This window comes from Microcystis sp. M144S2 (assembly GCF_020246065.1).
Classification (GTDB): Bacteria; Cyanobacteriota; Cyanobacteriia; order Cyanobacteriales; family Microcystaceae; genus Microcystis; species Microcystis ichthyoblabe_A.
Genome location: NZ_JADBTR010000018.1, coordinates 1 through 40799, shown reverse-complemented (window position 1 = coordinate 40799; position 40799 = coordinate 1). Strand labels below are relative to the sequence as shown.

General features: G+C 42.4%; 38 protein-coding genes and 2 pseudogenes. 22 read left to right on the top strand and 18 right to left on the bottom strand.

The features are described 5' to 3' along the window. Nucleotides 1–611: 611 nt before the first annotated feature. Nucleotides 612–2486 (top strand): ABC transporter ATP-binding protein, encoded by a 1875-nt coding sequence (locus IM462_RS02880; RefSeq protein WP_287702347.1) that lies wholly within the window; start codon nt 612–614, stop codon nt 2484–2486. Nucleotides 2487–2617: 131 nt separating this feature from the next. On the opposite strand, the gene IM462_RS02875 is transcribed toward IM462_RS02880, so the two are convergent. Then, a complete protein-coding gene (locus IM462_RS02875) occupies nt 2618–4015 on the bottom strand; it encodes an amidase (protein ID WP_287702345.1) in 1398 nt (465 codons plus the stop codon). A 143-nt stretch (nt 4016–4158) separates the two neighbouring features. On the opposite strand from IM462_RS02875, the gene pyrR reads away from it, so the two are divergent. Then, the gene (pyrR, locus tag IM462_RS02870) at nt 4159–4692 is read left to right on the top strand and encodes a bifunctional pyr operon transcriptional regulator/uracil phosphoribosyltransferase PyrR (protein WP_002802562.1); all 534 of its coding nucleotides are present in this window, start codon (nt 4159–4161) and stop codon (nt 4690–4692) included. Between the two features lie 183 nt (nt 4693–4875). Here the strand turns inward: pyrR and IM462_RS02865 are convergent, their stop codons facing one another. From IM462_RS02865 to gpmI, 11 genes are all read right to left on the bottom strand, one after another. Beyond that, entirely contained in the window at nt 4876–5658 is a 783-nt protein-coding gene (locus IM462_RS02865; protein WP_287702342.1) for an endonuclease/exonuclease/phosphatase family protein, read from the bottom strand. A 245-nt stretch (nt 5659–5903) separates the two neighbouring features. Next, nucleotides 5904–6104 (bottom strand): photosystem II assembly protein Psb35, encoded by a 201-nt coding sequence (psb35, locus tag IM462_RS02860; protein WP_002737145.1) that lies wholly within the window; start codon nt 6102–6104, stop codon nt 5904–5906. A gap of 59 nt (nt 6105–6163) precedes the next feature. Continuing rightward, complete coding sequence (locus IM462_RS02855; RefSeq protein ID WP_194013211.1) at nt 6164–6571, bottom strand: gamma-glutamylcyclotransferase family protein; 408 nt, start codon at nt 6569–6571, stop codon at nt 6164–6166. Then, complete coding sequence (locus IM462_RS02850) at nt 6568–7593, bottom strand: aldo/keto reductase (protein WP_287702336.1); 1026 nt, start codon at nt 7591–7593, stop codon at nt 6568–6570. Before IM462_RS02850 ends, IM462_RS02855 begins: the two co-directional genes overlap by 4 nt. A gap of 307 nt (nt 7594–7900) precedes the next feature. Beyond that, entirely contained in the window at nt 7901–9952 is a 2052-nt protein-coding gene (locus IM462_RS02845) for an NAD(P)H-quinone oxidoreductase subunit 5 (protein ID WP_002802520.1), read from the bottom strand. 164 nt (nt 9953–10116) lie between these two features. Next, nucleotides 10117–11256 carry a hypothetical protein gene (locus IM462_RS02840; protein ID WP_287702332.1) on the bottom strand — a complete coding sequence of 380 codons (1140 nt, stop codon included), beginning with the start codon at nt 11254–11256 and terminating at the stop codon, nt 10117–10119. Next, entirely contained in the window at nt 11253–11990 is a 738-nt protein-coding gene (locus IM462_RS02835; RefSeq protein WP_287702328.1) for a FlgD immunoglobulin-like domain containing protein, read from the bottom strand. Before IM462_RS02835 ends, IM462_RS02840 begins: the two co-directional genes overlap by 4 nt. After that, a complete protein-coding gene (locus IM462_RS02830) occupies nt 11987–13846 on the bottom strand; it encodes a serine protease (RefSeq protein WP_287702326.1) in 1860 nt (619 codons plus the stop codon). The genes IM462_RS02835 and IM462_RS02830 overlap by 4 nt, the downstream gene beginning before the upstream one ends. 356 nt (nt 13847–14202) lie before the next feature. Then, a complete protein-coding gene (locus IM462_RS02825; protein ID WP_287702323.1) occupies nt 14203–14919 on the bottom strand; it encodes a peptidase in 717 nt (238 codons plus the stop codon). Further along, nucleotides 14920–15153: a preprotein translocase subunit SecG gene (gene secG / locus IM462_RS02820; protein ID WP_002736485.1), complete on the bottom strand. Its 234-nt coding sequence runs from the start codon at nt 15151–15153 to the stop codon at nt 14920–14922. Nucleotides 15154–15658: 505 nt separating this feature from the next. Beyond that, nucleotides 15659–17257: a 2,3-bisphosphoglycerate-independent phosphoglycerate mutase gene (gene gpmI / locus IM462_RS02815; RefSeq protein ID WP_287702321.1), complete on the bottom strand. Its 1599-nt coding sequence runs from the start codon at nt 17255–17257 to the stop codon at nt 15659–15661. A gap of 106 nt (nt 17258–17363) precedes the next feature. On the opposite strand from gpmI, the gene IM462_RS02810 reads away from it, so the two are divergent. The 5 genes from IM462_RS02810 (at nt 17364) to IM462_RS02790 (ending at nt 25257) form a co-directional block, all read left to right on the top strand. Then, on the top strand, nt 17364–18341 hold the full coding sequence (locus IM462_RS02810) for a phosphate ABC transporter substrate-binding protein (protein WP_287702318.1): 978 nt from the start codon (nt 17364–17366) through the stop codon (nt 18339–18341). 392 nt (nt 18342–18733) lie between these two features. Continuing rightward, on the top strand, nt 18734–19213 hold the full coding sequence (locus tag IM462_RS02805; RefSeq protein WP_287702316.1) for a hypothetical protein: 480 nt from the start codon (nt 18734–18736) through the stop codon (nt 19211–19213). Nucleotides 19214–19263: 50 nt separating this feature from the next. Then, a complete protein-coding gene (locus IM462_RS02800) occupies nt 19264–20433 on the top strand; it encodes a VMAP-C domain-containing protein (protein WP_287702314.1) in 1170 nt (389 codons plus the stop codon). 19 nt (nt 20434–20452) lie between these two features. Next, complete coding sequence (locus IM462_RS02795; RefSeq protein ID WP_287702312.1) at nt 20453–21499, top strand: AAA family ATPase; 1047 nt, start codon at nt 20453–20455, stop codon at nt 21497–21499. Then, nucleotides 21496–25257 carry an AAA-like domain-containing protein gene (locus IM462_RS02790; RefSeq protein WP_287702310.1) on the top strand — a complete coding sequence of 1254 codons (3762 nt, stop codon included), beginning with the start codon at nt 21496–21498 and terminating at the stop codon, nt 25255–25257. The genes IM462_RS02795 and IM462_RS02790 overlap by 4 nt, the downstream gene beginning before the upstream one ends. 190 nt (nt 25258–25447) lie before the next feature. Here the strand turns inward: IM462_RS02790 and IM462_RS02785 are convergent, their stop codons facing one another. After that, complete coding sequence (locus tag IM462_RS02785; RefSeq protein WP_287702308.1) at nt 25448–25693, bottom strand: type II toxin-antitoxin system HicB family antitoxin; 246 nt, start codon at nt 25691–25693, stop codon at nt 25448–25450. Between the two features lie 293 nt (nt 25694–25986). Between IM462_RS02785 and IM462_RS02780 the strand changes: the two genes are divergently transcribed. The 5 genes from IM462_RS02780 to IM462_RS02760 all read left to right on the top strand — a co-directional run bounded on the left by IM462_RS02780 (nt 25987) and on the right by IM462_RS02760 (nt 28187). Then, the gene (locus tag IM462_RS02780; protein ID WP_287702349.1) at nt 25987–26265 is read left to right on the top strand and encodes a GUN4 domain-containing protein; all 279 of its coding nucleotides are present in this window, start codon (nt 25987–25989) and stop codon (nt 26263–26265) included. 380 nt (nt 26266–26645) lie between these two features. Beyond that, complete coding sequence (locus tag IM462_RS02775) at nt 26646–26894, top strand: hypothetical protein (protein ID WP_002745417.1); 249 nt, start codon at nt 26646–26648, stop codon at nt 26892–26894. A gap of 172 nt (nt 26895–27066) precedes the next feature. Then, nucleotides 27067–27279: a type II toxin-antitoxin system HicB family antitoxin gene (locus IM462_RS02770; protein WP_002765615.1), complete on the top strand. Its 213-nt coding sequence runs from the start codon at nt 27067–27069 to the stop codon at nt 27277–27279. A 222-nt stretch (nt 27280–27501) separates the two neighbouring features. After that, nucleotides 27502–27783 carry a hypothetical protein gene (locus IM462_RS02765; RefSeq protein ID WP_287702306.1) on the top strand — a complete coding sequence of 94 codons (282 nt, stop codon included), beginning with the start codon at nt 27502–27504 and terminating at the stop codon, nt 27781–27783. Beyond that, a complete protein-coding gene (locus IM462_RS02760; protein ID WP_287702304.1) occupies nt 27783–28187 on the top strand; it encodes a type II toxin-antitoxin system VapC family toxin in 405 nt (134 codons plus the stop codon). The genes IM462_RS02765 and IM462_RS02760 overlap by 1 nt, the downstream gene beginning before the upstream one ends. Before the next feature lie 220 nt (nt 28188–28407). Here the strand turns inward: IM462_RS02760 and IM462_RS02755 are convergent, their stop codons facing one another. After that, nucleotides 28408–29751, bottom strand: a complete 1344-nt coding sequence (locus IM462_RS02755; RefSeq protein WP_287702302.1) for a chloride channel protein — start codon at nt 29749–29751, stop codon at nt 28408–28410. 226 nt (nt 29752–29977) lie between these two features. On the opposite strand from IM462_RS02755, the gene IM462_RS02750 reads away from it, so the two are divergent. Continuing rightward, entirely contained in the window at nt 29978–30199 is a 222-nt protein-coding gene (locus IM462_RS02750; protein ID WP_287702299.1) for a hypothetical protein, read from the top strand. Nucleotides 30200–30495: 296 nt separating this feature from the next. Here the strand turns inward: IM462_RS02750 and IM462_RS02745 are convergent, their stop codons facing one another. After that, a complete protein-coding gene (locus IM462_RS02745) occupies nt 30496–31050 on the bottom strand; it encodes a hypothetical protein (protein ID WP_287702298.1) in 555 nt (184 codons plus the stop codon). A gap of 58 nt (nt 31051–31108) precedes the next feature. On the opposite strand from IM462_RS02745, the gene rnc reads away from it, so the two are divergent. After that, the gene (gene rnc / locus IM462_RS02740; protein ID WP_287702297.1) at nt 31109–31786 is read left to right on the top strand and encodes a ribonuclease III; all 678 of its coding nucleotides are present in this window, start codon (nt 31109–31111) and stop codon (nt 31784–31786) included. Between the two features lie 19 nt (nt 31787–31805). Here the strand turns inward: rnc and IM462_RS02735 are convergent, their stop codons facing one another. Then, entirely contained in the window at nt 31806–32585 is a 780-nt protein-coding gene (locus IM462_RS02735; protein WP_287702295.1) for a Crp/Fnr family transcriptional regulator, read from the bottom strand. Nucleotides 32586–32755: 170 nt separating this feature from the next. Between IM462_RS02735 and IM462_RS02730 the strand changes: the two genes are divergently transcribed. The 6 genes and pseudogenes from IM462_RS02730 to IM462_RS02705 form a co-directional block, all read left to right on the top strand. Further along, entirely contained in the window at nt 32756–33799 is a 1044-nt protein-coding gene (locus tag IM462_RS02730; RefSeq protein WP_287702293.1) for a sulfate ABC transporter substrate-binding protein, read from the top strand. An 11-nt stretch (nt 33800–33810) separates the two neighbouring features. After that, nucleotides 33811–34152, top strand: coding sequence for an NIL domain-containing protein (locus IM462_RS02725; RefSeq protein WP_002802587.1), 342 nt, complete (start codon nt 33811–33813; stop codon nt 34150–34152). Nucleotides 34153–34171: 19 nt separating this feature from the next. Beyond that, nucleotides 34172–35014 (top strand): sulfate ABC transporter permease subunit CysT, encoded by an 843-nt coding sequence (gene cysT / locus IM462_RS02720; protein WP_287702291.1) that lies wholly within the window; start codon nt 34172–34174, stop codon nt 35012–35014. A gap of 40 nt (nt 35015–35054) precedes the next feature. Next, nucleotides 35055–35897, top strand: coding sequence for a sulfate ABC transporter permease subunit CysW (gene cysW / locus IM462_RS02715; protein ID WP_002802588.1), 843 nt, complete (start codon nt 35055–35057; stop codon nt 35895–35897). 19 nt (nt 35898–35916) lie between these two features. Then, entirely contained in the window at nt 35917–36957 is a 1041-nt protein-coding gene (locus IM462_RS02710) for a sulfate/molybdate ABC transporter ATP-binding protein (RefSeq protein ID WP_287702289.1), read from the top strand. Between the two features lie 230 nt (nt 36958–37187). Then, a pseudogene (locus IM462_RS02705) lies at nt 37188–37409 on the top strand (transposase); the annotation flags it as partial. A gap of 57 nt (nt 37410–37466) precedes the next feature. On the opposite strand, the gene IM462_RS02700 reads toward IM462_RS02705, so the two are convergent. Both IM462_RS02700 and IM462_RS02695 read right to left on the bottom strand, forming a co-directional pair. Further along, on the bottom strand, nt 37467–39218 hold the full coding sequence (locus tag IM462_RS02700; protein WP_287702287.1) for a mechanosensitive ion channel family protein: 1752 nt from the start codon (nt 39216–39218) through the stop codon (nt 37467–37469). A gap of 40 nt (nt 39219–39258) precedes the next feature. Further along, nucleotides 39259–39393, bottom strand: a complete 135-nt coding sequence (locus tag IM462_RS02695) for a hypothetical protein (RefSeq protein ID WP_287702285.1) — start codon at nt 39391–39393, stop codon at nt 39259–39261. Nucleotides 39394–39996: 603 nt separating this feature from the next. Here IM462_RS02695 and IM462_RS02690 point away from each other — a divergent pair. Both IM462_RS02690 and IM462_RS02685 read left to right on the top strand, forming a co-directional pair. After that, nucleotides 39997–40551 (top strand): hypothetical protein, encoded by a 555-nt coding sequence (locus tag IM462_RS02690; RefSeq protein WP_287702282.1) that lies wholly within the window; start codon nt 39997–39999, stop codon nt 40549–40551. Between the two features lie 162 nt (nt 40552–40713). Next, nucleotides 40714–40799: pseudogene (locus IM462_RS02685) on the top strand (IS200/IS605 family transposase); the annotation flags it as partial.

Sequence of the window (40799 nt, the reverse complement as noted above, 5' to 3'; positions counted from 1 at the left end):
TCAATTATAAAAATTGAGATAGTTTGTGCCGCTTAAATAAAGAGGTTTTGATAACCAAATTAAAGCAGCTCTAAAGAGTTTTGAGTTAAAAGTTAAACTTCAAGTTTTCATTCAGGACGAATGTACTGGTTAACTAATTTTTTTGGGAAAATTAGTTAACCTATCATTATAACATATAATTAATTTGCAAGAGTTCTATTCTACTGTATTCAAGCAAATCGTCCCCATATCTTCCAACAAAGTCCGAAAACTATGCACGGAAAAGTTCTCTTGATTCCGTTTTTTATCTCTTTAGACTGAGCGGATTCACTGGGACGGTTCGGCTGAGCGTTCGTGTTAGTGAGCGGCTCGAGTGAACCTCGCCGAACTCTTGTCGAACTACTGAGCTAACGCCGAAGTCTCGCCGAACGCCTCGCTGTAATAACATCAACGGAACTATCATCAATTTTTTCATCCTCAAATATAGCGCTTTTCACATTACTGAGGTATCGACAAGTTTTGCCAACAAAGGGCTTAGGCCCCTTGCCCATGCCTTATTCTGATGAAAACTGCCATAGTTAAAATTGACAACTTAGGTTAAGATGATGCTAGGTTTCACCAGTTAAAGAGCTATGGATAACAAAGTTCTCGACGTTCGCCATCTCACCGTTGAATTTTCTAATCAGAAAAGAACAACAGTCGCCGTTAATAACATTAGTTTTAGCTTGCAGAAAGGTCAAGTTCTCGGTTGTGTGGGGGAGTCGGGTTCAGGAAAATCCGTCACCTCCCTTGCACTCATGGGATTGGTTCCCTCTCCTGGAAAAATTACCGGGGGAGAAATTTGCTTTCGTCCGGCAAAAGGTCAGTCAATGCAAGCAGTAGATTTATTATCTATTCCCCCGGAAGAATTGCGTTATTATCGCGGGGGAGAAATGGCGATGATTTTCCAAGAACCAATGAGTTCTCTTAATCCAGTCTATAACATCGAGTTTCAACTCACCGAAGCAATTTTACTGCATCAAAAAGTCACCCCCGAACAAGCAAAAAATCAAGCCATCTCTCTACTGCAAGAAGTGCGCTTATTACCGAGTGATCAACAGTTAGAGGAGAAGTATATAGAAACGTTTCCCTTAGAAAATAAGGGTCATGTCAGGGAAAAAATTAGAACTTATATTCAGGAACAAAAAGAAGAAATTCTCAAGCGTTATCCTCACGAATTATCGGGGGGACAATTACAAAGGGTAATGATTGCCATGGCGATTTCTTGTAATCCTACCCTCTTAATTGCTGATGAACCAACCACCGCTTTAGATGTAACTGTCCAAGCAGAAATATTAAGATTATTACGAGATTTGTGTAAAAGTGATCGAGAAATGTCAATGGTTTTTATCTCCCACGATTTAGGAGTTATTAACGAAATTGCCGATCAAATTGTCGTGATGTATCAAGGAGAAATTGTCGAACAGGGAACTAAAGAAGAAGTATTAAATTATCCCCAACATCCCTACACAAAAGGTTTACTTGCCTGTCGTCCTCGCTTAAACTCTCGTCCAGAAAAATTACCCACCGTCAGCGATTTTTTACAAGTGGAAAAAGACTCTCAAGGTAAGATTATTGAATTACAGGAAATTACCCCACCCGCAGTTAAATTTATTACTCTCCAAGAGGAAGAAAGCAGAATCGCAGGTTTACAAGATCACGAGAATATTTTATCGGTAGAAAATTTATCGGTTAGATTTCCAGTTAAGGGAGTTTTCGGGCAAGTAAAGACCTTTTTTAATGCCGTAGATCAGGTCAGTTTTGCCGTTAAACGGGGGGAAACCCTCGGTTTAGTCGGTGAATCGGGATGCGGAAAATCTACCTTAGCAAGGACAATTCTGCGCTTAATTCCTGCCACTTCTGGAGATATCTATTTCCGAGGAGAAAATCTCGCTAAGTTAAACCCCAGCGATCCAAAATTAAGACTACTGCGACGGGAATTACAGATAGTTTTTCAGAATCCCTACAATTCCCTGAATCCCCGTTTATCCATCGGTAAAGCAATTTTAGAACCGATGGTTATTCATCATACTGGCGGCAATTCCCAAAAGCAACGGCAAAGAGTAGAATATTTATTAGAACGAGTTAAACTTGATCCTAATTGGTTTGATCGCTATCCCCATCAATTATCGGGAGGACAACGACAAAGGGTGTGTATTGCTCGCGCTTTAGCCTTAAATCCTCAGTTTATTATCTGTGATGAATCTGTCTCTGCTTTAGATGTTTCCGTGCAAGCGGGAGTCTTAAATTTACTCAAAGAATTACAGCAGGAATTTAATCTCACTTATATCTTTATTTCCCACGATTTAAGTGTCGTCAGATTTATGAGCGATCGGATTATGGTGATGAATAAAGGTAAAATTGAGGAAATCGGTACAGCTAACGAAATTATTAACTCTCCCCAAAGCGATTACACGCGTAAACTTATCGCTTCCATTCCCCAATTTACCCAAAGTCTTGCTAGTTAAGTAGCTGGTTATAATTAAATTAGAAATGGATTTTAGCTTCGATCCCCCCTGCCCCCCTTGATAAGGGGGGTGCCGATAGGCGGGGGGATCCCCCTTAATAAGGGGGGTGTCTGACAACTTGTAACACCTACCTACTTAAAATTAGCCATCAAACCGAAAGGATTAGCTGCCTCTAATTGTGCCGATAAACCTAACAAAGTGATTTCATCAGCAGGTTTACCCACTAACTGAATTCCCACGGGTAAACCCTGACTATCCACTCCTGTGGGTAAAGCAATCGCGGGTAAACCACTCGCATTAGCAATCGGGGAAGGAGCAATCCAACCAATCATCTTATTAACCGCTGCTTCCGGTGGTAAATTTTCCCACTCACCAATTCCGGGAGGTTGATGTAGGAAAATAGGCAAAAGTAAGACATCAAAATTATCAAACATCGCCACAATTTGCCGCGAAATAATGTGCATCTGCTGCACTGCTTGCAGGTACTCCCCCGCGCTGCCAGAATTCTCTAATAACCATTGGTTCAGGGGACTTAATAACTCCTTCGGAATTCCCGTCGCTGCCGTTCCCGCTTGCCAAATACGGCGAAAAGGAGCGATTAAAGCCTGTAAATCGGGAGAATACTCCGTTAAATGATGCCCCATGTCCTCCAAAATTTTAGCCGTAGCGAGGACAGCATTTTTATAAACGGAAGTTGCCTCGCCGAAGGGGGATACGGAAGTAGAAAAAGCGATTCTCAGGGGTTTTACGCCTCTCTGAGTGGCTTCTAGGAAAGAAAAGGGCGGATCGGGTAGCCAGTAGGGATCGCCCGTCGTATAGCCCGAAATCACGGTAAGCAGTGCCGCCCCATCTGCCACCGTCTTAGAAAGAGTGCCGTTAGTGGCGATACCGCTTTGAAATTCCCCCACCGGGGCATAGGAAACGCGCCCACGACTGGGTTTTATCCCCACCAAACCGCAACAACCCGCCGGAGTACGAATGGAACCGCCACCGTCGGAACCCTGGGCAATCGGGCAGAAACCCGCCGCTACCGCCGCCGCCGCGCCGCCACTGGAACCTCCTGCGGTATAATCGCGGTTGAAAGGGTTACGAGTCGGCAAAAAACCCGGATTTTCGGTGTAGGGAAAGGAACCTAACTGGGAAGTGGCAGTTTTGCCCAGAAGGATAAAACCCGCCATTTTCATTCTGGTGACGATTCCTTCGTCGTATTGGGCGATATTTCCCTGTAAAGCGGCGACTCCGTAACTAACGGGCATTCCAGCGACGGCATTTAAGTCTTTAATGGCGGTGGGAACTCCAAAAAAAGGCGGTAATTCGGCAGTAGCGGCGATTTGACTTAATTGTTCCGTTTGGGCGCTGGCGGTTGCTAGGGCGCTTTCCTTGGCTACATGGACAAAACTACCGATTTGACTGTCAAATTTTTCAATTCTGTCGAGGTATAAATGGGTTAATTCTAGGGGGGAGATTTGTTTAGTGCGAATCAGTTGGGCTAATTCTAGGGCAGATTTTTGCAATAATTCATCACTCATGAGCGATCAAGTTAAAATAGGTAAGTGAAAATAATTATATTCGTTAGTGGGAAGATGGTTTTAAAGGAAAAAAGAAAAAGTAAAAAAAAGTCCATTGCCGTAAAAATTTCCCTATCCCCTATCCCCTCTTTTCTTAGAAAATTATGACCCCACAGTTAATTGAAATTCTCTCGGCTGACGAAATTCGTCGCACTATTACCCGTTTAGCTTCCGAAGTTATCGAAAAAAGTGGCGATTTAAATAACTTGATTTTGATCGGTATCTACACGCGAGGAGTGCCTTTAGCTAATTTAATTGCCAGTCAAATTGAGAGCTTAGAAGGGGTAAAAGTTCCCGTGGGAGCGATCGATATTACCTTCTATCGCGACGATCTTGATCGCATTAAAACCCGCACTCCTGCTAAAACCAAAATGCCCCTAGATGTCACGGGAAAAACCGTGATTTTAGTCGATGATGTTATCTACAAAGGTCGCACAATCCGCGCCGCTTTTAATGCTATTATTGAGTATGGCAGACCGCAAAAAATCCGCTTATTAGTCCTCGTTGATCGTGGTCATCGGGAATTACCAATTCACCCGGATTTTACCGGCAAAAAACTCCCCACCGCAGCCGAGGAACAGGTAAGAGTTTATCTACAGGAGATTGACGGCAAAGATGGGGTGGAATTAATCAAATAAACAGAGGATTGGTAACTAATCTCCGGAGGAAAATAAACAGAATTGCTTCGACAATATCGGCAAAAATATCACTTATTGAATTTTTTCCTGTTGACAACACTGAACAAATTTAACCACCGAATCACCAAAGTCTGCTGAAGCTTTTACCCTCTATATATTTGCTAAATACAAAAATAATCTTTTTTAGGGCAAGGTAAAAGCAGCAATTACGGGATAATGATCGGAAGGAATAAGATTCAACCAACGGGAAGGATCGACTTTTACCCAATCTAACTGCAAACGGCTATCATAATAAATGGTATCGATGGCTAAATAGGGGGTATCGGTGTAATTATTAAAGCTCATTTGTTCCGCTAATTCTAAATCGGCTAAAGCGTCCTTTAATTTAATTTCTGGCTGCAGAGGTTGAGTTAAAATCTGACGGGGTAATTGCTGAGAATTAACATTAAAATCCCCCGTTAAAAATAGGTAATCTTCTGTTAAATCTAGTTGACAAAAACGCTCCTGTATGCACTTAGCACCTAAGTCCTTAGCTTTGTCGCTATAGTAATCGAGATGGGTGTTATAAAACTGCAAAGTTTGCCCCTCAAGAGTGCGAAATTTAGCCCCCGTTACCATGCGGGGATAAGGATTACCCCAAGCTTCGGTAATACTGCCAATAATATCGGGAGTTTCTGATAACCAAAATTCGTAAATTTCTAAACATTTTAACCGACTTGGTTGATACAAAATCGCACAATGTTCATCTAATCCTGTCCCTCTGCGATCGCCGCCTAAACTTTGGTATTTTGGCAATAAACGGTGTAGATCCAATAGTTGATTAGCGCGGGCTTCCTGAGTACCAATTATATCAGGAGAATAGTGAGCAATTAAAGCCGCTACTGCTTCCCTTCTTACTCGCCAATTACGCTCATCAGGATCGGGTTTATCGTAGCGAATATTAAAGGACATCGCTGTTAGTTTCATAGCAAAATGGAGAATAGGGAAGATGGAAGGGAATGGGTAGTTCTGTCAGTAAATAGTAATCAGTAATCAGTGAACTGAAAACCCACATCTGATAACAAGGTCTGAATCTAAAACCTAATTTGTTAAGCTAAAAGCTTTGATGTGCTTAGTTTCTAACCTTCTTTTTAGGTAGGAGAATTGCCAGATTCTGTGTTTTGCCCCTTGCCTCTTGCCTTGAGAAGCTGATAACTGATAACTGCCTTTTTCTAGGATCGAGAATCAGAATCTATATCTGTCTTCACTTCGGGGATAATATCCGGTCTTTGGGCATCTTCCCAACCAACCGGGCGCTTAGAATTATACCAAGCGATCGAACCGATGGTGACAGCAGCCAGAAAACCGACCACATAAACTGCCACGAAATAAACGGGGAATTTGCCACTGGCCACTTCTAGGAGTAGATACATAATTTTTTCACGATTAAGCTTTTAATTTGTATATCTTAACAGAATCGGCCCCCTCATCCCTATTCTCGATCGCTACTGGTCCACCAACCGGAAGGCAGCCAAACTCCGCCATGAAAAGCTATTTTTGCCGGTGTCATCATATATCCCCAAGCTTCGCCGATCAATTCTCGCTCTAGATTATAAATAGGGATTCTGCGACGCTGATACTCGTTTTCTTCTGGAGATCTGCTGGGTTGATAATCTTCCAAACCATCCAAAAGCCCAATATCATAATCTGCGTTAAAAGTCAATAAAATTCCCTTCACCCAGCCATCCCCCTCGGTCAGTCCGGGATAACCGAGGGCGGTAAGATGGTATAAATGCCCCCTTGTGTAGGCGGTTTTAGAGTTGATCACTTTTCCTGCACAGTAGGCAGAATAGTTACTCTCCCTGGGTTTCAGGGTTCCATAAACAAAAACTTCCATCATCGATCCAATTGTGCAGCTACTCCTCCTAATAGGATATCGCGAACAAATTGACTGGCTAAAAGTTCGTGGGGAAAACCGAGGGAAATGGCACTGATATTATCGAGTCGTTGCAGCTGTTCCCCAGTCAGGTTAAAATCCACACAGGCGAGATTATCCTGCAATTGGGACAATCTTCGAGCGCCAATGATAGGAATTATGGGGTTAGGGCGATTTCTGAGCCAATTTAACGCCACTTGTGCCGGTGATTTCCCGATTTCTCTGGCAATCTCTAGGACGGTCTCGGCAATTTTCAGATCGCGATCGAGAATTTGAAAAGGTTGGTCGGTCATGCTTAAACGACCATCGACGGGGTTGGGTTGATTATATTTTCCCGTTAAAACTCCTCCTCCCAGGGGACTCCAAGCTGTCACCCCGATGTTTAATGCTTTGGCCATAGGCAATAATTCCCGTTCGGGGGTGCGTTCCTTGAGAGAATATTCTATTTGTAGTCCGATAAAGGGTGTCCATCCCCGTAGGGTGGCCAGGGTGTTTGCTTGGGAGACAATCCAAGCAGGACTGTCAGAAATGCCGATATAAAGCACTTTTCCCATCCTGACCAAATCATCGAAAGCACGCATCACTTCCTCCATAGGAGTGAGAGAGTCCCAAATATGAAGCCAGAGTAAATCGATGTAATCAGTACCTAAACGCTTTAAACTAGCTTCTACCGCCTGAAAGAGGTTTTTTCGATGATTTCCGCAGGCATTGACATCCCCGGGACGGGTGTTGAGAGAATATTTTGTGGCGATTACCCATTTTTCTCGATCGCCCTTGACAAATTCCCCCACTAATGTTTCACTGGTTCCGTTTGTGTAGATATTAGCAGTATCGAGAAAATTGCCGCCCGCTTCCGCAAAAGCCTGAAAAACCGCCCGACTTTCCTCTTTATCGGACCCCCAACCCCAATCTTCCCCGAATGTCATCGTTCCTAGACATAGTTCCGAAACCCGCAGACCACTATTACCTAAAAGTTTGTAACGCAATTTGAGTCTCCTAATTGGCTAAATATGAGGTAATGCTTTCAATAAAATACTCAATTTTGTAGAAATATCTATATTACATTGTGAGCGCACGCGGTGCGCCCCTACCATTGGCGCAATAATGTTATTGTAGGGGCGAATTGCATTCGCCCTCTTTTAATAACTGCTGCTGCTCACCATAAGTGAGAGAAAGTCAGAAATATGAAATGCAGCCTTCCTCATCCCCCTAAATACCCCTTAAAAAGGGGTATTTAAAGCTGAAAAAAGGGGCTTTGCGCCCCAAAAAATCTTTAGTCAACGGCTTAAAAATCTACACCAGACTATAGACAATTACTAAACCCAAAACTGCGGCAAAGACAATTAAAGCGTAGAATTGGGCGCGACCATTTTCAAGGTATTTAAGACCTTCACCACTGACAAGAGTAGCTAAACCAGTTAAATTCACTGCCCCATCGATAACGCGATAATCCACCTCCATAATTTGCCGTGCGAGACGACGACAACCCTGGACAAAAACTCGATCATACAGATTGTCAATGTACCATTTGTTCAGGGAAAAACGATACAAAGCGGGGAATTTTTCGGCAATAGTTGCGGGGTCAATTTTCTTCTGGAGATACATCAAAGAAGCGACAGTAATCCCGATTAAAGCAATCCCCACCGAATTACCCGCCATAATCAGAAACTCTGTCCAATCAAAAGCATGAACTTCTTCCACCACTTCGTTAGGAACATGAATAAAACCCTCGAAGAAATTCTGCCAAGGTTTACCCACCAAACCGATTAACAAAGAGGGAACCGCCAAAATCATGAGAGGTAAAGTCATAGTAATTGGTGATTCGTGGGGTTCATGGGCATGATGGCCGTGGTTGTCTTCTTCCTGTGCTTCCGAGTCTAATTGCTTAACATTCATTGCCCCCGGTCCAAAAGCCGGAATCGCGCCCGCATTGGCTAACAGTCGGCGTTTAATCTCCTTATTAGTCCCTCTAAACTCCCCTTCAAAGGTGTTAAAGTACATCCGGAACATATAAAAAGCTGTTAAACCCGCAGTCCCCCAACCGATTAACCATAAAGCTGGGTTCGCCTCAAAAGCTAAACCGAGAATTTCATCCTTCGACCAGAAACCAGCGAAGGGAGGAATCCCACAGATGGCCAGAGTTCCCACCAAGAAAGTTAGGGCGGTAATGGGCATATACTTGCGTAAACCGCCCATCATCCGCATATCTTGCGCTAAAACCGGCTCATGACCCACCACATCCTCCATACCGTGGATGACCGAACCGGAACCGAGGAACAACATCGCTTTAAAATAAGCGTGGGTCATCAGGTGGAATAATCCCGCACTATAAGCGCCGATACCCATAGCCATAACCATATAACCCAATTGGGAGATGGTGGAATAGGCTAAACCCTTTTTGATATCATTCTGGGTGAGGGCGATACTTGCCCCTAGGAAGGCGGTAAAGGCCCCCGTCCAAGCAATTACCGTCATCGCCGTGGGAATTGGCTCAAAAACGGGATACATCCGGGCAATCAGGAAAACTCCGGCGGCCACCATGGTGGCGGCGTGAATCAGGGCCGAAATCGGGGTCGGACCTTCCATGGCATCCGGTAGCCAGACATGAAGGGGAAACTGGGCTGATTTGGCCACGGGTCCAAGGAAGACTAAAACGGCGAATAATGCCGCTAAACTGCCGGCAATGGCTCCAGAAGAGACTAATTCCTCTAGACGTTCACCCATGATATCAAACTCGAAGCTGCCGGTGGCCCAGAAAAGACCCAGCATTCCTAGTAATAAGCCAAAATCGCCGACGCGGTTGGTAACGAAGGCTTTTTGACAGGCCTCGGCAGCCGCCGGACGAGTGAACCAGAAACCTACCAGCAGATAGGAACACATCCCCACCAATTCCCAGAAAACGTAGATCTGGACGAGGTTGGGACTAATGACCAAACCGAGCATAGAACTGCTAAAAATGCTCAGATAGGCGTAAAAACGCACATAACCGGGGTCGTGAGCCATGTAACCATCGGTATAAATCATCACCAAAAAGGCCACGGTGGTGACGATAACCGACATTAAAGCACTGAGGTGATCGATCGTATAACCCATTTTCAGGTGAAAGTTACCCGCCGATGCCCAATCGATCATTTGGTTGTAGGGAGCGTGTCCATTGATTTGACTCCACAGCAGCGCAAAAGAAAGCACCATCGACGCACCGAGGGTAGAAATGATCAATACAGCATTCACCTGTCGCAGACGATTGGTGACTTCATTAAAGGAAATTAAGCCCGCGCCGACTAGGGTAGCGCCTACCAAAGGCAGGACGGGAACTAGCCACGCGTACTGATAAAGCGGTTCCATTCAGTAATACCTAGTTTACAACTTCACACTATTTGGTTTATCTTCATCTATTGTGACATAGGTTAATTCTTAAGAAAGTGTTTATACCTAGTTTTGCTCAATAAGGCGGCGAAAGGTCAAAGGATCTTATCAATTTGGCAGTTTAGCGAGCGGGACGGTAATTTTTAGGGAGAAGCGGGAAAATTATCGAATAGCCACGAAAGCAAGGAAACAATCAAACCAGCAGAAAAGGAAATTATCGCCACGATCGCCTCGCTGCCAAGATAACGGGATAAAAAACTGCCTTGAATTTGGGCGATCGGTAGTCGCGGATTTAACCCCACTTGGATGCTGTTGGTATTGCCGGAAACGCTCACTTCTAAACCTTGTGATGCCTCGGTAATCTGCAAGTTTTCCCCCGTGGTTTTTAGTTTGAGGTTTTGGTTGCTATCCTCTCGGATAATTTTTATCTGATTTAATATCTCTACCCCCGGTTTCTCGACGATCAGGAATTGATTTTCTTCTAGCTTAAGATCCTGTTGAGCCATCCGGATATTACCGGAAATAATTGTCGATTCCACTAAGTCATCTCTCACATTATTACCGGTTATAATCGGTCGCTCAAATCTAACATTATTAACTTTAATATTGCGCCAAAAAATAGGCTGTTCTTTATCTTGAGAAAGTTGTAAATTAACGTCGATCGCTTGTTGTATTTCTAATTTAAATTCGGTGGTGCTGAGATTAAATTCGAGGGGAATATCCTCTTTTTTTTGGGGTAAATTAGCAATTTTATAACCAGATAGAGTTATTTTAATCGGGTTGCCGCTAGGGTTAAATGATAAATTTACTGGTTGAGAATTTGGCTGCAAACTAAAAGCCAAAAGATTATTAAAAGGCGCGTATTTGAGATTTTTAACTCTAGTTTCCTTTTGTAAACGGAGTTCTTGCAGGATAAAATCCGCCGTCGGGGTAATTGTTAAAGTGCTATTTTCCCGGATTGATTCAATTTCTAGTCGCTCTCGTTTATTCAGTTCGGGATCTGCAAGACTGCTAAAGGTGCCAGCGAGGGTAAATTTTTTCAGTCCCGATAGATCTATTTGGGAAAGATTATAGACATCTTTGAGCAATAAACTTTCGTTTTCTTGACAGGTAAAACTAAAGCTTTTTACCAATAAATTGCCTTCAAAGTTTTGTTTAACTGGGATAATTCCCCAAAAAATTGACAGGAAAACCAGTGCTAGAGTAACTATAAAAACTGTGCAAAACTTGAGATTTTTCCTAATAAATCGCCAGAAACTTTTAAAATTATGCTTGGACTTCATTTTAGCCACTGGGGATTATGTTCAAAAGTTATATTAATCGGGGCATTTCTGGGAGGAGCATCATCTTGTTCTAATAAAGCTTTGACTCGCAATTCGTACAATCCCGCCTTAGCCAGTTTACCATCAGAAGTACGACCATCCCAAGTAAAGAAAATTTCTCCTTTTGGTTGCCAGTTAGGGCGAGAAGTCTCATAGATAACCTCGTTGTTCTGGAGGATTTGTAATTCTTTGATCTGGCTACGCACATTAGAAAAGAGGACGATATCATAGGTTTTTGCCTGATTAAAAATAACTGGCAAATAGATCAATTTACCGTCACTGATAGAGGCCGTGGCCCGCAGACTTTCAAGGGCGATATCTTCGCGATCAATAACATAGTTAGACCATTTAAATTGATAGCGAGAACCTTGGGGACGCAAGGTGAGGGGATCGAGTTGATAATTTTTTGGCACAGAACGCACTATCACTTTCGGCGCTCGGTTATTACGACTAGGTACTTCCAACTTTAGGGAGTCAGTCATCTCCCGAATCCGGCCGATAGAAAGGGAAATAAGACTAAAACTGCCCGCAATATCGATCGGAGCTATTCCCTCACAGCGCTTATCATTATCTCTCTGGATATAGTTGCTAGATCTAGTATTTCCTGTCCCACAGTTTTGAGCTTGAATAGGGAAGAACGAGACCAAAATAAGACTAAGAATTGTTAAGTTGAGGGCAATAAATGATTTTTTCATGGTACAACCACCTGCCATTGAGCTAATTTTTGGAGAACTCGATCGATTGGGTAAGCGAAACCGATACCGGAAGAATCGATTTGGGACTCGTTAATCGTTTTAAACATCAATCCGATCACCCGCATTTCCTGATCGAATACTGGACTACCAGACCCCCCCACGGCCAGACTCACATCGATTAATAAATTGCCGCTACTAGACTGAATGCCGATGGTAATCGCCTCGTACTTCGACCAATCTTTTGATTCAGGATGTCCGATGATAGAAATCGGTGTTTGTGGGTTAATTTCGCCTTGATGAAAGGTTAAAGGACTGATATCGTCTGGTAAACCCGTGACTTCCAGCAAAGCTAAATCCAAGTTTTCTTGGGGTTGGGTGATGTGAATTATTTTAGCCACTACACGATCGCGCGGGAGGTTGGGTAGATTTTCGCCGTAATAGGGTTCCACTTCCAGATTATCGCCCCTCTGTTCCGTGTCGCGATCGACCACCACATGACGATTAGTGATAATCCACACCGTTGTTCCCCGGCGTTTGACCACATAACCCGTACCGTAGGCAGTCCCCTTGGCGTTACCGGTAAAGACAACACTGATTTTAACGATCGATCGCTTGATCCGAGTGAGGGGATCCTCTTGGCGTAAATATTCGGTATTATTCAAAGCGATGATCTGCTCCGGTTGTTGCTGCAAGGATAACAAGCGCCGGGCCTCTTGCAGGTTATTGCTGGCAAATTCAAACTTCGGATCGATTTTCGTCGCCTTCTCGAACTCAGCGATCGCTGCCTCTAGCTTGCCCTGTTCCTGTAGGAGCAGACCCAAATTATTATGGGCAAGGGTGTGAGTGGTAGTAGGAGTCCCAGTAGTATCATCTGGTAAATCTAAGGCCCTACGGTACATTTCCTCGGCTTCCGTCAGTTTATTCTGGTCCCACAGCACGTTACCGAGACCGATGTAGGCAGGGGCAAGCTTATCATCAAGAGCGAGCGCCCTACGGTACATTTCCTCGGCTTCCGTCAGTTTATTCTGGGCCCTCAGCACGAGACCGAGATTGTTGTAGGCATAGACAAACTTATCATCAAGAGCGAGCGCCCTACGGTACATTTCCTCGGCTTCCTTCAGTTTTTTCTGGGCCCTCAGCACGTTACCGAGATTGTTGTAGGCAGGGACATACTTATCATCAAGAGCGAGCGCCCTACGGTACATTTCCTCCGCTTCCGTCAGTTTTTTCTGGGCCCTCAGCACGATACCGAGATTGTAGTAGGCAAAGACATACTTATCATCAAGAGCGAGCGCCCTACGGTACATTTCCTCCGCTTCCGTCAGTTTTTTCTGGTCATACAGCAAGTTACCGAGATTGTAGTAGGCATAGACAAACTGATCATCAAGAGCGATCGCCCTACGGTACATTTCCTCCGCTTCCGTCAGTTTTTTCTGGTCATACAGCAAGTTACCGAGATTGTAGTAGGCATAGACAAACTGATCATCAAGAGCGATCGCCCTACGGTACATTTCCTCGGCTTCCTTCAGTTTTTTCTGGTCCGACAGCACGTTACCGAGATTGTTGTAGGTTTCTGGAAGTTTTGGATCGAGAGCGAGAGCTTTTTGACAGAAAATCGGTGCTTCGTCTAACTTATTTTGACGGAATAGCGCAGCGCAGAGATTGCTAAAAGCCACAGCACTGTTAGGATCAAGCTGAATAATTTGTCGCCAGATTCTTTCGGCTTCCGGGTATTTTTTTTGCGCTTGAGCGGTTTCACCCTGTTGCCATAACTGCTCTAGTGTTTGTGCCACTGTTGTCGGCGGCATGATCATCAATGCCAAAGTTAACACCCAAGCCAGCCGCACCACTTTCATAAGCTGATTAAAAATATTCCATCTATAGGTTAACAGATAGCAATGGAGTCAGGAACATTGCTGCATCTTAGTCGGTTAAGTAGGGGTTTGCGGCAAAAAGTACGGGCGAAGCATTCGGATAGAAAATCTCCGGTTTTACCGATAGGTTATTGCCCGAATGCTTCGCCCCTACAGGACGCGGAACCATGAAGACGCAAGGTTTTGAACCACGATTCTCTCAAAATCTTGCACCTGTTTCGCGAAACAAGACCCTAAAACCCTTACTTCGTCTATATTTCACCATTATTCAGCAAGCCCTAAGTATATCCATAACTTATACTTTTTAATAGCAGAACCGACTGAAGAGCAATATTTACCTATTCAGGTATTAGATACCCTAGCTGATTCATCTCCCAACCTAACTGAGTTGGCTGCTGATAAACCTTTTTTAAAGTGTTAATATCCCGGCTAGAAATCGGGGCAATATCTCTAGTTTGAGCGAAATACATCACATCCGTCTCTAGGGGACTATGACCCCAAATTCCCAAAGCGTGACCTAATTCGTGCCGCGCTGCCGCTAAGGCCGACCGATCGGCTAAATTAGGACTAATCTGGATACTCATCCGATGAGTTAAGCGATTTTCCTTGACAAAAATCTCGTATTGTGTTATGGCAGAACGCACCCGGGGCAGTTCTAACTTACCCGTTTCGGGATTAAAACGGACTCCCGACGGCGGTAACTCTCGTTTAATGAGGATATCGGCCAATTCTGCCCGATTTACCAACTCCATCGGCAAATACTGCCCCCATTCAGCGATCGCCTGTTGTACCAAACTCAGCCAAGAACTGCGATCGCTGTGAACATAAATCTTCACGGGAAATTGCGACCAAATCAACGCCCCCACGGGGCTGATTTCCACAGCATCAAAATAATCCCCGGACTGGTTTTGCTCTTGCCATTGGGCTAAATTAGCGGGTAAAGGATGGGTTTTTAACTCTGGTAGCGATCGACTGTCGGCAATCAAAGAATAGGAAAACAGCAAAAGACTCGCCAAGGCTGCGAGTCCTAGAAAAGAGAACCGACCTCTTAGCATTTAGCGATTTAACCAGCCGGCGCTCAGTACAATAGTTAGGGTGATAAATACCGTCCCCAACGCCCAAGTCACCTGATTTAAGGTTTTTTCCGCCGTTTTTGCGCTGGTAAAAATCTGTGATTGGCCGCCAATACCGCCAATACCATCCCCTTTGGGACTGTGTAATAACACCAAAATCGCCAGAAAGGCCGCCGCCAGCGCCCAAATAATCTGTACTACCAGCACCACTGTCATGATTATTACTCTCTATTTTCCATTACAAAGTATAGCAGTTATCATCAGTTATCAGTTATCAGTTATCAGTTATCAGATGTAAGTTTTAAATTTTTATGGCTCTCTCGGAAATTGGCTGAAAAATGTTCATTATCTTACATTCAAAGATGCCCTACGCCCTTTCTTCGATAAGATTTGCTGATCAGCATAACTACAAGAGAGCGGTCTTTATTGGTCATTTTTCTGCTAATTAGGGCTTGCTGAATAATGGTGAAATATAGACGAGGTAAGGGTTTTAGGGTCTTGTTTCGCGAAACAGGTGCAAGATTTTGAGAGAATCGTGGTTCAAAACCTTGCGTCTTCATCGTCCCGCGTCCTGTAGGGGCGAAGCATTCGGGCAATAACCTATCGGTGAAACCGGAGATTTTCTATCCGAATGCTTCGCCCGTACTTTTTGCCGCAAACCCTAATTAGCCAATTTTTTAATTATTTCCACTGATTACTGATTACTGATTACTGATCACTGTTAAAGCGAGATGCGGACGGGAGTGCGACTGGCTTTAATTTCCACTTCGGCCGGTTTAATCAGCGATCGCCCGGTCATTTCTATCGGGACGGGAATAGAGAGAATTTCCAGGATAGTGGGGGCAATATCGGCTAAACGACCATCATCCCGCAGCTGCACATCGCCACCGTGGCCGGGTATTTTTCTTCCTTCCCCTTCAATTAAAATTAAAGGAACGGGATTAGTCGTGTGGGCCGTCCAAGGATTACCCGACTCATCCACCATCGTTTCAGCGTTACCGTGGTCGGCAGTGATTAACACTGTTCCCCCCAATTTATTGACGCTACTTAACAACTTAGCCAAGCATAGATCCACCGTTTCCACTGCTTTCATGGCCGCGTCTAAAATGCCCGTATGACCCACCATATCGGGGTTAGCGTAATTGACTACCACGAGACTATAGATCCCCTGTTTGATCGCCGCAGAGACCGCTGCTGTTACCGCGGCTGCCGACATGGCCGGAGCTTGGTCATAGGTGGCGACTTTTGGACTGGGGATTAATTCGCGCACTTCTCCCTCAAAGGGTTTTTCTAACCCCCCATTAAAAAAGTAGGTGACGTGGGGATATTTTTCGGTTTCCGCACAACGAAACTGTTTTAATCCCTGTTGAGCGATCACCTGTCCTAAAATATTATTTAAATTCTGGGGAGCAAAGGCCACATCTACCGGTAATTTCGGATCGTATTGGGTGAAAGTAACAAAACTAAGCGGAGAAATTAAATCTCGATCGAAATCTTCAAAATCGGGCATAGTCAGGGCATAACATAACTGTCTAGCTCGATCGGGACGGAAATTATAGAATATCACCCCATCGCCCGCTTCGATCGCCCCCGGGGCAATTCTGGTGGGGGGAATAAATTCATCGGTAATATTTTGATCATAAAATGCCTGTAATACTTCAGTAATCGATCGCCCGTCAATACCTTGATCACTGGTCATCACGTTATAGGCTTTTTCCACCCGATCCCAACGGCGATCCCGATCCATGGCATAATAACGGCCACTAAGAGTCACCAGGCGACCGAGTTTGATTTTATTAATATGTTCTTGAATCCGTTTAATAGCTGGCATTCCGTCAGTGACATTAGTATCGCGACCATCGGTGATGACATGAATGCAGACATCGCTAATCCCTTGCACTTTCGCTAAGTCTAATAATCCCAGTAAGTGATCGAGATGGGAATGGACTCCCCCCTCGGAACATAAACCAATCAGGTGTAATTTGCTTTTTTTAGGGCTAATCTCGGCGCAGAGTTTTAATAAAGCCTGATTTTGTTGAATCGAACCATCTTCGATCGCATCGGAAATCCGTACTAACTCTTGTGGTACAACCCGCCCCGCTCCGATATTCAGGTGGCCAACTTCCGAGTTACCCATCTGTCCTTCTGGTAGTCCCACATCCTTAGCGGAGGTGCGGATTAAGGTGTGGGGATAAACTTCCCAGAGACTATCCATAATCGGGGTTTTCGCCATTGCGATCGCATTATCCGACCTTTGCGGGCGATAACCCCAACCATCAAGGATAACCAGCACGACTGGGGATATAGGTGCGTGGGTCATGATATACAGTCCTAAATTAAGAGTGGATTTCCATGCACTAAGATAATATCATCGAAACTTCAATTGATCACCGGTGTCGGGGCGATCGACCCCCTAATGTCAGCAAATGATGGGTATGTCTCAAAAAAACGAAACAACTGCTTTAATAATCGCTCTTTTAGCCACTGCGGGCATTTTAGGTGGGGGTTACTTCTGGCTACAAAGTCAATGTGCTGCGGGTCAAGAATTTTTTCTCTGTGGCAGCAGTAAAAGTCCGCAAAAATCCCCAACATCGGGAAGTGCCTCCTCTCCCCTACCCCCTCCCCCTTTACCCCAGCGAGTGGTCAGTTTTGCCCCACCGACTTCTATCCCCAGTGGCACGACAATTCGCATTAACGGCTCCACCAGTATGGTACAGATTAATCAAGCCTTAAAAGCCGCTTTAACGGCCAAATTTCAGGGGGTAGAGGTATTGACAAATGCTCAAGGATCTGATAAGGGATTAGAGGAAGTGGCCCGGGGGGCGATCGATATTGCGGCGGTGTCACGACCTTTAACCGAGTCGGAACGCTCTCAGGGATTGGCTTCTAGTCCGATTGTTCGAGATGCGATCGCTGTTGTAGTGGGAGTAAAAAATCCCTTTGCGGGGGGGTTAACCACTGCCCAAGTTAAAGATATTTTTACCGGAAAAATCACCTCTTGGTCGGAGGTGGGAGGTTCTGCAGCTACTATTCAAGTGATTAATCGTCCTCCGATTAGTGGCACTTATCAAAGTTTTCGTCAGGAAGTCCTGCAAGGGGGGGAATTTGGTAGGGGAACTAATTTTAAAATGATGGAGAGGGATGCCACCACCCCAATCTTGCGAGTTTTAGGACTGAATGGCATTAGTTACGCGACCTATAGCCAAATTGCCGACCAAAAAACCGTCAGGGCGCTCGCTGTGGACGGAATTTCAGCCAGTGAACCTAATTATCCCTGGCAGCGTACCCTTTACTACGTTTACAAAGAACCTGCTAGTGAAGCAGTCAAAGCTTTTATGGGTTTTGTGGCCTCTAGTGATGGTCAAGAAGCGATTTTTCGGGCCAATGAAGATCTACAAAAGTAGTCAGCGAGAATATCTGAAAATCTGGGAAATTTTACCTAAAATGTCGGATGAATGCCCCCGCTACATTTTTCGACTGTATAAAGACTAGACACCTCCAATTCTAATTAGCTAGAATTGCCCCAAGGCCCGCTAATTGTTATTGTGAGATTATGACTGGGAGACAAAAAAACCCTACTTATACTCTTTGGGACACAGAGAGTCTGCCTCGGTGATAGGAAACTATTACGCCAGTTAGTGCCTTCTTTAGGGAAGAGCAAAACCTGCGGAGGCTGAGTAAGACCAAAGCTAAGGAACCACTTGGCGGAGGCATTGGCCGATGAAAGAGGAAGCCCTCGCTTTTAGCGACGAGTATGTCACTATTACCAGACTAATTGAAGGTGAAGAATTAAGCTATGAACAAAAATCGTCTGAATGAGATTGAATTCCATCTTAAACTGCTTTATGAACAGAAGTATGATATCGAGACTGCTCTAATTTTGGCCTCCCCAGGGGAACAGACTAGGTTGCGACAAACAATTCAAATTCAAATCAGTCCTCAAATTGGGAAATATGAGGAAGAATACTGGCAAATTATCGCTAACCAGTCCAATCTAGGTGAAATTTCAGAATCTGAAGCGGAAGTTGTTGTTGCTGAATTTGTGAAAGGAGTCGGACAACTTCAGGGAGAAAATGCAGAAGTTATAGAATATTTGCAAAAAATCCTTGCTAAAGTCGAAGAACCTGACTCTACAGCCGCCGCTAAACTTGAAACGGTTATTTCTTCGATTCCCCCTTTTGTGGGAATTTCCATAAAAACTGAGTTGGATATAAAAAACTTTTTAAATCGCTATTTTCCTACTTTGATGAAGGCGGTGCAACGCCTAAAAAAGTAGAAGTTCTAAATTCATTCTTTGCTTCCCAAAATGTATCGAGAAGTGAATTAATGACTTATTTGGTTCAGAATGATAATCTTGAAAGTATTTCTCTGGATTCTTTGAGAAATTTTGATTTTCCTAATATTTCTCAAGAAAGTGTCCGAAAGGCTTATCAAGATGCTTTGCCTACTGATGCGGATTTATGGGATTTAGCAGAAGGAAACACAGAAGAAATTTTGAAGAAATTAGCTGAGTTTAGAAAGCTTTTTCAGTTTTTTCAAGGTTTAAGTCAGGATAAAGATTTACCCAAAGAATTTCGTGAACTATTTGAGAAGACAGCGAGTGAATTAGCCGTAAAAAAGCATGATGAAAATGTAAAATATCTTTCGGAAAATAAACTTCAGTCCTATCTAATTGCAACGCTTTATCCTAATGAAAATAATGGTAATCAATTTTTATTAAATGCCTGGTTGATTGTAGATGATTTAATTGGAGATTTATCAAAATTTCAATCTCTGCTAGATAAAAATGAGCAACAAATAGGCAAAATTTGTAATTTAAATGAGGTTTCTTTAGAGCTTAGTAAATTTCTTGAAAAAGCCTTACGTTTACTTAGGGGTAAGAATTATTGCTTAACAATAGAGTTTTTCTTACCGACAGATTTGATGGGAATGGAAATAGACCGTTGGAAGATTAGTGATCCTGTAGATGATGACATTACTTTGGGGATAAAATATCCGATTCGGTTGCGATCGCTGGAGCGTCTTAATCTACGTTATTTAGATCATTATTTGTCTCAATGGCGTGAGTCTTGGCATAAAGTTAGAAAACTTTTAGAAAACAAACCTAATCAAGATTGCTTTGAAACGCTTTCGGCAATAGAAAATTTTAATTGGAAAGTATTGAAAGTTAACTTAAACAAAAAAATTGGACTAAAGGTTACTTGTCATCATCCCAAATCTATTCAAAAAGATTTATTTAAGGCAATTTTACAAGCGACAACTCCTCTAGCAATCTGGACAAGAACGGATATTCTTAACTTAGATCAGGTGACAGCAATTGATGAAGTCCTTACGTCTCAACCACTTTGTCATCTATGCGAATCGGTGAGGCAAACCAGAGAAAAGGCCGATGCTCAGACGGGAGAACATTTAGGGCATCATTTAGCTTTACTTTGGGAAAATCCCTATCGCCTAACGCCTGATATAATGCGTGAATTAATTCAGACTGGACAATAACACATTGGAGGTTTTAACCATGACGGACTGGAAAATTTTTAAGGGAAATAGTAAACCCCATGATGGGATTGATCGTTTGCCTGCTCCTCCTGTGTGGCGTAGGTTTAGGGGGGCTGATGAGACAATTGCCGCAGAGATTAAGGAACGTTGGCAAGCTTTTTGTTTGGAGTTAGTCGTCAATGAACGGGATCAAGAACGGGGGGAAAGTTTTCGTATTCATTCGGATAATAGTGACAAGAGAAATAGTGTTATTAATATGGTCAATGCGGCTTTATATCTAAGGCGACCTTTATTAGTGACGGGAAAACCTGGAACGGGTAAGACTTCTTTAGCCTATGCGATCGCCTATGAATTAAATTTAGGGCCTGTTTTGCCCTGGTATATTACGGCTCGTTCGACTCGACAAGAAGGTTTATATCGTTATGACGCGATCGCTCGTTTACAAGATGTTCAAATGAAGGATGAAAATAAAGATATTGGACGTTATATTCAGCTTGGCCCCTTGGGAACAGCGTTATTACCTGCGAGTCGGCCTCGTGTTTTATTGATTGATGAAATTGATAAGAGTGATATTAATTTACCCAATGATTTACTCAATTTATTTGAAGAAGGCGAATTTGAAATTCCTGAATTATCCCGTATTGCGAAAGAGATAGAGCGGGTCGAAGTCCGTTCCTATGATGGCATGGATGTCCCGCTTTTGAATGGACGGGTGTGTTGTGATAATTTCCCTTTAATTGTGTTAACGAATAACGGTGAACGGGATTTTCCGCCTGCTTTTTTGCGTCGTTGTTTACGGTTAAATATGCCCTATGATCCTGATGCAACGGCCTTGAAAGAAATTGTGAAAGCTCATTTAGGGTCGGATGTGGTGACTCAGGATGAGGACAAAGTTGAGCAGTTAATCCAAAAGTTTGTAGAATTACGAGATGGGGGGGATATTGCGACCGATCAATTGCTAAATGTGATTTATATGGTCACTCGTGAGTTTAAGCCTGAGCAGTCCGATGAGGAGGATTTAGTTAAGGTTTTGATGAAGTATTTAAGCAGTGGTGAAGACAGATGATTGATGCTCTGATTACGGCTCTGAATCAGGAGTTAGCGTTATCGGCAAAGGAAATTGCTGATCTTCTTTGGCTGGCGATGCAAGTTACTAATGAGCTTGATTCCCCCCCACCTAACTTAAACAAGGAAGAGATAGACTCAGAAAGCGTGAACAGAGGCGATTCAGCGCGGCTAGATAATGGGCAAAATAGAGATAATCCCGATTCAAAAGGAAAATCTCGAAAAAAGAAGGATGAAAATGAGCCAAAAGCGGGTCTTTATCCTCGTCGTTCATCGGATTTTTTGGACAGTTCGGGTTTAAGGTTTAAGGTTCCCGACGCGCCTGCTTTGCGTGAGCCGTTGAAGTTGGCAGGGGCCTTAAAACCGTTGATGCGTCGTTTGCCCACTGGTACGGATTTAGTTCTAGATGAGGAGGCGACGATTGAACGCATTGCGGCGGAAGGAATTTGGCTACCTGTTTTGCGACCAACTCTTGAACCCTGGTTAGACTTGGAGTTGGTGGTTGAGGAGGGAATTTCGATGCAGATTTGGCAACAGGCGATCGCGGATTTAGAACGTTTACTCAAAAACTATGGCATTTTTCGGGATGTGCGGGTCTGGGGTTTATTAACGGACAAGCATAAACAGGTGCGGATTCGTCGGGGCATTGGGTCGCAGGCGAAGGGTCAATCGTGGCGGAGTCCAGCCGAGTTAGTTGATCCGACGGGACGGCGATTAATCTTGGTGGTGAGTGATTGTGTGTCCTCGTTATGGCGTAAGGGCAAATTAGCGGCGGTGTTGGAACTTTGGACTAAACAGGGTTCGATGGCGATCGTGCAGATGTTGCCTAAGTGGTTATGGAAACGGACAGCATTGGGTCGAGCTTCAGAGGTTTTGTTGCAGGGTTTGTTGCCTGGGGATTTTAATCAGCAGTTGATGGTTCGGCAGGTTTCTCTGTGGGAAGATTTAGAGGAAGTACAGGGGGTCAAGGTTCCTGTTTTTTCGTTGGAAGTGGAACGGGTAGCAATTTGGGCGCAAATGTTGTCGGGAAGGAGTGTTTGGGCGACGGGTTATCTGTTTAAGTTAGAAGATATGGGGGTTAGTCAGGCTGAGAGTTTATTTAATCTAAATTCGGGGGACTTAACGGCAGAGGATCGGGTACAAGGTTTTCGAGTGACGGCTTCACCAATGGCGCGAAAGTTGGCAGGTTTATTGGCGGCGGCTCCGATGATTAGTTTACCGATTGTGCGTTTAATTCAGGAGACTTTGTTAAGGGAGTCTCAACAGGTTCATGTGGCTGAAGTGTTTTTGGGAGGGTTATTAGAGCCTTTATCAGTAATGGATTTAGAGGCTAATCCTAACGATGTTTTATACGAATTTATGGATGGAGTTCGGGATTTATTGGTTGATTCGGTTCCGTCAGGTTATGTGTTAAATGTGATGGATGAGGTGTCGAAATATGTGGCGAAAAGGGTAGGGTTATCGTTACAGGATTTTGCGGCGGTTTTAAGAAATCCCCAGGCGATCGCGGCTCAGGAAAATGCAAGTAATTTTGAGTATTTTGCAACGGTTACGGCTCAAATTTTGAGAAGTTTAGGAGGAGAATATGAAAAAGTTGCTGACGAGCTAGAAAGCAACAAACAAAAAGATATTCAAGAAGAGCTAGAGACTATTCCTAATATTGAATATCAACTGGGAGGGACTTTACCAACAGATTCAACTACTTATATTAAACGTAAAGCCGATGATCAACTTTATGAGGCGATAAAAACAGGAAAGTTCTGTCTTGTACCGGGGCCTAGACAAACGGGAAAAAGTAGCTTAATAGTTCGAGCTGCACAACGGTTACGAAGCGAAAATTTTGCTTGTGGCTGGGTTGATTTTTCTAGAATAATTTCAATAGTGCGTGAAGATAATTCGCAACAATGGTATTACGATTTAATATATGAACTCACTCGCTCGTTTGAACTAAGAGAACACTTTGATTTTAGAAATTGGTTGCAAAGTCAAAAAAATTTATCGCCCCCACAAATATTTACTAAATTTATTGAAGATATTTTACTAAGAGAAATTTCCGATCCAATTATAATCTTTATGGATGACTTTGATTGTCTTTTATCGTTAAAATCAGATTTGATGAGAGATGATTTCTTTTCTCTATTAAAAGTGTTATATGAAAGGAGAAATTTTGAAAATAAATATAATCGTCTAAATTTTGTATTATCTTTTATTTATTTGGATTCTGAATTGATTCAAAACAAATTATATGTTTCTCCTCCTAGTATGAATGCAATAATCAATCTAGACAATTTTTCCTATGAAGAAGCTCTACCTTTAGCACAAGGACTAAGGGAAAAAACAAGCAATCCCGAAAAATTACTAAGAGAAGTTTTATGGTGGACAGGAGGGCAACCTTTTTTAACTCAAAGAATATGCCATTTGATTCAAAAATTACAAGATTATGTGCCAGAAGGAAATGAAAAAATCTGGTTAGAGGAGTTAGTCAGAAATCAAGTAATCGATAACTGTCAAAAGCAAGATAATCTTGAGCACTTTGCAAATATACAAAGCATTTTGAATAACAAAAGAAAAGCAAACGAATTATTAAGAGCATACCGAACTATTTTATTACAAGAAGAGCATGGTGATAAAAATAATGAAATCATTGACATATTGACAAACCTAGCAGGAATAGTCGTTAGAAAAAATGGCAAACTTCAAGTTGCCAATAGAATTTATGCTGTAATTTTTAATTTGGAATGGATTGAAACAACATTAGCAAGAATTGAACCTTACTCAACATATTACATAGAACGTCCTCCAATAGAAAATATGTGTTATGAAGAAATTTTAAAAGATGGTTGTTTGCTTCGTATTAAAGCACCTCACCAAATGGGAAAAACCTCCCTTCTGCACAAAATCTTAGATCATGCTAAAAAACAAAACTATATGACCGTATTGATTGATTTTCAGTCACTTGATAGAAGTATTTTTGACAATCTAGGAACTTTTTTAAAATGGTTTTCTTTGAGTATTACCAATTCTCTATATTTACCAAATAAGATGAATGAATACTGGGATGAAGATTTGGGAATTCGTTTTTCTTGCTCTATCTATTTTAGCGAATATGTTTTAAATGAAATACAAACACCTTTAATTTTATGCTTAGACGAATTTAGTCTGATTTTTGATTATCCTGATATTGCTGGAGATTTTTTACCCTTATTACGAGGTTGGTATGAAGAAAGTAAAATTAGTAAACAATGGAAAAACTTAAGATTAGTTCTTAGTTTATCTACGAAAATGTATAGTCCTCAGCCCATTAACACTTCCCCCTTTAACGTTGGCTATGTAATTAACTTACCAGAGTTTAATCATGAGCAAGTTGAGAGTTTAGTGCGGGCGTATGGCATTAATTTAAGAACGTCTCAAGTAGCTAAACTTATGAATGCAATAGGAGGACATCCGTATTTAATTCAAGTGGCATTAAAAGCTCTTTGTGATTACAATCTGAGTTTAGAGCAATTATTAGAAAAAGCTTCAACAGAAGAGGGATTTTATAGTGATCATTTGCGGCAAAAACTATTAACTCTTGAGCAATATCCCGAATTAAGAGAGGCTTTGAAACAGGTTATTGCCCAAAAAAATCCAATCAGATTAGAACCCGTTTTAGCTTATAAATTGGAAGCTTTAGGTTTAGTCGTATTTACTAGAAATGAAGTTACTATTCGTAATAATTTATATCGGTCATATTTCCAAGATACTCTTTTTACTTCGTAACAATGCGATCTCGTAAATTTTTCTACTGAAAAAATAAGGTATCTTTAAACTCCCATTCGTAAATGGGATCAATCATTCAAAATCCAAACTTAAGCCAACTTATTTGTGTTCAAGTTTAGGGGCGATCTCGTTTTGTGGTGAGTGATTAGGTGATCGCTTTTTTTGGAGGAATAAAAAGTAATTCATTGGTCTATTTCTGATTCAAATCAATTCCTGCAATGACAGGCAAAGCATGACCTAACTTTAATCCCACTAAAACCCAATCCTCCAGGGTAGAACGTAACTCAACCTGACACTCTGCAAAAGTATTTCCAAAAGCAATGATCCCGTGGCAGTTAGGAATTGTACCAACATAACTACCATCTTCTAACTGTTCAATTTGGGAAATAGTCAGAGCTTCTTGGATATAATCACTTAAAGCGTAGCGAACTAACATTAGTGTTACTCCATTTAGTTATATGCTTCAAACTAAGCAATAACTGGCTTAGTTTGACTGATATAAAATATCTTTTCCCAAAGCGATTGCGGTTGATATTTTTGGAAAAGACGCGATCGCTTATGCCATTGAAATATTAGTTGAGCAGTCAAGCTATAGTTAGCCAACGAACAAAAAACAGAGTTTGGATTGTCAAACCCTTAATAAAAACCCTAATCAACCGACTTATTCCTTATCTTCTCATTAGTTAAAGTGCGATCGCTGTCTGACAGGAGGTTCTAAGAAGATGATCGCTGTTCGATCGCAAAACAGGTGAGCTAATGCTGGCGGCCGCTAAACGAGAAAAAGAAGGCTGGATAGACGGCGAATCCGCCGAGAAATTTTCTTGTGAGGATTTGCGGATGATCGATCGAGAGTGGTTAGCGGCTTCCGGTGGCCAGTTTGGCTTTTCTGTACAATTGGCTATCTACAAGCAGACAGGCAACTCGATCGGCGACTATAATGATGAAGCGTGGCAACGTTTTGGGGACGCAGTAGTTTCTTTCGCTCGCGCTGCGGCTTGTGAATTGTAGCATATAAAGCGTTTCGCAGTTTTTCCAAACTCCGATCCTACAGGGGTTCAACACGAGGTTATCAGGGGTTCCGCGATTCGATACCTGTCACCGTCACCCCAGGAGGGTAAATGCCATTTTCCCCTACATAATCTATGGTTTATAATTACGATAGATATTAACCAGCGCAAGTTAGGAGTAAATACTTGTCAAAAAAGAAATTTCGTAAATCTGTTGAAAGCATTCGTTATCAAATTCTGATCCATCATCAAAAAATTGCCAATGAGGAACAAAAAGAATCCCCCGATGAAAACTTAATTAATTACTAGAAAAGAGAAATTAAAGGTTTAGAAAAAAGTTTATCTAGAGCAGAAAAGCGATTAAACAGAGGAAAATAAGCAATGATTTCAAACACTGAAAAACCCTTGAAAGTCAACTCTACCTTGGCCACTCTATTATCTGAATTAGGTGAAGAATGCGAGGCGGTTTTATTCTTACTAAGTCAGCTTAAATTACCAAGCCTAACTGATGACCAAAAAGGGGATATTTTGGCAGAATTAATAGGCTCAATTACTCACTTGCACGTTCATACCGAAAATTTACCTGATTTAATTGGGGATGAAATTTTAGCTTTGCCAGATGATCAATAATGTTATGATGATTCTTTGTTCTCTGGTTCAGTAGTAGTAGGTTGGGTTGAGGCACGAAACCCAACACAAAGCCTATAATTGTTGGGTTTCACTCTGTTCAACCCAACCTACATAACTTATCAAATCAAACAAATTCGTAATCTAATTTTAAAATATAAATTAGGAGGGAAAGATGAAAATTCGCTATGAATTAATTATTTATTGGAGTGAGGAAGATCAAGCTTTTATTGTTGAAGTTCCAGAATTAGCAGGATGTATGGCAGATGGAGAAACCTATCAAGAAGCTGTACAAAATGCTGAACTTGTTATTCAAGAATGGATTGAAACTGCAAAACAACTAGAACGAATCATTCCTGAACCAAAAGGACGACTATTATTTACCTAATGATAAAGTTTCTCTCGCTGCGACTTGTGAATCGTAGCATATAAAGCGTGTCGCAGTTTTTGCAAAATCCGACATTTAAAGAATGAACAGGAGTCGCCAGCTTAAATCTGAATTGACGATTGTGTAGGAGCGTTCATAAAACGCACCGTCCCAACTTTACCCGCGTCATCAAAGACAATAAGTTAAAATAAACAATATCTAATCAAACAAAGGCTAAATACCATGGCATCAATCAAAGGAACCGTTAAAAATGGTCTTGTTTACCCCAACGAAGCGATCGCAGACCAAGAAGGAAAATCCGTCATCATCACCATTATCGAACCCAACCCAAATATTCCATCAACCGATGAATTATCATGGGATGAATCATCATGGAATAGCGAAGATTGGGATCAATTTGATCAACTCATCGAAAAATGTACCATAGATACCGGAATTGTAGATTTAGCCCATCAGCATGATCACTACATTCATGGAACTCCCAAAAGAGAATCCTATCCATAATGAAAGTATTTATTGATACAGCGGCTTGGATCGCCCTTGTTAACCAACGAGATGATTTACATTATCCCACCCTAGAAGCCAGCAAAAAATTACGCCAGGCACAATCTACTTTGATTACAACCGAATTTGTCCTGTTAGAAGTTGCTGATGGACTATGTAATTTATCGACTCGTTCCAGTGCAATCAACTTTATTGAGAGCTTGTATCGATTGCCAAAATTGAAAATCATTCAACTTGATCAAAGCTTATATCAAAAAGGCTGGCAACTTTATAAACAACGTCTTGACAAGGAATGGAGTCTAACCGACTGTATTAGTTTTGTTGTCATGAAACAGGAAATTATTACACAAGCTTTTACCTCTGATCGTCATTTTGAACAAGCAGGATTTACGAAATTATTGTAAGATTGCATTATGTAAAATTTGTTTATGTAACAAAATACATCACCCAAACTTTTAAATTATTAGAAATCAACGATCCTAAATGAACTATCCAAAAATCGAGGACATCTTTAACAAAAAAAATTAACTAAAAATAAATATGCCTAAAACCACAATCCCAAAAGTAGGGGCGCAAAGAACCTGCACCCTCTGGATATCAAGGTAATTCCCCTGACGGTGGCTTCTAGCGGAACATTGCCCGCAGGGAACTAGAGAGTTGATTGGCTACCCGTGCTGCCACCAATCCCGAAAGGGCAGCGACTACCACTGTAGCAAGGCAGGTTAGCTGGGCTGCCCCCGGACCCCCCACCCCCAGCACCATCGCCACGGCGGTCAAAGGTAGGCGATAGCCGCCAGCAATACCGGCCGCTGCCCCCGCTGCACCGGCCAGATCCCCCGAAATTTCAAAGGTGGTGGCGAATACCCGGCCAGTGAGGTCGCCGATCGCCAGAAAAGGGACAAACACGCCGCCACAGCCCCCAGCTAAAACCGCAGCGGTAGTGGCCGCAGCCCGGAGCAGAGCTACCGCTAACAGATGGTAAGGAGTTGTTTCAATGTTTTCGGCCCAGACGATAGCGGCTCCCCCTGGTCCAAAAGCCGCTGCGGGGGTCGCCACCTGCCCGATCACGATCGCCAAGAATAGCATCACCAGGCCACCAATGAGGAGACGAGTGCCAGGCCTGTCCCGCAAGCCTCTGGCCCAGTAGATCGCCTCACCGGTGAGGGCTGTAATCGTGCCAGCGATCACTCCGATCAACAAAGTGGCAGCCACCGCATCCCCGAAGTCAGTCGGGGCAACCTGCGGCACCACCAGCCGGATCAGTTGCAGCTTAAAGGCATCGTTGACCCCCCATCCCACCAGTCCCCCAGCTAACATCGCTGCTACTCGCTCCGGGGTGATCGGAACCTGGCGTCGCTGACTCAACTCAAACATAAAGAAGCTGCCCACCAGAGGGATTCCCATCAGGGCAGAAACACTGGCCGCACCGCCACCGATGGCCAGGGGCCGCACCAGTTGACGCAGGGCTGGATTTATGCTACCCAACCAGGTCCCCGTTGCCACGCCAATATGAGCCGCCGGTGATTCTGTTCCCATGGGCGCACCCAGTCCAACAGTGGAGAGGATGGCCAAGGCCCGCAACGGTGCTAGATTCCAGGGGAAGCGCTCTTCGGCACCGGATGCGTTAACCACGTCACCGGTCAGATCGGCGCGAGCAATGTCATGGGGGAAGGAGTACCAGGCCATGAGAGAACCCCAGCGGCCAGAGGAAGTAGCCCCCCGGGGAGCTAAGGTCTGCACAGGTTGGCCCCTACCCAGTCCAAACAGGACTAGCACTGCTAAGGTAACGCCCACCAGAGGCAGCAGCAGTAGCCAGACGTTGCCTAGGCTAGAGGCAATCCTGAGGGTTTGCTTAATTGCCTCAGTCAGCAATACCGCGGCCAGAGAGCCGATCAAACCGCCGAGCAGGCCAGCAACAGCCCATGGGCCTACCCTGGTTAACAGAAGTTGTAGTTTGTTATTTAGCATCGCGCAAGGAAAGTTAAACTTTTATTTTTTCGATAGCAAGTCCATTTGAGTCCTCAAGCAAAACACCCTGAAAGTCTTTACCTAAAATGTCGGCTTGAAGGAACCCTCGGTTTCACCGATGAGGCTTCAGTCCGACCAGCATAGAACAGTGATGCAATTCAGACTTGAATTGCATCACTGTCCGATTATCACCTAATAAATATAGCAGTTTTCATCAGAATGAGGCATGGGCAAGAGGCTTAAACCCTTTGTTGGCAAAACTTGTCGATACCTCAGTAACGTGAAAAGTGCTATATATAATCGCTACAGCATCGAACAAGGACCGACAAAACCGAGTTTTCACGATATGCAAGAGCGACAAGAACAAGAACAGCGTTGGCAAGAAAAAATCAACAGATTAGAGCGACAGGCTAGAGATTTTATATCCAGATTGAACTCGGAATTTTAACAGAAAATTACTCGGAATTTCAATTTTAGGATTTGATCGCTCCGTCCTGCGTCTGGACTACCGATAAAATAACGGGTAATGGTTTCATCTGGGGGAATTCTCTCTAAAATTAACTTTTTGTCGGGTTGATTAAGGCACTCGATTTCTGCGGTAATTTCGAGCGACTACAGGAGAGTTCTTGGATAATTAATTTTTGAGAGTTTAAAAATGAGAAAAATAGGCATAAAATCTCTAAATAGAGAATTTAATTGATTAAAGCTCATTCTTGATTCTCCTGACGACCGAATACTGGCTACCTACTCCTCAACTAAGGGAAGATTTTTGATTTTTACAAGAGGTCTATACTTAATAGAACCGTAGATTAATAACATTGTCGTTAAAGTCATGGCCATAATTAGGGGAGCGATTTTGGCTAACCAGAAGGCCACGAAGATTATCCCGATTCCGTCAGCGAGTAAGATGGGTAAACGTGGCCCTATGCCATGGTCAATAATTTTTTCCGTGCTTGGCTGCAGTTGAATCTTGGCTAAACAATGAAACCAAATTTGACTGACTAAAACTATTAAGGACCCCCATCCTATCCAGAGGGCAGCCACATAAAAGCCCGATAATTCTAAAACAATTGTACTAACTGTGACGATAAAAAAGCGATCGAGGCGAGGATCGCTGGTTTTTTGCTGAAATTGGGCAATTTCTGCCAAGTCCACCGCTGCCATGCGTGCCTGTTCCATACACATCCCCAGGGTACCTAGGGCAAGAATAGCAGCGGATAGGTTTTCCGGTGAGAAGATTTGGGAGATTATGCCTAAACTAGCCGGAAAAAACAGTAAAAAAAGGATCGTTCGTCTCATCTATTCGGGGTGGGGTCGGATTAAGATAAGAAATGCTCTTGACTTGATCATTTCTGTAATGTCTTGTTTGCCTCCTTTTCAAAATGCTCTCCTTCTCACCCAAGCTTTAACCCATCGTTCCTATGTCAACGAACAGTCCCAATTGACGGAAAATAACGAGCGCCTAGAATTTTTGGGCGATGCGATTTTGGCTTTTTTGGTGGGCGAACTTTTGTATCAAAAATATCCCGCCATGAACGAGGCAGAATTAACTCGTTTGCGGTCAAATTTGGTCAAAGAAGAACAATTAGCGCAATTGGGCATCGAAATCGGCCTGGGGGAGTTAATGCGTTTAGGCAAGGGGGCAATTAAAGATCGGGGGCGATCAAATCCTACCCTATTAGCGGACAGTTTTGAAGCGATAATTGGGGCTTATTATCTAGATTCGGGGTTAAATGCGGTTAAAAACTATCTGCACCAACTTTTTATCCCTGTAGCCTCTCATTTAGTCTCTCAACAATCGGAATCGCCATCTTTTATCGATGCCAAAAATCTCTTTCAACAGTGGGCGCTGGCCAATTTCGCCTCTAATCCAGAATATGCGATCGTCGATGTTACAGGACCGCCCCACGCTAGGGAATTTACTGCCGAAGTGCGGGTTAATAATCTTCTCTACGGTACAGGTAAAGGTAAACGGAAACAGGATGCCACCAAAGCGGCTGCCGAAGATGCCTTAAAGCGCTGTCAATTGCAATAGTAAATAGGGCTAACCCTACTTATCTTAGGGGCCACCAATTAACTTTATCTCTGGTGGCACTGTACACTTCTTTTAAACCCTCGGCATCCAGTACCCGAATTAAATCCCCCGTCGATTCTGAGGCAATTAATCCCACGTTTTGCAATCCTTTTAATACCTGTTCGACGGTGCGTTGATTGAGTTGACAAGCGCGAGCAATCACATCGACGGATAGATCAAAAGTATAGATATTTTCAGCATCTGGTTGACTGCCTAATTCTCTTTCTTGATAGATTAAGGCTCTGAGTAAAGTGGCTACAGCTTGGGGTGGATAGCTACTGCAATTAAGCAAATGATACTCGAATTTTTGCTGTAATTCAAATAACAAACAGTACCGTTGACGAAAACTTTCGTTATCATTGTAAATCTTTTCTAGCGCCGATAAGGGAATTTTCAGGACGTGGGTGGTTTTATAGGATTCCACCAAACAGGGAAAGGCGCGACTGGCTAAACCATAACTAAAGGGTAAACTCCTCATGCCAAAACAGCCGCCGGGGTAGGTAATGGCAATAATCCGGTCGAGGGGAGTGCTGCGGACGACGATTACACCCTCATCCAAAATCACATACAAAACATCTAGAAATTCATCGGGGAGAAAAGCCGTATAGACGGGACGATTGGAAAATAGCGTCTCTAGCTTGAGGTTCTCGGCATCGAGATACTGACTCAACCAAGCTTCCTCTAGTCCGCGAAAGAGAAAACTCTGGTTAATCAGTTGTTGTAGGAGGGTTGTTTTTTTGGCTTTGACGCTCTTGCCCATAGTCTCAAACCTAGATGTAGCACTGATTCCATCTTCTCACAGTTTCCCTTGTTATCACCTTATTTCCAATTTGTTTTGTAAATGTATTGAAATTTTGTTTCCTGTGCTGTAGGATTAAACTACACCTGAAAACAGATACAACCTCAGAGTAAAGCTTAGGAGCGCCGCCGATGCAGTCATCCCAGTCTTGTTTATCCCTACTCATGGCAACTGTCCTGACGGGAGGAATGCTGGCATCTTGCACCCCATCCCCCACCAATAGCGGCAATGACAGCCAAAAACCCGTGACTGTGACACTTGTTTCCTATGCTGTCACCCAAAGTGCCTACGAAAAAATCATTCCCAAATTTGTCGAGGAATGGCAACAAAAAACGGGGCAAAAAGTCACTTTTGAACAGAGTTATGGCGGTTCCGGTTCCCAAACTCGTGCCGTTATCGATGGTTTAGAAGCGGATGTGGTAGCGTTGGCTTTAGCTTTGGATACCAAGAAAATTGAGCAAGCGGGATTAATTCAACCCGGTTGGGAAAAAGAAGCACCCAATGACTCTATTGTTCATAAATCTGTAGTGGCTTTTGTTCCTCGTGATGCCAATATTAAAATTAATCAATGGTCAGATTTAGCCAAGGATAATATTAAAGTTATTACCGCTAATCCCAAGACTTCCGGCGGAGCGCGCTGGAATTTTCTCGCTCTTTGGGGTTCGGTGACGCAAGCGGGAGGCAGTGAACAAGAGGCGCAAACTTTTGTCGAAAAGGTGTTTAAAAATGTGCCAGTTTTACCTAGAGATGCTCGCGAATCTAGTGATGTATTTTTTAAACAGGGCCAGGGAAATGTGCTAATTAATTACGAAAACGAGATGATTCTCGCTAACCAAAAAGGTGAGAATTTAGCCTATACTGTTCCCACTGATTATAATATTTCTATTGATAATCCCGTGGCGGTTGTTGATGCCAATGTGGATAAAAAAGGTACGAGAAAAGTGGCCGAGGCTTTTGTGCAGTTTTTATTTACTCCCGCAGCCCAAAGAGAATTTGCTCAGGTGGGGTTTCGTCCCGTTGAACCGACTATAGTTAAAGAGTTTGAGAGTAAATTTCCTCAGATAAAAAATCTCTTTACCGTGCAGGATTTAGGCGGTTGGGATAAGGTACAAAAGCAATTCTTTGATGATGGAGGCTTGTTCGATAAAATTCTGACTAAAGCTGGTAAATCCTAAGGAGAAAAACCATGGATAATCAACCTCAATGGCAAACTATTAATCATCCCCAAAGTGACTTACATCTCGATCAATCAGGACTTGATCGCCCCACGTCCCGACGAATAAAAATTCGGGTTCCTAAACAATATATTAACGAGCCAATCATAGCACGTTTAGGGTCTTTTCCTGGTCTAAAAGTGAATATATTTTCCGCTTTGTTAGCGGCAAATAATAATCAAGATGGCTGGTTCGATCTACAACTACAAGGCAACTCCCAAGGGATAGAAAATGCCCTTTCCTATCTGGCAGATTTAGATGTAGAAGTTTGGTATGATTCAGCACAAGTTCTTGAAGAAGCGGACAATTGGTAATCTCTAGCAATAATAAACAATGGCTAACCCACAATTATCTTTATCTCCTAGTCAAACCCTGAAAAAAGTTTCTATTCCTTGGGTAATTACCATTAGTTATCTAGTGGTTTTGTTGGTTTTACCGGCAGCGGCACTATTTGCTAAATCCCTAACTCTTGGTTTGGCCGAATTTTGGCGTGTTGCCACTTTACCGATTTCTTTATCCGCTTACCAAGTCACTTTTTTTACTTCCTTAATTGCTGGATTAATTGACGGAGTTTTTGGCACTATTATCGCTTGGGTATTAGTGCGTTATCGATTCCCGGGTAAAAAAATTGTCGATGCTTGTGTGGATTTGCCCTTTGCTTTACCCACTTCTGTTGCCGGTTTAGTCCTAGCCACAGTTTACAGTGATAACGGTTGGCTCGGTCAATTTTTTGCCCCCTTTGGCATTAAGATATCCTTTACCATTTTAGGGGTTTTTGTGGCGATGTTATTTATCGCTTTACCCTTTATTGTCCGCACCCTACAGCCGGTTTTACAGGAAATGGAAAAAGAAGTAGAAGAAGCGGCTTTATCCCTCGGTGCTTCCTCTTGGCAAATCTTCTGGCGAGTTATTTTTCCCACAATACTACCCGCTATTTTAACAGGAGTTGCCCTCGGTTTTGCCAGAGCGATCGGTGAATATGGTTCCGTAGTTATCATCTCCTCTAATATTCCCTTTAAGGATTTAATTGCCCCAGTTTTAATCTTTCAAAGACTAGAGGAATATGATTACACGGGGGCGACAGTAATCGGCATGGTTTTATTACTGGTTTCTTTGTTCATGTTAGTAGTAATTAATTTCCTGCAACAATGGGGGCAAAAATACAGAGTTAAGTAAAGAGTAAAAAATATTAGAGTATAACCGGAGACAGATCAAAATGCTGAGTCTAAAAAAATCAACTAAACCGAAAGAGCGGGATTATAAACCCCTACTAATTATCATTGCCCTTGTCTATCTGGCACTATTATTATTTATTCCAGCAGCGGCAGTATTTTACTATGCTTTTCGCAATGGATTCCAAGCTTTTTTAGAAGCGGCGGGAACTTCTGACTTTATCGAAGCGGTAAGATTAACAGTAATTATTGCCCTAATTACTGTACCTTTAAACACAATTTTTGGACTTTGTGCAGCTTGGGTAATTGCTCGCAATCAATTTCGTGGCAAAACTTTATTAATTAGTTTAATTGACTTACCTTTTGCCGTTTCTCCCGTGGTAGCGGGTTTAATGATTGTACTGCTCTATGGGCGCAATGGTTGGTTAGGTTCTTTTTTAGAACTTTTCAGTATAAAAATACTTTTTGCTTTACCCGGAATGGTATTAGCAACTATTTTTGTCACCATGCCTTTTGTCGCTAGAGAAGTTATCCCAGTCTTAGAAGAAATTGGCTTAGAACAAGAGGAAGCGGGGCGCACTTTAGGGGCAAATGATTGGCAGATTTTCTGGCGCGTAACTTTACCCAATATTCGTTGGGGATTGATGTACGGAGTCCTGTTAACTAATGCCCGGGCGATGGGAGAATTTGGGGCGGTTTCTGTGGTTTCTGGCAGTATTTTAGGTAGAACTGCCACCCTGCCAATTTTCGTAGAACAGGCCTATAAAAATTATCTCACTCCTGCCGCTTTTAGTGCAGCGGCTATTCTCGCCTTACTAGCCGGAGTTACTTTAATTATCAAAGAAATTCTCGAACGTAAAACCGCCCACAAAATTCACACTACATAACTACAATTAACCTAAAAATATGAGTATTACTATCCACCAAGTTTCCAAACGTTTCGGCAATTTTCAAGCTTTAGATAATATCAGTTTAACCATTCCTGAAGGCAAATTAGTCGCCCTCCTCGGACCATCGGGATCGGGAAAATCCACCTTATTACGTTCAATTGCGGGATTAGAAACTCCCGATAGTGGCGCAATTATCATTAACGGACAAGATACCACCCATCTGGATCCTAGACGGAGAAATATCGGCTTTGTTTTTCAACATTATGCCCTATTTAAACATTTAACTGTTCGTCAAAATATTGCTTTTGGTCTAGAAATTCGCCAGCAAAAATCGCCAGCAATTAAGAAAAAAGTTGAGGAACTATTAGAATTAATTCAATTACAAGGATTAGGTGATCGCTATCCCGCCCAATTATCGGGAGGACAACGGCAAAGAGTAGCTTTAGCCCGCGCTTTAGCCATTCAACCGAATGTATTATTATTAGATGAACCCTTTGGAGCTTTAGATGCAAAAGTCAGAAAAGAATTAAGGGTATGGCTGAGAAATTTACACGAAGAAGTTCACGTTACCAGTGTTTTTGTTACCCACGATCAAGAGGAAGCAATGGAAGTGGCCGATACGATTGTTGTGATGAATCATGGTAAAATTGAACAGGTGGGTTCTCCCGCCGAAATTTATGATCATCCCGCCACACCTTTTGTGATGCAGTTTATTGGGGAAGTGAATATCTTACCCAGTTTAGCAGGATTAGGAAATGGACATCATCCGGGGGATAATTCCACCGTTTTTATCCGTCCCCACGACCTCGAAATTATGCCCAGTCAAGATGGGTTGAATAGTTGGGCAGTGGTAAAAAGAGTTATTCATTTAGGCTGGGAAATACAGGTAGAATTAATGTTAGCCGATGGGGAAATGGTGGTGGCTTATCTCAATCGTGAGGAATACAAGCAATTACAGTTACAACCAGAACAAACGGTACATTTAAAACCGAGAAAAGCAACCTTACTCACTGATTTTGACAATAAAAGTGAGAAAGTTATCGATTACTCAATTTAAAAACTTTAGTTGTGTTACAGCCTTTCTCATCAGGATAAAGTACAACCTAATTTGCTATTGATGATCGACTCCCCAAAAAAACTTCCTGTCTCACCATTAAGATAACTGCTATAATGTTTGACTAAGACAATTATTTTTAAGTAATAGCCAATTCAAAAATGAAAGGCATCAACCTCAATAGTTAACAAAGAAAGGCTGATCAGGTACTGTCCGATCAATACAAAAACAAATCAGCTCCTTATCGTTCTTGGGAGAGGGGATTAAACGAGCATACTAAGGGACTATTGAGACAATTTTTTCCTAAGGGAACGAATTTGAAAATCCTTAAGCCAGAGCAGGTAGAAAGAGCCGTAAACTTGATTAACAATCGTACTCGAAAATGTCTTAACTATCGTACCCCGAATGAGCTATTCTATGAAGGTAAATCGGACAGTGATGCAATTCAGACTTGAATTAGCCCATTATATTAATAATCCGCCAACAGTGAGTGCTTAAGAACGGATTTACTATCATAATGTGTTGTTTTCCTGATTGTCTGAAGATTGAACACGAAAGGGAGGCGCAACATAATCGGAAGGTAAATAATTTTCGGGAATGGTTGTTGTATTTCCATCTCGTAGGGAGGTGTAACTGGGAGAGAGAATCTCAATCCCAGCTTCATTACACTTATCTTGAATATTTTGATGGAGTTCTGAATAAATTATTACCATCAAATTGGGTTGGTTAGTGTAAGCGTTTAACTGATAACTGATGTAAAAATTATCCAGGCTAGTTTGCAGGACAAAAGGGGCGGGTTCTTTGAGAATATGCACAGTTTCTAGAGCCGCTTCAATTAAGGTTTTGTGGGCTTTTCGCCAAGGCAGATCGTACCCTAGGGTAATCGTTGTCTGAATAATTAGATTTCTGTTTAATTCCCGCGAGGAAATACTAAAGTTAATCACATTACTACTTAATAAAGATGAGTTAGGAATAGTAATAATTTTATTAGTGGGAGTGCAAATGCGAATTACTAAGAAGTTTTTTTCAATTAGATCGCCAATTACCTCTCCTACTTGAATGTGATCTCCGATGCGAAAGGCACGGGTATAGATAAGAATAATTCCCCCGATAACATTGGCGATTGCCGAAGTAGAACCAAGGGATAAAAGAAGACCGAGAAAAACAGAAACACCTCGGAAAGCAGGGGAATCAAAACCGGGCAAATAGGGAAAAGCAACTATTGCTGCTATGGCAATAATTATGACTAATAGGATATTGTAAGTCGGTTTAGCCCAATCAGTATAAAAACCAGGAATAACCAGATTTCCTCTTTCTATTGCTGTAAAAAAGGGCTTGATTAGCCCGATTAAGTAGTAGGTTATAAAAATGATTATGGCAATAATAAAGGCATTGGGAAGATATTGGCCAATAGAGGATAAAACCAGTTCTAATGATTGAGAAAAATAGCCTAAAATACTCTCACCAAAAACTCTTGTCCAGGGAAATAAACGAAGTATAAATGTAGCATAATTAAATAATAATAAAAAGAGAACAAGTAAGCGAATTATCCGAAGAACTCGCAGCCAAAAAAAGCTTATATTAGAGGAAGATATGATCTCAACATTCCCGATTTGAATGCCTGGCGTCAAGGATTCAATCAAACGTCTAATAAAGGGAAATAGCTTCCCTGAAATTTTGATAACTGCAAAGCTAATAATCAGGAAGACAAAGCTGGCTATAACCGTATAAATGATGTTCTTAAGTAGTTGTTCGGGTTTTCGATCTTGGCGATATTGAGCGATAGCAACCTGAATTTTTTGTAAAGCTTGTTGAGCTAAAACCTCCGGCGTTGAACGATAGGCTTTTGCATCTCGCTCCGTCACCGTTAGAATTACTTCTTGATCTACACTTAAATAAAGTGAGTTATCATCAGGAATCTGCTTAATTGTCAGGTTCTCAACAGGAATAGAATCATTTTGAGCAATTCTTTCAATTCTCCGGGTAATAGCGTTAGCTCTCTCCTCCGCCGAAAATGAAGAAACTCCCCGCCGGATAAAAAAGAGAGTTTTTCCATCTAACATAACTGGAAAGCCGTCAATTTTATTTTCCGGTTGTGTCGGATTTTGAGCTATTCCCAAAAGAGGAGAGGTGAGAGTCAGTAGTAAAACTACAACAAATATTACCAAAGTATGCCCAATTTTTTTCATCCATCCTCTAGCTTGAGATGCTGTAGTTGGCATTGCATATCTTTGATTAATATCGACAAACGGTACAAATTTCATAGGATTAAGTCAGATTTTTCTGGGTGTAGTCGGGTAAGGTTTAGGCATTAAGAAAAGCTAAAACCAGTCGCAGAGTAATTGTCCCCGGCAACATGAAGACAATCAGGGCGACAATTATTTGACAGAGCCAGCGAATTTGAGTATAGCGTGGTTTTCTAGAGGTTTTTTTGATCATAGATCAAAGCAGAATTATCCCTAACTATTCTCTCACAAAAATCCAGTGGGTAAATTAAGTGATCGCTGCTGGTAATTCCTGGCGACTGTACTAATACTAAATCCTGTTTAAAAGCCATAGGAGATTAGGGAGATGGGGGAGTGGGGAGATGGGGGAGCAAATGTCAGCAGAAAGTTAGCAAAATTATCTAGTCACACCAGTCAATAAAACGCCGTAGCAATTTTATCTATCCTAGTACAATTGCTCAGGAGCTACGATCGATTAACCTAGAAGAGTTAGCCAATAACCAAATTCAGGCGTTGACAAGTTTATGTCACTTTTCTCATCAACCCCTGGCAAAAGTCAAAAAGTAATCAATAATATAGCGGTTTTCAGTCTCATAAGGTATAGTAAATCCCTTGATAGATAGGCGTTTCAGCATTTCAATCGGGACTCACTTCTGTGAAAACCGCTATAATATGCAGGGGTTAATTATTGCTACTATGGCAAGAGTACCTCTCGTCTGACTTCCACCAGAAGTCTGTTGGTAGCTTCGGGAATTGTCAAAACCGAGATGTAGTTACTCATTGAACGCCACAAAGGCCAAAATATGGAGTATTATTTATGAGCCATTTATCCCTATCCGAACAGATTACCGAGGAACTTCTGGCAATCCTGATCGAAGAAGAAGTCACCTATCCCTGGGATGTAACCGCTGTTGAGAGTCATGATCCCTTAGACGTGACAGAAACGCCTTTTTCTCTGTGTGAAGGACTAGAAGCGACGGCGCTCGAGGCACAAGCTCATAGATTCTTTAGCAGTTTACACCAAAAATTCCCGACAGTTTCCGTTTCATCCCGGTCTAATATCTTTGATAAATTTGCCTCTTTACTGCCAGCAGAACATTTAAATAGTCTAGTAGAAAGTGCTGAAAATCTAGTTAATAGTCAATTAGATAACTTTGATCGCCTTGTTGTTTGTCTTAGCGAGCTTTTTCCCCAATGGTCTCCAGAAGATTTACAGGTTTTTGCCCGTCCCTACGCCTATACTATGCGTAATGGCCAGAGCAAAACTAATATAGACACCGAAAATTGGCAAGCTCTTTCCGAAATTGAACAAATTCGCCGAAGTGCAGCCATCGCCAGCCAGATTTTCCGCGACTTGTCTTCTCCTGAATAGTCATCTCGTTATCGGCTGCACTGCATTGAAACTGGCTATTAGACCCCCACCTAATATTATCTTAAGACTAAAAGTTTTTCTAGTTAAGGAATCTAAACAAATAAAAATGATTTTAATCTCTTCGGGTCTAATTCCCCGCCGCTCGCGGCGTATAATAGAAAAATGAGTGAATACATCCATAAGAGCCATAATGTAAGTGTTTTGCTATATCATTTAGTGTTCCCAGCCAAATATCGTAAAGCCGTTTT

What these genes read in the sequence shown, in the direction of transcription:
- IM462_RS02710 (WP_287702289.1), top strand. Translation starts at nt 35,917, where the DNA reads ATGAGTATTACTATCCACCAAGTTTCCAAACGTTTCGGCAATTTTCAA.
- IM462_RS02760 (WP_287702304.1), top strand. Translation starts at nt 27,783, where the DNA reads ATGAAAGTATTTATTGATACAGCGGCTTGGATCGCCCTTGTTAACCAA.
- IM462_RS02830 (WP_287702326.1), bottom strand. Translation starts at nt 13,846, where the DNA reads ATGAAAGTGGTGCGGCTGGCTTGGGTGTTAACTTTGGCATTGATGATC.
- secG (WP_002736485.1), bottom strand. Translation starts at nt 15,153, where the DNA reads ATGACAGTGGTGCTGGTAGTACAGATTATTTGGGCGCTGGCGGCGGCC.
- IM462_RS02700 (WP_287702287.1), bottom strand. Translation starts at nt 39,218, where the DNA reads ATGAAATTTGTACCGTTTGTCGATATTAATCAAAGATATGCAATGCCA.
- IM462_RS02745 (WP_287702298.1), bottom strand. Translation starts at nt 31,050, where the DNA reads ATGAGACGAACGATCCTTTTTTTACTGTTTTTTCCGGCTAGTTTAGGC.
- IM462_RS02865 (WP_287702342.1), bottom strand. Translation starts at nt 5,658, where the DNA reads ATGAAACTAACAGCGATGTCCTTTAATATTCGCTACGATAAACCCGAT.
- IM462_RS02880 (WP_287702347.1), top strand. Translation starts at nt 612, where the DNA reads ATGGATAACAAAGTTCTCGACGTTCGCCATCTCACCGTTGAATTTTCT.
- IM462_RS02825 (WP_287702323.1), bottom strand. Translation starts at nt 14,919, where the DNA reads ATGCTAAGAGGTCGGTTCTCTTTTCTAGGACTCGCAGCCTTGGCGAGT.
- psb35 (WP_002737145.1), bottom strand. Translation starts at nt 6,104, where the DNA reads ATGTATCTACTCCTAGAAGTGGCCAGTGGCAAATTCCCCGTTTATTTC.
- cysT (WP_287702291.1), top strand. Translation starts at nt 34,172, where the DNA reads ATGGCTAACCCACAATTATCTTTATCTCCTAGTCAAACCCTGAAAAAA.
- IM462_RS02810 (WP_287702318.1), top strand. Translation starts at nt 17,364, where the DNA reads ATGATGGGTATGTCTCAAAAAAACGAAACAACTGCTTTAATAATCGCT.
- IM462_RS02845 (WP_002802520.1), bottom strand. Translation starts at nt 9,952, where the DNA reads ATGGAACCGCTTTATCAGTACGCGTGGCTAGTTCCCGTCCTGCCTTTG.
- IM462_RS02835 (WP_287702328.1), bottom strand. Translation starts at nt 11,990, where the DNA reads ATGAAAAAATCATTTATTGCCCTCAACTTAACAATTCTTAGTCTTATT.
- IM462_RS02735 (WP_287702295.1), bottom strand. Translation starts at nt 32,585, where the DNA reads ATGGGCAAGAGCGTCAAAGCCAAAAAAACAACCCTCCTACAACAACTG.
- IM462_RS02775 (WP_002745417.1), top strand. Translation starts at nt 26,646, where the DNA reads ATGATTTCAAACACTGAAAAACCCTTGAAAGTCAACTCTACCTTGGCC.
- IM462_RS02785 (WP_287702308.1), bottom strand. Translation starts at nt 25,693, where the DNA reads ATGTTAGTTCGCTACGCTTTAAGTGATTATATCCAAGAAGCTCTGACT.
- IM462_RS02855 (WP_194013211.1), bottom strand. Translation starts at nt 6,571, where the DNA reads ATGATGGAAGTTTTTGTTTATGGAACCCTGAAACCCAGGGAGAGTAAC.
- rnc (WP_287702297.1), top strand. Translation starts at nt 31,109, where the DNA reads ATGTCTTGTTTGCCTCCTTTTCAAAATGCTCTCCTTCTCACCCAAGCT.
- pyrR (WP_002802562.1), top strand. Translation starts at nt 4,159, where the DNA reads ATGACCCCACAGTTAATTGAAATTCTCTCGGCTGACGAAATTCGTCGC.
- IM462_RS02690 (WP_287702282.1), top strand. Translation starts at nt 39,997, where the DNA reads ATGAGCCATTTATCCCTATCCGAACAGATTACCGAGGAACTTCTGGCA.
- IM462_RS02800 (WP_287702314.1), top strand. Translation starts at nt 19,264, where the DNA reads ATGACTTATTTGGTTCAGAATGATAATCTTGAAAGTATTTCTCTGGAT.
- IM462_RS02840 (WP_287702332.1), bottom strand. Translation starts at nt 11,256, where the DNA reads ATGAAGTCCAAGCATAATTTTAAAAGTTTCTGGCGATTTATTAGGAAA.
- IM462_RS02695 (WP_287702285.1), bottom strand. Translation starts at nt 39,393, where the DNA reads ATGATCAAAAAAACCTCTAGAAAACCACGCTATACTCAAATTCGCTGG.
- IM462_RS02805 (WP_287702316.1), top strand. Translation starts at nt 18,734, where the DNA reads ATGAACAAAAATCGTCTGAATGAGATTGAATTCCATCTTAAACTGCTT.
- cysW (WP_002802588.1), top strand. Translation starts at nt 35,055, where the DNA reads ATGCTGAGTCTAAAAAAATCAACTAAACCGAAAGAGCGGGATTATAAA.
- IM462_RS02795 (WP_287702312.1), top strand. Translation starts at nt 20,453, where the DNA reads ATGACGGACTGGAAAATTTTTAAGGGAAATAGTAAACCCCATGATGGG.
- IM462_RS02875 (WP_287702345.1), bottom strand. Translation starts at nt 4,015, where the DNA reads ATGAGTGATGAATTATTGCAAAAATCTGCCCTAGAATTAGCCCAACTG.
- IM462_RS02730 (WP_287702293.1), top strand. Translation starts at nt 32,756, where the DNA reads ATGCAGTCATCCCAGTCTTGTTTATCCCTACTCATGGCAACTGTCCTG.
- IM462_RS02725 (WP_002802587.1), top strand. Translation starts at nt 33,811, where the DNA reads ATGGATAATCAACCTCAATGGCAAACTATTAATCATCCCCAAAGTGAC.
- IM462_RS02770 (WP_002765615.1), top strand. Translation starts at nt 27,067, where the DNA reads ATGAAAATTCGCTATGAATTAATTATTTATTGGAGTGAGGAAGATCAA.
- IM462_RS02750 (WP_287702299.1), top strand. Translation starts at nt 29,978, where the DNA reads ATGGGCAAGAGGCTTAAACCCTTTGTTGGCAAAACTTGTCGATACCTC.
- IM462_RS02755 (WP_287702302.1), bottom strand. Translation starts at nt 29,751, where the DNA reads ATGCTAAATAACAAACTACAACTTCTGTTAACCAGGGTAGGCCCATGG.
- gpmI (WP_287702321.1), bottom strand. Translation starts at nt 17,257, where the DNA reads ATGACCCACGCACCTATATCCCCAGTCGTGCTGGTTATCCTTGATGGT.
- IM462_RS02790 (WP_287702310.1), top strand. Translation starts at nt 21,496, where the DNA reads ATGATTGATGCTCTGATTACGGCTCTGAATCAGGAGTTAGCGTTATCG.
- IM462_RS02765 (WP_287702306.1), top strand. Translation starts at nt 27,502, where the DNA reads ATGGCATCAATCAAAGGAACCGTTAAAAATGGTCTTGTTTACCCCAAC.